Source organism: Streptomyces sp. NPDC056738 (assembly GCF_042790435.1).
GTDB lineage: Bacteria > Actinomycetota > Actinomycetes > Streptomycetales > Streptomycetaceae > Streptomyces.
Genome location: NZ_JBHTZF010000004.1, coordinates 1 through 57671, shown reverse-complemented (window position 1 = coordinate 57671; position 57671 = coordinate 1). Strand labels below are relative to the sequence as shown.

General features: G+C 71.8%; 38 protein-coding genes, 6 tRNA genes and 1 riboswitch (1 of these 45 running past the window's edge). Of the genes, 24 read left to right on the top strand and 20 right to left on the bottom strand.

The window, feature by feature from the left end; genetic code table 11:
• From purL to purM, 5 genes are all read left to right on the top strand, one after another.
• Window positions 1-2233: the 3' portion of a phosphoribosylformylglycinamidine synthase subunit PurL gene (gene purL, locus ACFRIC_RS11295; RefSeq protein WP_382782892.1), read on the top strand. 26 nt of this gene lie to the left of the window's left edge; 2233 of the gene's 2259 nt are visible here — the last part of the coding sequence; the start codon falls outside the window, past its left edge; it ends in the stop codon at window positions 2231-2233.
• Between the two features lie 326 nt (window positions 2234-2559).
• Window positions 2560-3354 carry a sterol carrier family protein gene (locus ACFRIC_RS11290; protein ID WP_382782889.1) on the top strand — a complete coding sequence of 265 codons (795 nt, stop codon included), beginning with the start codon at window positions 2560-2562 and terminating at the stop codon, window positions 3352-3354.
• A 45-nt stretch (window positions 3355-3399) separates the two neighbouring features.
• Window positions 3400-4191 carry an META domain-containing protein gene (locus tag ACFRIC_RS11285; RefSeq protein WP_382782886.1) on the top strand — a complete coding sequence of 264 codons (792 nt, stop codon included), beginning with the start codon at window positions 3400-3402 and terminating at the stop codon, window positions 4189-4191.
• A gap of 61 nt (window positions 4192-4252) precedes the next feature.
• Window positions 4253-5779, top strand: a complete 1527-nt coding sequence (purF, locus tag ACFRIC_RS11280; protein ID WP_382782884.1) for an amidophosphoribosyltransferase — start codon at window positions 4253-4255, stop codon at window positions 5777-5779.
• Window positions 5780-5821: 42 nt separating this feature from the next.
• Window positions 5822-6922: a phosphoribosylformylglycinamidine cyclo-ligase gene (gene purM / locus ACFRIC_RS11275; RefSeq protein WP_382782881.1), complete on the top strand. Its 1101-nt coding sequence runs from the start codon at window positions 5822-5824 to the stop codon at window positions 6920-6922.
• A gap of 200 nt (window positions 6923-7122) precedes the next feature.
• On the opposite strand, the gene ACFRIC_RS11270 is transcribed toward purM, so the two are convergent.
• Both ACFRIC_RS11270 and ACFRIC_RS11265 read right to left on the bottom strand, forming a co-directional pair.
• Entirely contained in the window at window positions 7123-7377 is a 255-nt protein-coding gene (locus ACFRIC_RS11270; protein WP_037615441.1) for a DUF3073 domain-containing protein, read from the bottom strand.
• Window positions 7378-7678: 301 nt separating this feature from the next.
• Window positions 7679-8773, bottom strand: coding sequence for a Leu/Phe/Val dehydrogenase (locus ACFRIC_RS11265; protein WP_382782878.1), 1095 nt, complete (start codon window positions 8771-8773; stop codon window positions 7679-7681).
• A 223-nt stretch (window positions 8774-8996) separates the two neighbouring features.
• Here ACFRIC_RS11265 and ACFRIC_RS11260 point away from each other — a divergent pair, with 223 nt between their 5' ends.
• Entirely contained in the window at window positions 8997-9845 is an 849-nt protein-coding gene (locus ACFRIC_RS11260) for a hypothetical protein (protein WP_382782875.1), read from the top strand.
• Between the two features lie 544 nt (window positions 9846-10389).
• A complete protein-coding gene (bldC, locus tag ACFRIC_RS11255) occupies window positions 10390-10596 on the top strand; it encodes a developmental transcriptional regulator BldC (RefSeq protein ID WP_003949541.1) in 207 nt (68 codons plus the stop codon).
• 479 nt (window positions 10597-11075) lie between these two features.
• Here the strand turns inward: bldC and ACFRIC_RS11250 are convergent, their stop codons facing one another.
• From ACFRIC_RS11250 to ACFRIC_RS11210, 9 genes are all read right to left on the bottom strand, one after another.
• Complete coding sequence (locus ACFRIC_RS11250; protein WP_382782872.1) at window positions 11076-11267, bottom strand: DUF6274 family protein; 192 nt, start codon at window positions 11265-11267, stop codon at window positions 11076-11078.
• Window positions 11268-11538: 271 nt separating this feature from the next.
• Window positions 11539-11613 (bottom strand) — tRNA-Asp (locus ACFRIC_RS11245).
• 95 nt (window positions 11614-11708) lie between these two features.
• Window positions 11709-15713, bottom strand: coding sequence for an ATP-dependent RNA helicase HrpA (hrpA, locus tag ACFRIC_RS11240; protein ID WP_382782870.1), 4005 nt, complete (start codon window positions 15711-15713; stop codon window positions 11709-11711).
• Between the two features lie 68 nt (window positions 15714-15781).
• Entirely contained in the window at window positions 15782-16159 is a 378-nt protein-coding gene (locus tag ACFRIC_RS11235; protein ID WP_382782867.1) for a hypothetical protein, read from the bottom strand.
• Between the two features lie 155 nt (window positions 16160-16314).
• Window positions 16315-16391, bottom strand: a tRNA-Phe gene (locus tag ACFRIC_RS11230).
• A gap of 24 nt (window positions 16392-16415) precedes the next feature.
• Window positions 16416-16490: transfer RNA gene (locus ACFRIC_RS11225), tRNA-Asp, on the bottom strand.
• A 50-nt stretch (window positions 16491-16540) separates the two neighbouring features.
• Window positions 16541-16613: transfer RNA gene (locus ACFRIC_RS11220), tRNA-Glu, on the bottom strand.
• An 80-nt stretch (window positions 16614-16693) separates the two neighbouring features.
• Window positions 16694-18289: a metallophosphoesterase gene (locus ACFRIC_RS11215; protein ID WP_382782864.1), complete on the bottom strand. Its 1596-nt coding sequence runs from the start codon at window positions 18287-18289 to the stop codon at window positions 16694-16696.
• A 78-nt stretch (window positions 18290-18367) separates the two neighbouring features.
• Window positions 18368-18718 carry a metallopeptidase family protein gene (locus tag ACFRIC_RS11210; protein WP_382782861.1) on the bottom strand — a complete coding sequence of 117 codons (351 nt, stop codon included), beginning with the start codon at window positions 18716-18718 and terminating at the stop codon, window positions 18368-18370.
• A 163-nt stretch (window positions 18719-18881) separates the two neighbouring features.
• Between ACFRIC_RS11210 and ACFRIC_RS11205 the strand changes: the two genes are divergently transcribed.
• The 6 genes from ACFRIC_RS11205 (at window position 18882) to ACFRIC_RS11180 (ending at window position 28511) form a co-directional block, all read left to right on the top strand.
• Entirely contained in the window at window positions 18882-20132 is a 1251-nt protein-coding gene (locus ACFRIC_RS11205; protein WP_382782858.1) for a serine hydrolase domain-containing protein, read from the top strand.
• Window positions 20133-20328: 196 nt separating this feature from the next.
• Window positions 20329-20850, top strand: a complete 522-nt coding sequence (locus ACFRIC_RS11200) for a hypothetical protein (RefSeq protein WP_382782856.1) — start codon at window positions 20329-20331, stop codon at window positions 20848-20850.
• Window positions 20851-21274: 424 nt separating this feature from the next.
• Entirely contained in the window at window positions 21275-23383 is a 2109-nt protein-coding gene (locus ACFRIC_RS11195; RefSeq protein ID WP_382782853.1) for a DEAD/DEAH box helicase, read from the top strand.
• A gap of 214 nt (window positions 23384-23597) precedes the next feature.
• Complete coding sequence (locus tag ACFRIC_RS11190) at window positions 23598-26723, top strand: FG-GAP repeat domain-containing protein (protein ID WP_382782850.1); 3126 nt, start codon at window positions 23598-23600, stop codon at window positions 26721-26723.
• Between the two features lie 58 nt (window positions 26724-26781).
• Window positions 26782-28317, top strand: a complete 1536-nt coding sequence (locus ACFRIC_RS11185; RefSeq protein ID WP_382782847.1) for an amino acid permease — start codon at window positions 26782-26784, stop codon at window positions 28315-28317.
• A gap of 121 nt (window positions 28318-28438) precedes the next feature.
• Window positions 28439-28511, top strand: a tRNA-Lys gene (locus ACFRIC_RS11180).
• Window positions 28512-28604: 93 nt separating this feature from the next.
• On the opposite strand, the gene ribA is transcribed toward ACFRIC_RS11180, so the two are convergent.
• Both ribA and ACFRIC_RS11170 read right to left on the bottom strand, forming a co-directional pair.
• Entirely contained in the window at window positions 28605-29249 is a 645-nt protein-coding gene (gene ribA / locus ACFRIC_RS11175; protein WP_382782844.1) for a GTP cyclohydrolase II, read from the bottom strand.
• A gap of 139 nt (window positions 29250-29388) precedes the next feature.
• Window positions 29389-29916 (bottom strand): MarR family winged helix-turn-helix transcriptional regulator, encoded by a 528-nt coding sequence (locus ACFRIC_RS11170; protein ID WP_382782841.1) that lies wholly within the window; start codon window positions 29914-29916, stop codon window positions 29389-29391.
• An 80-nt stretch (window positions 29917-29996) separates the two neighbouring features.
• Between ACFRIC_RS11170 and ACFRIC_RS11165 the strand changes: the two genes are divergently transcribed.
• The 5 genes from ACFRIC_RS11165 to ACFRIC_RS11145 all read left to right on the top strand — a co-directional run bounded on the left by ACFRIC_RS11165 (window position 29997) and on the right by ACFRIC_RS11145 (window position 35175).
• Window positions 29997-31139 carry a dihydrofolate reductase family protein gene (locus tag ACFRIC_RS11165; protein ID WP_382782837.1) on the top strand — a complete coding sequence of 381 codons (1143 nt, stop codon included), beginning with the start codon at window positions 29997-29999 and terminating at the stop codon, window positions 31137-31139.
• A gap of 83 nt (window positions 31140-31222) precedes the next feature.
• Window positions 31223-31296: transfer RNA gene (locus tag ACFRIC_RS11160), tRNA-Met, on the top strand.
• A gap of 183 nt (window positions 31297-31479) precedes the next feature.
• Window positions 31480-32676, top strand: a complete 1197-nt coding sequence (locus ACFRIC_RS11155; protein ID WP_382782835.1) for a PP2C family protein-serine/threonine phosphatase — start codon at window positions 31480-31482, stop codon at window positions 32674-32676.
• Between the two features lie 215 nt (window positions 32677-32891).
• A riboswitch (cyclic di-AMP (ydaO/yuaA leader) is annotated at window positions 32892-33048 on the top strand.
• Window positions 33049-33059: 11 nt separating this feature from the next.
• The gene (locus ACFRIC_RS11150; RefSeq protein ID WP_382782833.1) at window positions 33060-34097 is read left to right on the top strand and encodes a M23 family metallopeptidase; all 1038 of its coding nucleotides are present in this window, start codon (window positions 33060-33062) and stop codon (window positions 34095-34097) included.
• Between the two features lie 133 nt (window positions 34098-34230).
• Window positions 34231-35175, top strand: coding sequence for an aldo/keto reductase (locus tag ACFRIC_RS11145; RefSeq protein WP_382782830.1), 945 nt, complete (start codon window positions 34231-34233; stop codon window positions 35173-35175).
• A 66-nt stretch (window positions 35176-35241) separates the two neighbouring features.
• Here ACFRIC_RS11145 and ACFRIC_RS11140 read toward each other — a convergent pair whose 3' ends face one another.
• From ACFRIC_RS11140 to ACFRIC_RS11125, 4 genes are all read right to left on the bottom strand, one after another.
• Window positions 35242-36588 (bottom strand): PrsW family intramembrane metalloprotease, encoded by a 1347-nt coding sequence (locus ACFRIC_RS11140; protein ID WP_382782827.1) that lies wholly within the window; start codon window positions 36586-36588, stop codon window positions 35242-35244.
• Between the two features lie 88 nt (window positions 36589-36676).
• Window positions 36677-37513, bottom strand: a complete 837-nt coding sequence (gene trmB, locus ACFRIC_RS11135; RefSeq protein ID WP_382782824.1) for a tRNA (guanosine(46)-N7)-methyltransferase TrmB — start codon at window positions 37511-37513, stop codon at window positions 36677-36679.
• 225 nt (window positions 37514-37738) lie between these two features.
• Window positions 37739-38944: an L-2-hydroxyglutarate oxidase gene (lhgO, locus tag ACFRIC_RS11130; RefSeq protein WP_382782821.1), complete on the bottom strand. Its 1206-nt coding sequence runs from the start codon at window positions 38942-38944 to the stop codon at window positions 37739-37741.
• 157 nt (window positions 38945-39101) lie between these two features.
• Window positions 39102-40523: an MFS transporter gene (locus tag ACFRIC_RS11125; RefSeq protein ID WP_382782819.1), complete on the bottom strand. Its 1422-nt coding sequence runs from the start codon at window positions 40521-40523 to the stop codon at window positions 39102-39104.
• Window positions 40524-41410: 887 nt separating this feature from the next.
• On the opposite strand from ACFRIC_RS11125, the gene ACFRIC_RS11120 reads away from it, so the two are divergent.
• Both ACFRIC_RS11120 and ACFRIC_RS11115 read left to right on the top strand, forming a co-directional pair.
• Window positions 41411-43501, top strand: coding sequence for an asparagine synthase-related protein (locus tag ACFRIC_RS11120; protein ID WP_382782816.1), 2091 nt, complete (start codon window positions 41411-41413; stop codon window positions 43499-43501).
• Window positions 43502-43974: 473 nt separating this feature from the next.
• Window positions 43975-47400, top strand: a complete 3426-nt coding sequence (locus tag ACFRIC_RS11115; RefSeq protein ID WP_382782813.1) for a BTAD domain-containing putative transcriptional regulator — start codon at window positions 43975-43977, stop codon at window positions 47398-47400.
• A gap of 36 nt (window positions 47401-47436) precedes the next feature.
• On the opposite strand, the gene ACFRIC_RS11110 is transcribed toward ACFRIC_RS11115, so the two are convergent.
• Together ACFRIC_RS11110 and ACFRIC_RS11105 are read right to left on the bottom strand one after the other, a co-directional pair.
• Window positions 47437-49158, bottom strand: a complete 1722-nt coding sequence (locus ACFRIC_RS11110) for a sigma-70 family RNA polymerase sigma factor (RefSeq protein ID WP_382784213.1) — start codon at window positions 49156-49158, stop codon at window positions 47437-47439.
• A gap of 980 nt (window positions 49159-50138) precedes the next feature.
• Window positions 50139-50918, bottom strand: a complete 780-nt coding sequence (locus tag ACFRIC_RS11105) for a TetR/AcrR family transcriptional regulator (protein WP_382782811.1) — start codon at window positions 50916-50918, stop codon at window positions 50139-50141.
• A gap of 373 nt (window positions 50919-51291) precedes the next feature.
• Here ACFRIC_RS11105 and ACFRIC_RS11100 point away from each other — a divergent pair, with 373 nt between their 5' ends.
• The 3 genes from ACFRIC_RS11100 (at window position 51292) to ACFRIC_RS11090 (ending at window position 55397) form a co-directional block, all read left to right on the top strand.
• Window positions 51292-52656, top strand: coding sequence for an NAD(P)/FAD-dependent oxidoreductase (locus ACFRIC_RS11100; RefSeq protein WP_382782808.1), 1365 nt, complete (start codon window positions 51292-51294; stop codon window positions 52654-52656).
• A gap of 130 nt (window positions 52657-52786) precedes the next feature.
• Window positions 52787-54454 (top strand): SpoIIE family protein phosphatase, encoded by a 1668-nt coding sequence (locus ACFRIC_RS11095; RefSeq protein ID WP_382782806.1) that lies wholly within the window; start codon window positions 52787-52789, stop codon window positions 54452-54454.
• Window positions 54455-54581: 127 nt separating this feature from the next.
• Entirely contained in the window at window positions 54582-55397 is an 816-nt protein-coding gene (locus ACFRIC_RS11090; RefSeq protein ID WP_382782803.1) for a class I SAM-dependent methyltransferase, read from the top strand.
• 89 nt (window positions 55398-55486) lie between these two features.
• Here ACFRIC_RS11090 and ACFRIC_RS11085 read toward each other — a convergent pair whose 3' ends face one another.
• Entirely contained in the window at window positions 55487-56761 is a 1275-nt protein-coding gene (locus ACFRIC_RS11085; protein ID WP_382782801.1) for an MFS transporter, read from the bottom strand.
• A 184-nt stretch (window positions 56762-56945) separates the two neighbouring features.
• Between ACFRIC_RS11085 and ACFRIC_RS11080 the strand changes: the two genes are divergently transcribed.
• Entirely contained in the window at window positions 56946-57494 is a 549-nt protein-coding gene (locus tag ACFRIC_RS11080; protein ID WP_326786919.1) for a MarR family transcriptional regulator, read from the top strand.
• The last annotated feature ends 177 nt before the right edge of the window (window positions 57495-57671 follow it).

Here is a 57671-nt window from a genome sequence, read left to right as displayed (position 1 = left end):
CGAACACGCGGCCGCGACCCCCGACGTCGAGCTGCCCTGGGCCGAACTCGGCCTGAAGAAGGACGAGTACGAGCGGGTCGTCGAGATCCTCGGCCGCCGGCCCACCGGCGCCGAGCTCGCCATGTACTCCGTCATGTGGTCCGAGCACTGCTCGTACAAGTCCTCGAAGGTCCACCTCCGCCAGTTCGGCGAGAAGGCCCCGCAGTCGGACGCCCTACTCGTCGGCATCGGCGAGAACGCCGGTGTCGTCGACGTCGGCCAGGGCTACGCGGTCACCTTCAAGGTCGAGTCGCACAACCACCCGTCGTACGTCGAGCCCTACCAGGGCGCGGCCACCGGCGTCGGCGGCATCGTGCGCGACATCATCGCCATGGGCGCCCGCCCGGTCGCGGTCGTGGACCCGCTGCGCTTCGGCGCGGCCGACCACCCCGACACCAAGCGCGTCCTCCCGGGCGTCGTCGCGGGCATCGGCGGCTACGGCAACTGCCTGGGCCTGCCGAACATCGGCGGCGAGGTCGTCTTCGACGCCTGCTACCAGGGCAACCCGCTGGTCAACGCCGGTGCCATCGGTGTCATGCGGCACGAGGACATCCACCTCGCGAAGGCGTCCGGCACCGGCAACAAGGTCATCCTGTACGGGGCCCGCACGGGCGGCGACGGCATCGGCGGCGCGTCGATCCTCGCCTCGGAGACCTTCGACGACGCCAAGCCGTCGAAGCGTCCGGCCGTCCAGGTCGGCGACCCCTTCCAGGAGAAGCTCCTCATCGAGTGCACCCTGGAGGCCTTCGCCGAGAAGCTGGTCGTCGGCATCCAGGACCTCGGCGCGGCCGGTCTGTCCTGCGCCACCAGCGAGCTCGCGTCCAACGGCTCCGGCGGTATGCGGGTCACCCTGGACGACGTACCGCTGCGCGACTCCACGCTCTCGCCCGAGGAGATCCTCATGAGCGAGTCGCAGGAACGCATGTGCGCGGTCGTGGAGCCGGAGAAGGTCGACCGCTTCCTGGAGATCTGCGACAAGTGGGACGTCATCGCCACCGTCATCGGTGAGGTCACCGACGGCGACCGGCTGGAGATCTTCTGGCACGGCGGCAAGATCGTCGACGTCGACCCGCGCACGGTCGCGCACGACGGCCCGGTCTACGAGCGCCCCTACGCCCGCCCGTCGTGGCAGGACGCGCTCCAGGCGGACGACGCGAACAAGCTGCCCCGCCCGGCGACCGGCGACGAGCTGAAGGACCAGGTCCTCAAGCTGGTCTCCTCGCCGAACCAGGCCTCCAAGTCCTGGATCACCTCCCAGTACGACCACTTCGTGCAGGGCAACACGGTGCTGGCGCAGCCCGAGGACTCGGGCATGATCCGCATCGACGAGGAGTCCGGACTCGGCGTCGCCATCGCCACCGACGGCAACGGCCGCTACGCCAAGCTCGACCCGTACACGGGCGCGCAGCTCGCCCTCGCCGAGGCCTACCGCAACGTCGCGACGACCGGTGCCAAGCCGCTCGCCGTGTCCGACTGCCTGAACTTCGGCTCGCCCGAGGACCCGGCCGTCATGTGGCAGTTCGCCGAGGCGATCCGCGGTCTGGCCGACGCCTGCCAGCAGCTCGGCACCCCGGTGACCGGCGGCAACGTCTCGCTGTACAACCAGACCGGCGACGTCGCCATCCACCCGACCCCGGTCGTGGCCGTGCTGGGCGTCATCGACGACGTCGCCCGCCGCACCCCGGTCGCCTTCCAGGAGGAGGGCCAGCTCCTCTACCTGCTCGGCGACACCCACGAGGAGTTCGGCGGTTCGGCCTGGTCGCAGGTCGTCCACGACCACCTCGGCGGTCTGCCCCCGAAGGTCGACCTGGAGCGCGAGCGGCTGCTGGCCGAGATCCTCATCTCGGCCTCCCGCGACGGCATGATCGACTCCGCGCACGACCTGTCCGACGGCGGTCTGGTCCAGGCGGTCGTCGAGTCGGCGCTGCAGGGCGGCAAGGGCGCGCGGCTGGTCGTGCCCGACGGTCTCGACGCGTTCACCTTCCTGTTCTCGGAGTCGGCGGGCCGCGCGGTCGTCGCCGTCCCGCGTTCGGAGGAGCTCCGCTTCAACGACATGTGCGGTGCCCGGGGTCTGCCCGTCACCCGCATCGGTGTCGTCGACGGTGACGCGGTGGACGTCCAGGGCGAGTTCGCGCTCTCGCTGGACGAGCTGCGCACCGCCCACGAGGGCACCATCCCGGCGCTGCTGGCGTAACCCGCCCGCTCGTGTGAAGGCCCCGCCCGTTCCGACGGGCGGGGCCTTCGTCATGCCGGAACCGGCTCGCTCTCCCGGGGCGGGGCCGGGGAGCCCTTCGCCCCGCCGGCCCCGGACAGCCGCAGCGCGAGCACAGCGGCCACGGCCATCAGCGCCGCTCCCTCCGCGACCCTCGCCCGCCCCGTGCGCGAGCGGCGGCCCGGCGACCTAGTCCGCGCGGTGCGCGAACGGCGGCCCGGCGACTCCGCGGTGGACGCCGTGCGCCGGCAGTTCCTGGAACGGGTGGACAGCCGCGCCCCCTCGGCCGGCGTGAGTAGGCTCCCCGTATGACCTCGTCCCGGAAGCGTGCGCGCACCTATGACCCGGCCAAGATCCGTGCGGCGCTGCTCGCCCAGTTCGGGCACGTGCGCGAGGGTGTACGCGCCCTGGACGAGGAGCGGTTGGCGCGGCCTGCCGGGCTCGGGGACTGGACCGTACGGGAGTTGGCCGCGCACATCACGATGTCTCTCGACGTCGTGAGCCGCCAGCTCGGCCTGCCCGAGCCCCCCGCGAAGGAACTGGCCCTGCTGGACTGGCCGTTCGGGACGGCCGCCCGTGCCGGAGCCATCGCCGACGGCACTCGCGCGCTCGCCGCCGCCCACCCCGACCTCGACGCGCTCTACGCCGCCGTCGAGGCCCGTGCCACCGAGGACCTGGCCACGGCCCCCGGCGACCGGCTGCTCGGCGTGCCCGCCGGGGCGATGACCCTCGCCGACTTCCTCGTCACCCGTACCGTCGAACTCGTCGTCCACACCGACGACCTGAACCGCGCCGCCGGTACGGACGTCCCGTTCGACCGCCAGGCCCTCGCCGCCTGCACCCGGCTGCTCGCCGACGCCCTCGCGGTGAAGGCGCCCGGCGCGTCGACCGAGGTCAGGATCCCGCCGTACGCCGTCGTGCAGTGCGTGGAAGGGCCCCGGCACACCCGCGGCACCCCGCCGAACGTCGTCGAGACCGACCCGCTGACCTGGATCCGGCTCGCCACGGGACGCGCGGAGTGGAAGGCGGCGCTGGACGAGGCGAAGGTCAGCGCGAGCGGCGAGCGCGCCGACCTCGGCGGCCTGCTCCCGCTGATGGGCTAGCCCGCCCGGAGGGAACCGGTCGCGTGACCCTCCCGTCCCATCGGCATGGACAAGCAGCGAATGACCCTCGGTGTCCTGGCCCTGCTGCCCCTCGCCGCCGCGTGCGGCGGCACCCAGGCGGGGAACGGCTCCGCCCGGACGGAGACCGCGCCGCTGACCGGCGTCCACTGGAGCGTCGACAGCCTCACCGCGGACGGGAGGACCACGCGGGCGCCCTCGGGGGCGTACCTGCGGATCGGCGGCGACGGTCGCGCCGGCGGCAACCTCGGCTGCAACGGCTTCGGCTCGAAGGTCACCTTCACCGGAGACCGGGTCGACTTCGGCGAGCTCCGCACGACCGACATGGCCTGCGCGAAGGGCCCGATGGACTTCGAGCGGAGTCTGAGCCGTGCCATCGCGGACCGGGGACCGCTCACGGCGAAGGCCCACGACGGCCGGCTGACGCTCACCGCCGACAACGGCGACCGGATCGGCCTCACCCGGGAGAAGGACGCCCCGCTGCGGGGGACGACGTGGACGATCACGGCACTGGGTGACGGCGACGTCTCCCGGCCGCTCCCGAAGGGGGCGAAGGCGTACTTCGTCCTGCGTGAGGACGGCACCTTCGAAGGCCGTCTCGGCTGCAACCACGCGTCCGGCCGGGCCACCGTCGGCGACGGACATATCACCCTCGGCCGGGCCCGGACGACCCGCATGATGTGCCAAGACTCACTCATGCGGACCGAGAACACGCTCCTGGGGGTGTTCGACGGCACGGTCGCCTACACGTTGGATCATCGAAGCATCGCGCTGACCAGCAAAAACGGCACGGTCGTCAGTGCGGTGGCCGACGAGTGATCCACTCGGGGCCCGTATCCCCAATTCGGACCAGTGGTCGATCTCGCCTACACTCGGTGCCGTGCCACGTGGTGACGGTCGACTCAATCATGATCTGCTCCCCGGTGAGAAAGGCCCCCAGGACGCTTGCGGCGTCTTCGGTGTCTGGGCTCCGGGCGAAGAGGTCGCCAAGCTCACTTACTTCGGGCTCTACGCCCTCCAGCATCGGGGTCAGGAATCCGCGGGAATCGCGGTCAGCAACGGCTCCCAGATCCTCGTCTTCAAGGACATGGGCCTCGTGTCCCAGGTCTTCGACGAGACCTCTCTCGGTTCGCTCCAGGGTCATATCGCGGTCGGTCACGCCCGCTACTCGACCACCGGCGCCTCCGTGTGGGAGAACGCCCAGCCGACGTTCCGTGCCACCGCGCACGGCTCCATCGCGCTCGGCCACAACGGCAACCTCGTCAACACGGCGCAGCTCGCCGAGATGGTCGCCGACCTGCCCAAGCAGGAGGGCCGCACCACTCGCGTGGCGGCCACCAACGACACCGACCTGCTCACCGCGCTCCTCGCGGCCCAGGTCGACGACGACGGCAAGCCGCTGACCATAGAAGAGGCTTCCGCCAAGATCCTCCCGCAGGTCAAGGGCGCCTTCTCGCTCGTCTTCATGAACGAGCACACCCTGTACGCCGCCCGTGACCCGCAGGGCATCCGCCCGCTGGTCCTCGGCCGCCTGGAGCGCGGCTGGGTGGTCGCCTCCGAGTCCGCGGCCCTCGACATCTGCGGCGCCAGCTATGTGCGCGAGATCGAGCCGGGCGAGTTCGTCGCCATCGACGAGAACGGTCTGCGGACCTCGCGATTCGCGGAAGCGAAGCCCAAGGGCTGTGTCTTCGAGTACGTCTACCTGGCCCGTCCCGACACGGACATCGCCGGCCGGAACGTGTACCTCTCGCGTGTCGAGATGGGCCGCAAACTCGCCAAGGAAGCTCCTGTCGAGGCCGACCTGGTGATAGCGACCCCGGAGTCCGGGACGCCCGCCGCGATCGGTTACGCCGAGGCCTCCGGCATCCCCTTCGGAGCCGGCCTGGTCAAGAACGCCTATGTCGGCCGGACCTTCATCCAGCCCTCGCAGACGATCCGCCAGCTCGGAATCCGCCTGAAGCTGAATCCGCTCAAGGAAGTCATCAAGGGCAAGCGCCTGGTCGTCGTCGACGACTCCATCGTGCGCGGCAACACCCAGCGCGCGCTGGTCCGGATGCTCCGCGAGGCGGGTGCGGCCGAGGTCCACATCCGGATCTCCTCCCCGCCCGTGAAGTGGCCCTGCTTCTTCGGCATCGACTTCGCGACCCGCGCCGAGCTGATCGCGAACGGCATGACGATCGAGGAGATCGGCACCTCGCTCGGCGCCGACTCGCTCTCGTACATCTCCCTGGACGGGATGATCGAGGCGACGACGATCGACAAGCCGAACCTGTGCCGCGCCTGCTTCGACGGCGAGTACCCGATGGAGCTTCCGGACCCCGAACTGCTCGGCAAGCAGCTCCTGGAGACCGAGCTGGCCGCGGGTCCCGCAGCCACGGCCGCGGCTGACGCCATCCGTCGCCCGTAGCGCCGCAGAGCCCCGTTTCACCAACCCGAAAGATCCCAGGCAATGTCTGCTGTATCTGATCAGTCGACTTCGTCGACGGGCACCGCTTCCGGCGCGTCCTACGCGGCTGCCGGAGTCGACATCGAGGCGGGCGACCGCGCCGTCGAGCTGATGAAGGAGTGGGTGAAGAAGACGCAGCGCCCCGAGGTCCTCGGCGGCCTCGGCGGCTTCGCCGGTCTCTTCGACGCCTCCGCCCTCAAGCGCTTCGAGCGTCCGCTGCTCGCCTCCGCCACCGACGGCGTGGGCACCAAGGTCGACATCGCCCGGCAGCTCGGCGTGTACGACACCATCGGCCACGACCTCGTGGCGATGGTCATGGACGACATCGTGGTGTGCGGCGCGGAGCCGCTCTTCATGACCGACTACATCTGTGTGGGCAAGGTCCACCCGGAGCGGGTCGCGGCCATCGTGAAGGGCATCGCCGAGGGCTGTGTCCTGGCCGGCTGCGCCCTGGTGGGCGGCGAGACGGCCGAGCACCCCGGTCTGCTCGGTCCGGACGACTTCGACGTCGCGGGCGCCGGCACCGGCGTCGTGGAGGCCGCCGAGCTGCTCGGCCCGGATCGCATCCGTACGGGTGACGCGGTGATCGCCATGGCGGCCTCCGGTCTTCACTCGAACGGGTACTCGCTCGTCCGGCACGTGCTCTTCGACCGGGCGAACCTGCGCCTGGACCAGCACGTCGAGGAGTTCGGCCGCACGCTCGGCGAAGAGCTCCTGGAGCCCACCAAGATCTACTCGCTGGACTGCCTGACGCTGACGAAGAGCACCGAGGTGCACGCGTTCAGCCACATCACCGGCGGCGGTCTCGCGGCCAACCTGGCGCGGGTGATCCCCGACGGCCTGCACGCGGTCGTCGACCGCGGCACGTGGACGCCGGCGCCGGTCTTCGACCTGGTCGGCAGGACCGGCGGGGTCGAGCGCCTGGAGCTGGAGAAGACGCTGAACATGGGCGTCGGCATGATGGCGATCGTGCCCGAGGAGTCCGCAGAGGTCGCCCTCGCCGTCCTCGCGGACCGCGGGGTGGAAGCCTGGGTCGCCGGTGAGATCACCGAGCGCGGGGACCGCACGACGGGCGCGGAGCTCGTCGGCGACTACGCGAGCTGAGACGGGTGACGGGAGCCGAGGCCCGCGGTCACGCGGGCCGAAGCTCCCGGAGCAGCACGAAACCCGGTCCGGCGTTGAAGCCCCGGACCGGGTGAAGTGCAGTCGCTACGAGAAAACCGCCAGGCGGGATCTGCCAGAAACCCACGCCAGGAGATCCGCCACCCGAAGAGATCGCGGAAACTGCGAGGGACGCTGTTGCGTCAAGCGCCGCGACGTTGAGACTGAGGACCGGACTGGTCGTCCTCGTCCTCGTCGTCGTCGTTGTAGAGATCCGCGTACTGTGCGTACGGGTCGTCTTCCTCGTCGTCGTCCTCGAACGGCTCGCCATTCGGCGGCTGGCTCGAAGTCGAAGCGCCCAGCTCATTGGCCAGACGCGAGAGGTCAGTCCCGCCGCTGCTGTACTTCAGCTGGCGGGCGACCTTCGTCTGCTTGGCCTTTGCCCGGCCGCGCCCCATGGCTCGACCCCCTCGGATACGGGGCTCGACGGCCCCAGAGTCTTGACACGCGTTCATGATCTGGAACGGACTCTCCGTGGAGAGACCGGTCCGTAGGGCTTCCACGGTACCTGAGCCCGCGCCCATACGGTACGTCGCCCGCAGCACGCGCCTTCGCCCAGCACCCGCGAGGTGCCCTGTCCTCGCTGGTCAACCGCGATTTTAACCTCTTCTCGGCGCCCGACCCGCCGACAGACGTGAGAGTTCTCTCCCAACCGCCCGTCGGCGGGTCCCTGACAAGCGCCGAAGGCCTCGGCCGGGGTCAGTGCCCCCGGGCCTCCGCCATCCGCTGCTCGGCGATCCGGTCGGCCGCCGCGGCCGGCGGGATCCCGTCCTGCTTCGCACGTGCGAATATGGCCAGCGTGGTGTCGAAGATCTTCGTGGCCTTCGCCTTGCACCGGTCGAAGTCGAAGCCGTGGAGCTCGTCGGCGACCTGGATGACACCGCCCGCGTTCACGACGTAGTCGGGCGCGTACAGGATCCCGCGGTCCGCGAGGTCCTTCTCCACGCCCGGGTGCGCGAGCTGGTTGTTGGCCGCGCCGCACACGATCCGGGCCGTGAGCACCGGCACGGTGTCGTCGTTCAGCGCCCCGCCCAGCGCGCAGGGCGCGTAGATGTCGAGGCCCTCGGTGCGGATGAGCGTCTCGGTGTCCGCGACGGCCGTGACGCCGGAGGGGTGCCGGTCCAGGATCCGCCGCACGGACTCGGCCCGCACGTCCGTGATCACGACCTCGGCGCCGTCCGCGCGCAGGTGGTCGACCAGGTGGTGGCCCACCTTGCCGACGCCCGAGACGCCGACCTTGCGGCCGCGCAGCGTGGGGTCGCCCCACAGGTGCTGAGCGGAGGCCCGCATGCCCTGGAAGACGCCGAAGGCGGTCAGGACCGACGAGTCGCCCGCGCCGCCGTTCTCCGGGGAGCGTCCGGTCGTCCAGCGGCACTCGCGCGCCACGACGTCCATGTCGGCGACGTAGGTGCCGACGTCGCACGCGGTGACGTACCGGCCGCCGAGCGAGGCGACGAACCGGCCGTAGGCGAGGAGCAGCTCCTCGGACTTGATCTGCTCCGGATCGCCGATGATGACGGCCTTGCCGCCGCCGTGGTCGAGCCCGGCCAGGGCGTTCTTGTACGACATCCCGCGCGCGAGGTTGAGGGCGTCGGCGACGGCCTCCTGCTCGCTCGCGTACGGGTAGAAGCGCGTTCCGCCGAGGGCGGGGCCCAGGGCGGTGGAGTGGATGGCGATGACGGCCTTCAGGCCGCTGGCGCGGTCCTGGCAGAGCACGACTTGCTCATGACCCCCCTGATCCGAGTGGAACAGGGTGTGCAGTACATCAGCAGGCGCGCCGGTTACGTCGGTCACTGTGGTGACTCCCAGGTAAAAAGCGGCGGTTGGGTGCGGTGCCCGTGCGGATGGCGGGCTCCGGTGGGAATGAGACTAGAGCCTGTGCCGACCCGCCCTCGGCGCAGTGGTCAGGATCACCTACGGGCGGGGCACGGCCGTGGTTCGATTTGCATAGATTTCTCTTCAGTTTCCGATCGGTTCTCGCTGGTTTTCCCGGTGCTCGACGGGGGAGGGAGCAGGCGTGCCCAAGGTGTCCGCGGTGATCGTCCCGTACACGTCGTACCTGCGGGTGTACGAGCCTCTGGCCGCGTTCCCCGAGTCCGAGCGCGCCCACTGGACGCGCTACGCCGAGCGCACCGAGCGCCCCTCGTACCAGGACGAACTGCGCCGCTCGCTGGCCGATCTGCTGCCCACCCCGCCGGTCCCCGTCCCGGTGCACGAGAGCGGTGACGCGTTCGTCGCCGAGGTCGACGGGGTGGTGTGCGTCTGCCCCTGGCGCACCCGGCTGCGCGGCTGGCAGGCCCTGGACGACCTGGGCGAGGAACTGCCCGCGTCGGTCCTGGACGCGGTGCTGCCGCCGCTGGTGCGCCGTCAGGCCGCCCTCGACTACGAGCGCTGGCTGGCGCGCAACCCCGACGCCCGTCCGTGGATCCGCACCTCGACCTGGCAGGTGCCGCTGAACTGGTTCGTGCTCGTCACGGACGAGGAGCGGGAGTACGAGAAGGGGACGGGCCCGGCCGGAGCCGCGCCGCTGCTGCGCTACCGGACGCCGATGGTCCAGGCGCGGCGCCGAACGGCCCGGGCCCTGCGCACGCTCCGGGACGCGCTGGACGAAGGGCCGCTCATCGAGGGCCTGGTGGACGTCGGTCGCTGGCTGGAGGAGTTCCATCCGCGCTCGCTGGTCGAGCTGGACTACGGCGGGCTCGTGCACACGCTGCCGGCGGGCCAACTGGAGGGCGACCACTCGGCGAAGGACGTGGCCGAGGGCATCGAGGCGCTGCGCACCGGAGACGGGGCGACGGCGGGCGAGGCGTACGGCCGGCTGGTGGAGCGCTGGCGGTCGGTCAGGGACCGGCGTTCGTCCAACTGAAATCATCCCGTCCGGTTGTGATCTGGCTCTCACAGGTTCCGGGTCGAACTCGCGTATGGTCCTCACACGCTGAAGAACCCTCACGTCCAGGACGTAGGCCCCGATCCGGGCGTATACGTCAACGGGTGTCAAGCGTGACGGACGGCACTTACCCGGCTCTTGCATCGCTTCCCCCTCCTCGTGTCAAAATAGGACAAGGAGCCCGGGGGAGGGCTCCCTCCGCCCGCTTTTGGGGGGGAATCTCGGCATTGCACGCTTTTAGGACGTCTGGTGACTCCTGATCGCCCTGTGACTGATCGTCACAGTGGCGTGACTGTCCGCTATGGCATGGTCCATCGGCTTCCGTCGCTGATGAACACCTGGGAGGGCAATTCCATCGGTTTGGCCGACGCGGCTGGACGGATGGTGTAGTTGTAGTGCCGAGGACAAGCCGTTCGTCCTATAACCGACTCGACTCGCGTCCGCCATTTCGGGCAACGCGGGTCAAGGTGCAGAATTTAGAGGAAAGAACCGAGAAGGTTCGGTTCTCCCGAGGAGGCCGCTCATGACCGCTCGCACCCCTGATGCCGAGCCGCTGCTGACCCCCGCTGAGGTCGCCACGATGTTCCGCGTCGACCCCAAGACGGTCACGCGGTGGGCGAAGGCCGGCAAGCTCACGTCCATCCGCACGCTCGGAGGGCACCGCCGTTACCGCGAGGCTGAGGTCCGCGCACTGCTCGCGGGTATCCCGCAGCAGCGCAGCGAAGCCTGAGTCACCGCATAACCGGACAAGTCGACGGATCCCCCAACCCGTCGAGGCGTCCACACCACAGCTCCAAGCGACGCGGGTTCTGCCCCAACAGAGCTCACGCCCAGGCGTTTTTGCCACATGAACAGGGTGCGTCGTAGATCGCGCTGGACTCCGCCGGGTCCAGCGCGATTTTTTTTGTGCGTTCCACCGGCCCCGGCGGGCGGCCTGTGAGCGGCCTTGTCGGAGTCTGGGGGCGGGTGTCGGATCGGCTGCGGAAGCCCTCGATCCACGGTGCAATTGCACATATTAAATTGACTGGTTGTAGGAGGGGGGTAAGTTCCACACTTCTGAAAACATATGCGGTGACTCCCGTCACATGCCACAGTCCTTGTCCCCCGAGAGCCTTCTGCGCTAGGGGAGTTGGGCCGGTGAGGGGTCGCGTCACGCCTGGTCGCGCGGGGGGACGAGGGCCCGGCGAAGGCCGTCGGGGCGGTTCCGGGTCACGCTGTCGAGGGTCTTTCGTCCTCGGGGGTGTTCTCGGGCTCCTGCTCGTCGTTCGGGGCGGCTTCCATGGCCAGCCGGGCGAGCTGATGGCAGATCGGACAGTGCCGCGTCAGATGGCGGTACCCGGACGCGGCCGCCAGGTGGGCTCGGAGCAGAGCCCGGGTCTCGTGCCGGGCGGACACCGCCATACGCACCTCCAGGGGGCCGGCAGGGCGAGTGGCCCTGGATTCCGGGGTACCGGCGGAATGTGACGCCGTCAAGGGACGGGAGCGGGCCACGGAGACGGCTCCGGAGGCCCGAAGGCCCGTACGCGGACAGGCGCGCACACGCGAACGGCCTTGCGTGGCCCCGGGAGCAGGAGCGCGGGGCCCCCGGACCAGGACCGCTTCGTCCCGGACCCGGGTCGGGTGCGGACACGCGAAAAGGCCCGGAGCCGAAGCTCCGGGCCTTTTCCGTGTGCGGTCCTGACGGGATTTGAACCCGCGGCCTCCACCTTGACAGGGTGGCGAGCACTCCAAACTGCTCCACAGGACCTTGATTCGCAGCGACTTGTTCTTGCGCCGTGCTGCGAAACAGACTGTACATGAGGTCAGACCCCGGGGTCGAACTCACCGCCCGTGCGGGCGCCGTCACGGGACGGCGGCGTCGATCGCCTTCACGATCCGCTTGTCGGAGACCGGGTACGCCGTGCCGAGCGCGTGGGCGAAATAGCTGACCCGGAGCTCCTCGATCATCCAGCGGATGTCCAGGACCGACGCGGGCACCGGGCGGCCCTGCGGGAGCTGTTCCAGGAGCCAGGCGTACTCGTCCTGCATCTCGTGGACCTTCTCCATGCGGCTGGTGTCCCGCTGGGCACCGGTCGGCATCTGCTGGAGGCGGCGGTCCGCGGCGACCAGATAGCGCATCAGGTCCGGCAGCCGCCGCAGTCCCGTCGCCGTGACGAAGCCGGGCTTCACGAGGGCGTCGAGCTGCTTGCGCACGTCCGCGAGGTTCGCGAGCAGGGTCGGGCTCCTGACGCCCTTCAGACGGCGCTCACAGGCCTGCCAGGCGGCGAGCACCTGCTGCACCTGTCCGACCGTGCGCACGGTCGTGTCGACGATCTCCGCGCGCACCTTGTCGTACAGCTTGCGGTAGGACTCCTCGTCCCACGCCGGGCCGCCGAAGTCCGCCATCAGCTTGTCCGCCGCCGCCATAGCGCAGTCGTCGAAGAGCGCCTGCACCGAGCCGTGCGGGTTCGCCGACAGCGCGAGCTTCTGGGCGTTGGTGAGCTTGTCCGAGGCGAACTTGCCCGGGTTCACCGGGATGTTGCGCAGGATCAGGCGGCGGGTGCCCTTCCACATGGCCTCGGCCTGCTCGGCCTCCGTGTCGAAGAGCCGCACGGAGACGGTGTTCGCCGCGGGGCCGTCGTCGACCAGCGCCGGGTACGCCTTCACCGGCTGGCCGGCCCGGCGCGTCTCGAAGACCCGCCGGAGCGAGCCGATCGTCCAGTCCGTCAGCCCCGAGCGTTCCAGAGACTCCCCGCCCTCGCGTTCCGCCGTCGCTGCGGCGGCCTGCGAGATCGCCTGGCGCGCCTTCGGCTTCAGCCGGAGCTTGAGGGCCTCCAGGTCCTTGTCCTCGGCCAGCTTGCGGCGCCGCTCGTCGACGATCCGGAAGGTGACCTTCAGATGGTCGGGGAGCCGTGACCAGTCGAAGTCGTCGGCGCTCAGCGGCACACCGACCATGCGCTTGAGCTCGCGCGCCATGGTCAGCGTCAGCGGCTCCTGGAGCGGTACGGCCCGCTCCAGGAACTTCTGGGCGAAGTTCGGGGCGGGGACGTAGTTCCGCCGGATCGGCTTGGGGAGCGAACGGATCAGCTCCGTCACCACTTCCTCGCGCAGCCCCGGGATCTGCCAGTCGAACCCTTCGTCCGTGACCTGGTTCAGCACCTGGAGCGGGATGTGGACGGTCACGCCGTCCGCGTCCGCGCCCGGCTCGAACTGGTAGGTCACCCGGAACTTCAGCCGCCCCTGGAGCCAGGAGTCGGGATAGTCGTCCTTCGAGACCGCGCCGGCCCGGTCGTTGATGAGCATCGAGCGCTCGAAGTCGAGGAGTTCGGGCTCCTCGTTCCGCTTGCGCTTCCACCAGGAGTCGAAGTGCGCCCCGGACACGACGTGTTCGGGCACCCGCTGGTCGTAGAAGTCGTACAGGGTCTCGTCGTCGACCAGGATGTCGCGGCGACGGGCCCGGTGCTCCAGCTCCTCGACCTCGGTGAGCAGCTTGCGGTTGTCGGCGAAGAACTTGTGGTGCGTGCGCCAGTCGCCCTCGACGAGGGCGTTGCGGATGAACAGTTCGCGGCTGACCTCGGGGTCGATCCGGCCGTAGTTCACCTTCCGCTGCGCGACGAGCGGTACGCCGTACAGCGTGACCTTCTCGTACGCCATCACCGCGGCCTGGTCCTTCTCCCAGTGCGGCTCGCTGTACGTCCGCTTGAGGAGATGGCCGGCCAGCGGTTCCACCCACTCCGGCTCGATGCGGGCGTTCACGCGGGCCCAGAGCCGCGAGGTCTCGACGAGTTCGGCGGACATCACGAACCGCGGGGGCTTCTTGAACAGCGCCGAGCCCGGGAAGATCGCGAACTTGGCGTTGCGCGCGCCCAGGTACTCGTTCTTCCCGGTGCTCCGGCCGCTCTCCGGCTTCCCCGTGCTCCGGCCGCTCTCCGCGCCGGCGTCCTTCACGTCCTTCATGCCGATGTGCGAGAGCAGACCGGCGAGCAGGGACACGTGGACGCTCTGCTCGGGCGCGTCCTCCTCGTTCAGATGGATGCCCATCTGCTTGGCGACGGTGCGGAGCTGGCTGTAGATGTCCTGCCATTCGCGGATGCGCAGGAAGTTCAGGTACTCCTGCTTGCACATCCGGCGGAACGCGGACGAGCCCCGCTCCTTCTGCTGCTCACGGATGTAGCGCCACAGGTTGAGGAAGGCCAGGAAGTCGGAGGTCTCGTCCTTGAAGCGGGCGTGCTGCTGGTCGGCCTGCGCCTGCTTCTCGGACGGCCGCTCGCGCGGGTCCTGGATGGAGAGCGCCGCAGCGATCACCATGACCTCGCGCGCGCAGCCGTTCTTGTCGGCCTCCAGGACCATCCGGGCGAGCCGGGGGTCGACGGGGAGCTGGGCGAGCTTGCGGCCGGTCTGGGTGAGCCGCTTGCGTGCGTCCTTCTCCGCCGGGTCCAGCGCGTTCAGCTCCTGGAGGAGCTGGACGCCGTCGCGGATGTTGCGGTGGTCCGGCGGGTCGATGAAGGGGAACTTCTCGATGTCGCCGAGGCCGGCCGCGGTCATCTGGAGGATGACGGAGGCGAGGTTCGTACGGAGAATCTCGGCGTCGGTGAACTCCGGCCGGGCGAGGAAGTCGTCCTCGGAGTACAGCCGGATGCAGATGCCGTCGGACGTACGGCCGCAGCGGCCCTTGCGCTGGTTGGCGCTGGCCTGCGAGACCGGCTCGATGGGCAGCCGCTGCACCTTCGTGCGGTGGCTGTAGCGCGAGATGCGCGCGGTGCCCGGGTCGATCACGTACTTGATGCCGGGGACGGTCAGGGAGGTCTCGGCGACGTTGGTCGCCAGAACGATCCTGCGCCCGGTGTGCGGCTGGAACACGCGGTGCTGCTCGGCGTGCGAGAGCCGGGCGTACAGGGGCAGGACCTCGGTGAAGCGGTAGTTCTTCTTGGTGATGGCGTCGGCCGTGTCGCGGATCTCGCGCTCGCCCGACAGGAAGACGAGGATGTCGCCCTTGCCCTCGGCCTGGAGCTCCTCGACGGCGTCGCAGATCGCGGTGATCTGGTCGCGGTCCGCGTCCTCGGAGTCCTCTTCGAGGAGCGGGCGGTAGCGCACCTCGACGGGGTACGTCCGGCCGCTGACCTCGACGATCGGGGCGTCGCCGAAGTGCCGGGAGAACCGCTCCGGGTCGATGGTCGCGGAGGTGATCACGACCTTGAGGTCGGGCCGCTTGGGCAGGAGCTGGGCGAGATAGCCGAGCAGGAAGTCGATGTTGAGGGACCGCTCGTGCGCCTCGTCGATGATGATCGTGTCGTACGCGCGCAGCTCGCGGTCCGTCTGGATCTCGGCGAGCAGGATGCCGTCCGTCATCAGCTTGACGAAGGTGGCGTCCGGGTTCACCTGGTCGGTGAAGCGGACCTTCCAGCCGACCGCCTCGCCCAGCGGGGTGGCCAGCTCGTCGGCGACGCGCTCGGCCACCGTACGGGCGGCGATACGGCGGGGCTGGGTGTGCCCGATCATGCCGCGCACGCCACGGCCCAGCTCCATGCAGATCTTCGGGATCTGGGTGGTCTTGCCGGAGCCGGTCTCACCGGCGACGATCACGACCTGGTGATCGCGGATGGCCTCCGCGATCACGTCCTTCTTCTGGCTGACCGGAAGCTGCTCGGGATAGGTGATCGCCGGGACACGGGCGCGGCGCTCGGCCATCCGGGCCTCGCCCCCGGCCACCTCCGCCTCGATCTCGGCGAACACGGCGGAGCGGGCCTCGGGCTTGCGGATCTTGCGCGCGCCTTCGAGCCTGCGCCCGAGCCGGTGCGCGTCGCGCAGGGACAGCTCGGCCAGGCGGGCGGCGAGATCGCCGAGGGCGGGGGCAGGGTGCGTAGACATACGCGATCCAGGATCTCATCCCGGGGAAATCCCTGGCGAACCCTTTTGCCGCGCCGCCGCGAGCGGGGTCAGGGGGCGCGCTGCGGGGGCGGCGCGGGGGCCTCGGCGGCGGGGCCGGCGGGCGCGGGGGTCCCGGCGTCGGGAGCGGGGGTTTTCGCGGGGGCGTGCCCGGACTCGCGCCGCGGCGCCGATCCCAGGGCGATGGACCGGGCGGTGTTGGAGATGGCCTTGATGCCCAGGTAGGCGGTGGTCATGCTGCTCACGGCGGTGAAGGCGGCGGTGAGCACGCCGACGATCACGGACTTGTCGCCGTCGAGCCGCCAGACCCCGAGGGCCGCGACGGCGACGATGGCGAGATTGCTCATGACGACCGCGATCAGCCCGTACCGCGCCCGGTCCTTCTCCAGCTCGGTGTCCCGCGCCGCCGCGCCCTCGTCCCGGCTCATGTCCATCCCCCCGAAGGAACCCGATCGATCACCCAGAAGTTAGCGCCGGGCCGGGCGTGGTGCCAGGGGAATCGCGATCCTGGCCGGCCCGGGTCCACCGCGAGGTTCCGCGAACGACGAAACCCCCTCCGGGCGAACCGGAGGGGGTTTCGTTCTGGTGGCTGGGGCCGGGGTCGAACCGGCGACCTATCGCTTTTCAGGCGATCGCTCGTACCAACTGAGCTACCCAGCCACGAGGCTTCCGGAGAAACCTCAGCGGTCCTGACGGGATTTGAACCCGCGGCCTCCACCTTGACAGGGTGGCGAGCACTCCAAACTGCTCCACAGGACCAAGCTGTTGTGTGCGAAACAGGCTAAGCAAGTGTCGCACACGGTGTTGCGTGCCCCCAACGGGATTCGAACCCGTGCTACCGCCTTGAAAGGGCGGCGTCCTAGGCCGCTAGACGATGAGGGCTATCGGCCCGCCTGCGCGCTTCTCAGCGCGTCGGGGACGTGAGAAGCATATGGGATGGCGGGAGGTATCGCCAAAACGGTTTACGGGGAGGTCGTGGAGGGGGTTCCCGAGGGCGTCGGCGAGGGGGTCGCGCCGGGCCGGTTCTCCTGTGCCAGATGGCGGCTGACCTCGGCCGTCGTGAGGCCGAGACCGCCCAGCCTGATCTCGTCCCAGGCCTGGAGCCGGCGGGTGTCCCGGTCCAGGTAGAGGACCGAGGCCTCGATCGGGGCCGGGTACTGGCGCTCGACGGCCCGCAGCCCGCTCCCGCCCGTCGAGCCCTCGACGCGCAGCCGCGTCCCGTACTTCATGACCTCCATCTCCTCGTGGTGCAGATGCCCGGCGAGCACCAGGGGCACCTGCCCGTCCGTCCCGCGGGCCGCCTGCGGTTCGTGGGCGACGGCGATGTCGACCGGGGTGCCCGCGGCGCGCTGGTCGCGCAGGGCGGAGGCCAGCCGGGCCCCCGCGAGGTCCTCGGCCGCGTCGCCGCCCGGAGCGGTGGAGCGGTCGGGGGTGAACTGGGGGTCGCCGATGCCGGCGAAGCGCAGGCCCGCGACCGTGACCGCGCGGCCGTCGTCGAGGACGCGCACGTTCTTCAGGTGTTCGAGGTAGCGCTGGGTCTCGCGCGAGTCGTGGTTGCCGCGGACCCAGACGTACGGGGCGCCGAGGTCGGGTATCGGGTCGAGGAAGCCGTTCTCGGCCGCCGAGCCGTGGTCCATCGTGTCGCCGGAATCGACGATCACGTCGACCGCGTACTGCTTCACGAGCGAGGCGATGATCTTCCAGCTCGCCGGGTTCAGATGGATGTCGGAGACGTGGAGCACCCGGATCGTGGTCGGGTCGGGTTCGTAGACGGGGAGGGTGGACGTGACGTCGTACAGCTTCGTCACGTTCGTCACCAGGCGCGCCAACTCCTTCTGGTAGACGTCGAACTCGCTGACGATGCTGCGGGCGTCGCCGACCAGGGACGGTGCGGAGGCGAGCAGGCCGGAGTACTTCGGCTCCAGGACCGACTCGGGGTTCCAGGTGGCGGCGGCGGTCGCTCCTGAGGCGGCCAGGAGGCCGAGGGCGAGACCGCCGGCGGCCAGGGCGCGGCGCGGGCGGCGGTAGACCGCGAGGCCGAGGGCGGCCGCGCCGGCGCCGACGGCCGTGCAGGAGCGGACGGCCAGGTCGAGGGTGCCGTGCTCGACGTCCCGTACGACCTCGTCCTGGAGTCCGGCGAGGCGTTCGGGGTGTTCGACGAGGGCCTGGGAGCGTTCCGGGTCGAGCCGGTCCACGTCCACGTCCAGGCGCAGCGGGGCCTCGTGGCTGCGCAGCTCCAGCGCGCCGAGCGGAGAGATGTTGATCTTCGTGCCGCCGGTGAGGGACGGGCGCAGGGTCATGGTCGTGTTCATGGGGCCGACCGGGACACGGACGTCGCCCACGACCAGCAGTCCCAGCCAGGCGCCGAGCAGCACCACGCACAGCAGTCCGAGGGCGCGGGTGTACGGGTTCTGCCGGGGGGCGAGTTCGAGCACCGGGCCCCCGCGGTGGCCGGGGCGGCGGCGGACGAGCGCGCGGAGCGCCCGTCCGGCGCGGTCGGCCGTGCGGCGGGCGGTGGCGGTGGCGGTTGCGGCGACGGGGACGGGGGCGCGGGCCATTTGTCCCGTCTGCCCAAAGGGCGGTGCGGGTATGCGGGGTTCCGTCACCCTCGCCGGAGGCGCGTGCGGGCGGCCCGGTCAGCCCCAGCCGAGTTCGTGCAGGCGGTCGTCGTCGATGCCGAAGTGGTGGGCGATCTCGTGGATCACGGTCACGGCGACCTCGTGCACCACCTCGTCCGTGGTCTCGCACCGGCGCAGGGTGGGGCCCATGTAGATCGAGATGCGGTCGGGGAGCACTCCGGCGTACCACTCGCCGCGGTCGGTGAGCGGGGTGCCCTCGTAGAGGCCCAGCAGTTCGGGATCGTCGGCGGGAGGCTCGTCCTCGACGAACACGGCGACGTTGTCCATGACCCGGGTCAGCTCGGGCGGGATCCGGTCCAGCGCCTGGCTCACGAGCTCTTCGAAGGTTTCGCGCGTCATCTCCAGCACCTGGCCATTGTCGGGGATGGCGCCCCGGTGGCGGCGTACGACGGAGACCCGGAGAGGGCCGGATCCGGGGAGGGGGCGCGATACCTGGCCCACATGGGGTGTCTCATACCATTTTCGGAGTGTTCTGACGAATTGGGATGATCCGTCCGGTGATAGTGCGGGCATGACACGCACCCTTTCCCTCGCCCGTCCGGGCGCCCGCGTCCGGGCCCGCGCGGCCCTCCTGTGCGCCGCCCTGCTCGCCGTCACCATCCAGACGACCGCCGCCGCGCCGGCGTTCGTCCGGGCTCCCGCCCGCTACGGCGAGAACGACTGTGTGAGGACCGGGAGACCACTGGGCGGCGAGGCCCGCGAGGTCCTCGCCATCGCCCGGAAGGCCAAGGCCGACCTGCATCTGAAGTCGGTGGAGCTGAAGGTCACCAGCCACGGGCGCGAGGTCCTGACCGACGCGCTCGGCGAGTCCATGACCGGTGTCCCGGCCGAGCCGGACATGCACTTCCGCGCCGGTTCCGTGGCCTTCTCCTACGTCGGCACGGCCCTGCTGCAGCTCGTCCAGGAGGGCAAGGTCGGCCTGGACGACACCGTGGAGCGCTGGCTGCCCGGCTTGCCCAAGGCGAACCAGATCACCCTGCGGATGCTGGCCAGCAACACCACCGGGCTGCACGACTACGTCACCGACCCGGCCTTCCTGGCCGAGCTGGAGGCGCACCCCTTCCGGCACTGGACCCCGCAGCAGTTGCTCGCGTACCCCTACAGCCATTCGTTCTGGTACAAGCCGGGCACCAACTGGAGCTATTCGCACGCCAATTACCTGCTGCTGATCCAGGCGCTGGAGAAGATCACCGGCACGCGCATCGACAAGCTCCTGCGGGAGCGGGTCACCGGTCCGCTGGGTCTCGACAACACCCGGAACAACTTCACCCCCGACATCCCGCGGCCGGTCGTGCACGCCTTCACGTCCGAACGCGGCCTGTACGAGGAGTCCACCTTCTGGAACCCCTCGTGGACCACGGCGCCCGGTGCCGTGATCACCACGCACGTCTGTGACCTGGCCCGTTCGGCGGCCGGCATCGGCAGCGGCGCGCTCATCTCGCGCAGCTCCTACCGCACCCTGCTCGATCCGGGCACGGTCGGTCTCGGCCACCCGACCGCCAAGTGCCCCGCCACCGTCTGCCTGGAGCAGACCGAGGCCAAGCACTTCGGACTCGGCGTCATCGTGATCAACGGATGGATCCTGCAGAACCCGTCGTTCTCGGGATACGCGGCGATCCAGGCGTATCTCCCGTCCGAGCGTCTCGCCATCGCGGTCAACGCGACCAAGACCAAGGACACTCCCGACGGCAACCAGGCCGAGGTGGTCGCCGAGCGCATCGCGGCGGCGCTGGCCCCGCAGGCCCCGCTGGCCATCGGCTGACCCGCCGGGTCCGCCCGCCCGGCCGCGCCCTCCGCGCGGGGCGCGGGCCTCACGGAGGCGCCCTCCGGGCCCGGTTGGGCCCCGGGGGCGCGTGTCCTTGCGTGGGCGGCGGGAGTTGGACGGGGAGAACTCCCGTCTCTCCCCACGCTCCCGGCTCCTTCCGAGCGGGGGACACCCCGTTCGGAGGTGGCCGCCCGTGCGCGCCTTGTACGTACCCGTCCGTCTGGCCGCCGCGGTCCTGGCCGTGGCCGCCACCGCCGGCTGCATGAGCGTCGGCGACGACGCGGGGCGGCCGGGGCCCTCCCACTCGGCGGACAGACGCGCCGACGGGGTGCCCGGCGACGGGTCCGCCGTGGGCGGCGGCGGGGTCGGGTCGTACAGCGGGAAGGGCGGGAAGGGCGGAAAGGGCGGCAGGCACGGAAAGGCCTCCGCGAAGCCGGGGGAGTCCGCGTCCGGCGACGCGTCGGCGTCCCCGGGCGCGAAGCCGTCCGCGAAGGCGACGCAGAAGGACGGGACCCCCTCCAAGGCCTCCGCGCCGCCCGGGGGCGAGCCGACTCCCACCCGTACGTCGGCGGAACCCTCGCCCGAGCCCCCGCCGGCCTCCCCGCCGTCGCCGCCCGACCCCGGGACCCCGGAGCCCTCGTCGTCGGCGCACGAACAGCCGGTGACCCAGTTGATCCAACGGGAACCGGCGCCCGAGGCCGGCTCACCGGTGTAGCCGGCGCGTGCCCGCCGGCGCGGTCGGCGCGGGGAGCGGGGCGGGCGCGGGTCCCGCCCCTCGGGCCCGCACCGGGGCCCGACGCGGGCCCGGTGCGGCGGGGATGTGGCGGGGTTCACGGGTACCGAAGGCGTGGATGTGGCCTGTTCAACAGCGCCGTCGGCGCGGGCGGGGTAGCGTGGAGGACGCGAGCAGGTGGCTTGGAATGCACCCTCACCTGGTCGTATGGGGCTCAGTTTGCCTTCATGGGGGAAGGGTGCGTATGGTAGTAGATCGTTTGATCCCATTTGCCCGGCGCCGCCGCAGAGAGCGCCGCGTGGCGCGTACTCTCCCTTGCCGTGGCCGGACCGCATAGAGGCGGTCGTTTGCGACTTCACGGAGTTTGGGCGCGTGCCGAAGAAACTCCGGAAGGTTCGCATTTCGCATGTCTGTTTCCAGTACTGATCACGTCGTCGTGCCCGAGAACAGCGAGAACAACGACGTGGTCGAGGCCACGATCGAGGCGATCGAGGCCGTCGAGACCACCGAGTCCGCCCCCGAGCTGACCTTCGCCGACCTCGGCCTCCCCGAGGGCGTCGTCCGCAAGCTCGCGCAGAACGGCGTGACCTCCCCCTTCCCGATCCAGGCCGCGACCATCCCGGACGCCCTGGCCGGCAAGGACATCCTCGGCCGCGGCCGCACCGGCTCCGGCAAGACCCTCTCCTTCGGTCTGCCGACCCTGGCGCAGCTCGCCGGCGGCCACACCGAGAAGAAGAAGCCGCGCGCCGTCATCCTGACGCCGACCCGTGAGCTGGCCATGCAGGTCGCCGACGCGCTGCAGCCCTACGGCGACGTCCTCGGCCTGAAGATGAAGGTCGTCTGCGGCGGTACGTCGATGGGCAACCAGATCTACGCCCTGGAGCGCGGCGTCGACGTCCTCGTCGCCACCCCGGGCCGTCTGCGCGACATCATCAACCGCGGCGCCTGCTCGCTGGAGAACACCCAGATCGCCGTCCTCGACGAGGCCGACCAGATGTCGGACCTGGGCTTCCTGCCCGAGGTCACCGAGCTGCTCGACCAGATCCCGGCCGGCGGCCAGCGCATGCTGTTCTCCGCCACGATGGAGAACGAGATCTCCACGCTGGTCAAGCGCTACCTGACCAACCCGGTGACGCACGAGGTCGACAGCGCCCAGGGCAACGTCACGACGATGTCGCACCACATCCTCATCGTGAAGCCCAAGGACAAGGCGCCGGTCACCGCCGCGATCGCCTCCCGCAAGGGCCGCACGATCATCTTCGTCCGCACCCAGCTCGGCGCCGACCGCATCGCGGAGCAGCTCCGCGACGCCGGTGTGAAGGCCGACGCGCTGCACGGCGGCATGACGCAGGGCGCCCGTACGCGGACGCTGGCGGACTTCAAGGACGGTTACGTCAACGCGCTCGTCGCCACCGACGTCGCCGCCCGCGGTATCCACGTCGACGGCATCGACCTGGTCCTGAACGTGGACCCGGCCGGCGACCACAAGGACTACCTGCACCGCTCCGGCCGTACCGCTCGCGCGGGTCGCTCCGGCACCGTCGTGTCGCTGTCGCTCCCGCACCAGCGCCGCCAGATCTTCCGGCTGATGGAGGACGCGGGCGTCGACGCCGCGCGTCACATCATCAACTCCGGTACGGCCTTCGAGCCCGAGGTCGCCGAGATCACCGGCGCCCGGTCGATGACCGAGGTCCAGGCCCAGTCCGCGGGCGACGCCGCCCAGCAGGCCGAGCGTGAGGTCACGCAGCTCACCAAGGAGCTGGAGCGCGCGCAGCGTCGTGCCGCCGAGCTCCGCGGTGAGGCCGACCGTCTGGTCGCCCGTGCCGCCCGTGAGCGTGGCGAGGACCCGGAGGTGGCCGTCGCGGCCGCCGCCGAGGCCGCCGAGCAGGCCGTCGTCGCCGAGGCGCCGGCCGCGGAGGCCCCGGCCGAGCGTCCCGCGTACGAGGAGCCGCGTCAGCGCCGTGACGAGCGGGGCAACTACGAGCGTCGTGACAACGACCGTGGTGGCTTCCGTCGTGACGACAACCGTGGTGGCGGTTTCAACCGCGATGACCGTGGCGGCCGTTCTTTCGAGCGTCGTGACGACAACCGTGGTGGTGGCTTCCGTCGCGATGACAACCGTGGTGGCGGTTTCAACCGCGATGACCGTGGCGGCCGTTCTTTCGAGCGTCGTGACGACAACCGTGGTGGTGGCTTCCGTCGCGATGACAACCGTGGTGGTGGCTTCAACCGCGATGACCGTGGCGGCCGTTCTTTCGAGCGTCGTGACGACAACCGTGGTGGTGGCTTCAACCGTGACGACCGTGGCGGCCGTTCTTTCGAGCGTCGTGACGAGCGGGGCGGCCACCGGGGCAGCGACCGCCCCTTCAACCGTGACCGCCAGGGCGACCGTCCCGCGGGCGGCGGCTTCCGCTCGGGCCACGACCGCCCGACCGGCCGTCGCGACGACCACCGCGCCACGGGTGCCGGTTCGTTCCGCCGCGACGAGAAGCCGCGCTGGAAGCGCAACGGCTGACGCCTGACGACGAAGTGACCTGATGTGGCCCCCACCCGGACCGGGTGGGGGCCACATCGTCGTTTCCGGGGGGGGCGACCCCTACGGAAACGCGGTCCCCCTCCTCGGTGATCGTTCTGTAGGATCAGCCGACTTCTGTGGAGGATGTGCGGCTGGGGGCCAGGCCGACGCCTGGGACGGCAGGCGCTCTTCCACTGTTCCGGGAGGGAACCCTTTGCTTCGTCATGCCTTCGTCCGTCGTCCGCGAGCGAGACGTGCCGCTGTCGCCGCGGCCGCTTCCGCGCTGCTCGCGGGCGCCGCGATCCCCTTGCTGCCGACGTCCGCGTCCGCGGTGGGATCCGCTCAGGAGACGGTGGTTCCGCCCGCGTACCGCTCGTCGTACACGGCGGCGACGCTGGTCAATCCCGACACCGCCGCGGGCGGCGACGCCGCGGGCGTCCTGGGCGTCTTCCACCGACTCGAGGGTCACCCGGGAGTGGTGTGGACGCGTTACGCGGACGGCAGGTCCTTCGACGCCCCGTCGACCGACGGCGCCCTGGTCAGCCTCGGGACGGGCAGCGACGTCCTCGCCTACCGCTACGACGACGGCCACGTGGACCTGTGGAACGCCGTCGACGGCACGACCACCACGCTCCACGTGCCCGCCGGGCAGACGCTGTACAACGTCTTCGGCGCCTTGGCCGTCAGCTATGAGGACGTCACGGCCGAGGACGGCACGACCAGCCGGCTCAAGCACCTGCTCACCGCCGGGCCCGACGGGACCACACGCGATGTGCCCGTCGGTGAAGTGCCCCCGGGCATGGTCCTCGGGGGGCCCGTGCGCGGTGACGCGGCGGGGCTCGTGTTCTTCGCCAGAGTGGACGGCGCCGCCACGCTGGTCGACGTCGACCCGGAGACCGGCCGGATCCGGGCCCGGACGGCGACCCTGCCCACCTCGACCGGGTCCACGTACACCAAGCTCTCCCCTGAACACCTCGTCGTGTTCGGCGGCGTCGAGAGCACGAAGGCGTACGTGTACTCCCGCTCCGACCTGTCGGCGGCACCCGTCGAGGTCACGCTCGACAGCACCGGCTCCCGTGCCGCGGACGACCTCGCGGTGGTCGGCGACTGGCTCGTCCACCGTCCGGGCAGCGGCGCGAAGGTGACGGCCGTTCCGATGGCGGGCGGAGAGCCGGTGACCCTGTTCACCGCCTCCAACTCGGGTGTCTCCGCCGCCCCGGACGGCAGCGCGGTCGTCATCGGCCGCACCGGTGCCGACGACTGGGGGGTCCAGCGGATCAGCGCGGGCGACGACGGCAGGCCCACGGTCCGGATGGCCAAGGCCCTGCCCAGGCCGCCCTACAAGGTCCAGGGGCTGTCCCTGGACCAGGGCCGGCTCCTGGTGGCCGACGAGAGCTCGGGCGGGTACCGGGACGACTACGTGCGCACCGTCGCCGCGACCGGAACGCCCACGTTCGGTGAGCGCAGCTCGTACGACGGGACCGTGCTGAAGCTCTACGGCTGCGCGGCGACGGACGTCGGCTGTTCCCAGCTCCACGCCACGGCGGACAACCGGGCCGTCTGGCTGGCGAAGGACACGGCGACCTCCGACCGCCTGCGGGTCAACGGGCCGACGACGTACGGCCTCTGGGAGCGTGAGGTTCCCGCCGGGGGCCGCATCACCGATGTCTCCGGCCGGTACCTGATCCACACGAGCGCGACCACGCAGACCGTCATGAAAATCGGCGGAGGCGCCCCGGACCTCACCCGTGCCCCCGGTGCCGCCGCTCTCTCCGGTGACGTCCTCTGGACGGCCGGATCGACGCCCGGCACCCTCACCGCGTACGACCTCACCGCGAAGAAGACCGTCGAGACCCTCACCACCGACGCGGGCTGCGCCCCCACCGAACTGCAGGCCCTGGGCCGCTGGATCTACTGGACCTGTGACGGCAGGGCCGGTGTCTTCGACCGCACGGCGAAGAAGTCCGTCGCCGTGCCCGCCGGCGAGGCGAAGCTCGGCGACGGATACGTCGTCACCCACGACAAGGCGGCCGGGAAGCTGACGCTCACGACGGTCGCGGGCGGCAGCGCCGAGAGCCGGGTGATCGGCGACCTGCCCGACACCGGGGTCTCGCAGCGGGACGTGCGCTGGACGGTCGACGAGTCCGGCGCGAACGCCGCCTACGTGGACGACCAGGAGCGCGTGCACCTCGTACCGTCCGGGGTGGCCCAGCAGCCGCTGCGGCTGCTGGCGCCCGCCGAGAACGTGCCGTCCGTCCGCCCGCACACGATCGACACCGTCCCGGACACCCTGACCACCCTGCTGCTGTCGAAGCCGGCCGCGAACTGGACGGTGACCGCGCGCAACCGCGCCACCGGCAAGACCTACCAGGACAACCGCGACGACGGTCCCGCGCGCGGTGAAGTGAACGTCGGCTGGTTCGGCGACGACCCGGCGCTCCCCGGCGACGCCTTCGCTCCGGACGGCTCCTACGACTGGACCGTCACCGTCACCCCCGCGGACGGCGTCGGCGCCCCGCTCCAGGTGCGCGGCACGGTCCGGCTGAAGGGCGGCAGCCCGGTGCGCCACGACCACGTCGGGTCCGAGGGGGACCCGGACGGCACCGGCGACCTGCTCACCCTCAACTCCTCGGGCGGACTGACCTTCCAGCAGGGCGACGGGAAGGGCGCGTTCGCCGGGAAGGTCACCGGAACCGGCTGGTCCACCAAGACGGTCGCGGTGCCGTTCGGCGATCTGAACGGCGACCGCTGCAACGACGTCCTGGTGCGGATGAGCGACGGGTCCCTGCGCGGATACCGGCCCGCGTGCGGCACGGCGCCGACCCCGTCGACCGCGTACAAGGCGCTCGGCACCGGCTGGAACGCGTACGACGTCCTGACCTCGCCCGGCGACCTGACCGGTGACGGGCGTCCGGACCTGCTCGCGCGGAAGGCCTCGACCGCCGACATCCATCTGTTCGCCGCGAAGAGCGACGGAACTCTGGCCGCGGGCAAGAAGATCCGTACGGCGTGGACGGGATACACGAAGATCGTCGGCGCGGGGGACCTGAACGGCGACGGGATCGGCGACGTCCTCGCACGGGACAAGGCGGGCACGCTGTACCGCTACGCCGGCACCGGGACCGGTCTGCTGAAGGACCGGGTGAAGGTCTTCTCCGGCTGGGGCGGCTCCTACAACGCGATCGTGGGGGTCGGCGACATCACCGGAGACGGGAAGAACGACCTGGTCGAGCGCGACAGCTCGGGGAACGTCTACCGCAACGCCGGTACGGGAACCGGCTCGTTCGGCCCGCGCGTGAAGATCGTCGGCGGCTGGCAGGGCTACAAGGGCCTTTTCTAGCCACATTTCCCATCGGCGCAGCGCATGTCGTGCACCCGGCGAGGGAATCGCTGGGTGCATGACAGATGACGCCAGAGCGACTGGGCTGTCGGACGAAGAGCGGCTGGCCCAGCTCGGCTACACGCAGGTTCTCGCTCGCCGCATGTCGGCGTTCTCCAACTACGCGGTCTCCTTCACGATCATCTCGGTCCTGTCGGGCTGCCTGACGCTGTATCAGTTCGGCATGAACACCGGCGGTCCCGCCGTCATCACCTGGGGCTGGGTCGCGGTCGGGCTGATGACCCTGTTCGTCGGGCTCGCCATGGCCGAGATCTGTTCGGCCTATCCGACGTCCGCCGGGCTGTACTTCTGGGCCCACCGGCTCGCCCCGGAACGCAGCAGGGCCGCCTGGGCGTGGTTCACGGGCTGGTTCAACGTCCTCGGCCAGGTCGCGGTGACCGCCGGCATCGACTTCGGAGCGGCGCTGTTCCTCGGCGCCTACCTGAACCTCCAGTTCGACTTCGAGGTGACGCCGGGCCGCACGATCCTGCTGTTCACCGCGATCCTGATCCTGCACGGTCTCCTCAACACCTTCGGCGTGGGGATCGTCGCCCTGCTCAACAGCATCAGCGTGTGGTGGCACGTCGTCGGCGTCGCCGTCATCGTGGGCGCGCTGACCTTCGCGCCGGACCACCACCAGTCGGCGGACTTCGTGTTCACGAAGTTCGTCAACAACACCGGCTGGGGCAGCGGGGTCTACGTCGTCCTGATCGGACTGCTCATGGCCCAGTACACGTTCACCGGGTACGACGCCTCCGCCCATATGACGGAGGAGACCCACGACGCCTCCACGGCCGGGCCGAAGGGCATCGTGCGCTCCATCTGGACCTCGTGGATCGCCGGCTTCGTCCTGCTCCTCGGCTTCACCTTCGCCATCCAGTCCTACGACAAGGAGCTGGGCTCGGCGACCGGCGCGCCGCCGGCGCAGATCCTGCTGGACGCGCTGGGCGCGACGGCCGGCAAGCTCCTGCTGCTCGTCGTGATCGGCGCACAGCTCTTCTGCGGCATGGCGTCCGTGACGGCCAACAGCCGTATGATCTACGCCTTTTCGCGGGACGGCGCGCTGCCGTTCTCCTCGGTGTGGCACACGGTGCACCCGCGCACGCGGACCCCCGTGGCGGCGGTGTGGCTGGCCGCGGGAGGCGCCCTCCTGCTCGGCCTGCCGTACCTGATCAACTACGCGGCCTACGCGGCCGTGACGTCGATCGCGGTGATCGGCCTCTACGTCGCGTACGTCATCCCGACGCTGCTGCGGGTGCGCAAGGGGGACGCCTTCGAGCGCGGGCCCTGGCATCTGGGCCGCTGGTCCCGGCCGGTGGGAGTGGTCGCGGTCGGCTGGGTGGCCGTCATCACGATCCTGTTCATGCTGCCCCAGGTCTCCCCGGTCACCTGGGAGACCTTCAACTACGCCCCGGTCGCCGTGCTCGTCGTCCTGGGCTTCGCCGCGGCCTGGTGGCTGGCCTCGGCCCGTCACTGGTTCCTCAACCCCGAGCACCAGCGCACGATCGCCCGTGAGGCCGCCCGCAAGGGTGCACCCGAACCGGTCGATCCCTGACCTTGCGGGCCTCCGGCGTGGCCGGGTCACCGATACCCGATCGGAGTCCCGGCCACGTCCCGCTATGCTCGGGGATGCATCGGCGCGGGCCGGTGCGTCGTGCCGGTGCTTTCCGGTGCGGGGACCCTTAGCTCAATTGGCAGAGCAGTGGACTTTTAATCCATTGGTTGTGGGTTCGAGTCCCACAGGGTCTACGGAAAGAGCCCCCGGTTCAGAGGTGATCTGAGCCGGGGGCTCGCTTCGTCTCGCGGGGTGCCGGACGGCTCCCGGAGCTGAGTCCCGGGGTGTCAGCCGGCGGAGAGCCCCGCGCGCTCCGTGAGTTCCGGCAGCGGCAGGGTGTGCTGGGTCTGGAGGACCTTGGCGCGCAGGTAGCGGACGTTGTGGGCGGTGGTGAAGACGCCCGTGGGGACGCGGTGGGAGACCGTGATGCCCAGATCGCGGAGCTGTTCGGCCTTGTCCGGGTTGTTGGACAGCAGGTCGAGGGAGCCGATGCCGAGGGCCCGGAGCATCTGGGCGGCCGCCGTGTAGTCGCGGTCGTCCTCGGGCAGGCCGAGGGCCGCGTTGGCGGCGTAGGTGTCGAGGCCCTGGTCCTGGAGGGCGTACGCGTCGAGCTTGTTGTAGAGGCCGATGCCGCGGCCCTCCTGGCGCAGGTACAGCAGGACGCCGCCGCGGTCCGCGATCTGCTCCACCGCCTCGCGCAACTGGGGTCCGCAGTCGCAGCGGGCCGAGCCGAACACGTCGCCGGTCAGGCACTCGGAGTGCAGCCGCACCAGCGGGTTCGCGCCGGGCTCGCCGAGGACGACGGCCAGGTGTTCCTTGCCGTCGTCGAGGCCGTGGAAGGTGACGAGTTCGGCGTCGACGGAGTAGCCGTCGCCGAAGCGCAGGGGTACGCGGACGCGGGTGCGCACGGTGGCGGTGGGGTGGTCGCGCATGGTGTCTCTCCGTCCGGCGGGTCCGTACGGGTTCTGCTTCAGATTTGAAGCACAACCTCGGGACAGACCCTACATCTGCTTAAAACTTCAAGCAACGGGGTTCGTGTCCCCGTCGGGTGTCCCGCGCGTCCTGCGTTTCCTACGCGTCCTGCGTGCCCTGTGAGGAGCAGGAACGCCGCCGCCACGGCAGATCTTCCCCGGGGGCCCCGGGATCCCCGCTCTGGATGGCCCGGGTGATGGTCCCGCAGATCTCCTCCAGTTGACCCACCTGCTCCGGGGTCAGATGGTCGAAGACCGCCGTCCGTACCGTCTCGACGTGCGCGGGCGCCACCCGCTCCAGGAGGGTCATGCCCTCGTCCGTGAGGACGGCCATGTGCCCGCGCTTGTCGGTGGGGCAGCCCTCGCGGCGTACCGTGCCGTCCTTCTCCAGCCGCGCCACCGCGTACGTCAGCCGGCTGCGGGTGATCTTCAGGGCCTCGGCGAGGTCGGTCATCCGCAGCCGCCGGTCCGGAGCCTCGGACAGCCGGGACAGGATGGAGTAGTAAAGGTGGGGCATCCCCGCCTCCGCCTGCAACCGGCGGTCGATGGCGTCCGCCAGGAGGGAGGTCGCGGAGATGTACGAGCGCCAGGCGCGCTGTTCTGCGGCGGAGAGCCAGCGGGTCGTCATGAGACCAGTCTAGGTATTGTTTAAAACTTGAACCACTGCGCCCGGATTCCTGTGCGCGTGCGACCGGAGGAAGCGTCCCGATGCCCCGTCCCTACGTCCTGCTGTCCGCCGCCGTCTCCCTCGACGGCTTCCTGGACGACACCGGCCCCGACCGGCTGCTGCTCTCGGGACCGGCCGACTTCGACCGGGTCGACGAGGTGCGGGCGTCCAGCGACGCGATCCTGGTGGGCGCCGGCACGCTGCGCACGGACAACCCGCGGCTCCTGGTCAACTCCGCCGAACGGCGGGCCGCCCGGGTCGCCGGCGGCCGTCCCGAGTACCCGCTGAAGGTCACCGTCAGCGGTTCCGGAGAGCTCGACCCGCGGGCGCAGTTCTGGCACACGGGCGGCGAGAAGGTCGTCTACACCACGGACGAGGGCGCGACGCGCGCGGCCGCCGCGCTCGACGGGCTCGTCGGCGTCGACGTCGTCCCGACCGGCCCCGCACTGGACTGGCGGGTGCTGCTGGAACACCTTCACGACGTACGGGGGGTGCGCCGCCTCATGATCGAAGGGGGCGGCAAGGTCCACACCCAGCTCGTGGGCGAGCAGCTCGCCGACGAACTGCAGCTCGCCGTCGCCCCCCTCTTCGTCGGGCAGCCGGACGCGCCGCGGCTGTTCGGGACCGGGGCGTACCCGCCGGGCCGGATGCGGCTGGTGGAGACCCGGCCCGTCGGCGACGTCGTCCTCATCCGGTACGTCCCCACCGCGCCCGGCACCGGCTCGCTCGCCTCCGCCGCCGACCGCCGATGGCTGGAGCTCGCCTGCGAGCTGGCGGAACTGTGCCCGCCCTCCAAGACGGCGTTCAGCGTGGGCGCCGTGGTGGTCGCCGCCGACGGCACCGAGCTGGCCCGCGGCCACTCCCGCGAGGGCGGGGACCCCGTCGTGCACGCCGAGGAGGCCGCCCTCGCCAAGATCGACCCGGTCGATCCCCGGCTGGCCGGCGCCACCGTCTACAGCAGCCTGGAACCGTGCGCCCACCGGGCCTCCCGGCCCGCCCCCTGTGCCCGGCTCATCCTCGACGCCGGTGTGCGGCGGGTCGTCACCGCCTGGCGCGAGCCCGACACCTTCGTCACGGACGCCGACGGGAACGGGCTCCTCGCCGCAGCGGGCGCCGAGGTCGTCGTCCTGCCCGAGTACGCGGACCGCGCCGAGGCCCCCAACCGGCATCTGGCGGGGGGGTAGGGAGCACCTCCCGCGCCGCGCGAGGGGCTGGTTTAAACGGGTGTGCTTCGGGTCCCGCGGATGGCGTACACTGGTCTTAACGACGCGGGGTGGAGCAGCTCGGTAGCTCGCTGGGCTCATAACCCAGAGGTCGCAGGTTCAAATCCTGTCCCCGCTACTGAAGGCCAAGGGCCGGAACTCGGATTCACGAGTTCCGGCCCTTGGTGTTTCGTCCTTCTCTCTTTCTCGTTCTTCGTCCCGCCGAATTCCCCGTCCGGTTCCGTTCCGGCCGGCGGAGCCTTGCTCCCCCGGTCGGGCCACAGGGGTCGCCCGCCGCCCCCGCACCGGTTCTTCTGGACGGGTGGGGCAGCCAGGAGGTGAGCGGCGGACCGGACAGTTCCATGACCGGGCCGGCCGGCCCTCCCGCGGCGCCCACGAGCCCGGCGGCGTCCCGTCGCCCGGTCCGGCGGGAGTGGACCCGCGCCGGATCGTGTGGACACGCTCCTTCGTCCGGGCCCTGCCCGTCCTGCTCGTCGCCGCCGGGATCGTCTACGACTACTTCACCCCGTCGGAATTCACCGCGACCCCCCTGTTCGCGGCCGCGCCCCTGGTCGCCGCGCCCCTCTTCTCGCTGCGCGGGACCGTTCTCGCCGGCGTCCTCGCCGTGGGCGCGGTGCTCGTGACGCACTGTGTGCTCGACATCGTCCTCCAGGTCGACGCGGTCACCGAGGTGGTCACCGTCGCGATGGCCGCCGTCCTCGCCGTGCTCATCAACAGCGTCGTCCGGCGCGGCGACGAGCGGCTCGCCTCCGTCCGGGAGATCGCCGAGTTCGCGCAGCGCGCCGTGCTGCCCGAACCCGAGGCGCTGATCGCCGGTCTCGAGGTGGCGGCCCGGTACGAGGCGGCGCAGGAGGACGCGTTCATCGGCGGGGACCTGTACGCCGTACAGGACTCCCCGTACGGCGTGCGGCTGATCGTCGGGGACGTGCGCGGCAAGGGGATGACCGCGGTGGCCACCGTCGCGACGGTGGTCGGTGCGTTCGGTGAGGCGGCCGAGCGGGAGACGGCCCTGGAGGGCGTCGCGGAGCGCCTGGAGCGGGCGCTGACGCGGGCGGGCACCCGGCGCGACAGCGTCGACGCGGTCGAGGGGTTCACGACCGCCGTCCTCGCCGAGATCCCGCCGGGCGAGGACGTCGTACGCGTCGTCAACCGCGGCCATCCGCCGCCCCTGCTGCTGCATGCCGACGGCACGCTCCGCACCCTCTCCGCCGAGTCCTTCGCGCTGCCCCTGGGGATGAGTGAACTGGGGAGCCTGCCCGCCCCGACGCTGCGGGAGGGGTTTCCGCGCGGGGCGACGCTGCTCCTGCACACCGACGGACTGTCCGAGGCCCGCGACGCGCGGGGGAGGTTCTTCGATCCGGCCGCCTGGCTGGCCGGACGGGTCTTTCCCGGTCCCGACGCGCTGCTGACCGCCCTCTTCGACGCGGCCCGCGAGCACACGGGCGGCCCGCTGACGGACGACTTGGCGCTGCTCGCCGTCCGGCGTCACGAAAAGTGACGGGACTGTCTCCCTCCGCATAACGACTGACATACCGTCAGGGAAATCCGTGCAAGCGGCACGCGGTCAACTCGCCCGTTTTTCATCGTTCATGACCCCAAAGTCCTGGCCAAGAGGCGTTAATGATCAGTCGGAACGGCTTGGAATTCGGTGGCCGGGTCTATTAACGTTCGATAACGCAGCGCGGTCGTCACAACCGTCACAAGAGGCGGCTCCGTGCGCACGCGCCGAATCCCGCAAGGGAACCGGGGAACCAACTCGTGGGGTGAATCGAGCGTATTCCGCCGTCGATGCACGGTGGCCGTACGCGCGTAGGAGACCTTCCTGCTCCGAACCCGTCAGCTAACCCGGTAGGCGGCAAGGAAGGAAAGGAGTGCGCCCACGTGGCGTCCAACCGGCCCGCTCAGCCAACCTCGTTCGCGCCGAACGAAGCCCACACCTTCGGCTACGGCAAGGACGACGGTCCCTGGGAGGAGTGGAACCCCACCGAGGATTCCCTCGCTCCCGTCCGCGGCCGGCACCGCACGGGCAAGCAGCGCGGCGGAGGACTCGCCCGCAGCTCCACGGTTCTCGGCGTCGGAGTCATAGCCGCCGTCGGCGGTGGCGGCATCGCCAGCGCCGCTCCGGGCAAGGCGCCCGTCTCGATCTCACTGCCCGACCTGTCGTCGGTCACCGCGTCGGCCAAGGCCCTGATCTCGGACGGCGGATCCAGCGCCACCCCCAAGGGTTCCACGACTCCGCTCACCAGCGCCGGCCTGACCAGCGCCGACACGGCGCAGGGAAGCTCCGACGCCGGTGAGGCGCTGCGCGACCGCATCATGGCGCAGGCCCAGTCGCAGCAGAACCAGGCCGACACCGCCACGCAGAAGGCCGCCCAGACCGCCGCCGCGCAGAAGGCCGTACAGGCCGCCGCCAAGCAGCAGGACGAGGCCGAGGCCAAGGAAGCCGCCGCGAAGAAGAAGGCGGAGGAGGCGGCCAAGCAGAAGGCCGAGGCCGAGCGCCTCGCCGAGCTCGCCAAGAGCTACTCGCTGCCGACCTCCTCGTACACGCTGACCTCGCGCTTCGGTGAGGCCGGCTCCATGTGGTCCTCCGGCTACCACACCGGACTCGACTTCGCGGCGCCCACCGGCACGCTGATCAAGGCGATCCACAGCGGCACCATCACCGAGGCCGGCTGGGCCGGCGCGTACGGCTACCGCACGATCCTCACCCTCGACGACGGCACGGAACTCTGGTTCTGCCACCAGTCGTCGATCAGCGTCACCGTCGGCCAGAAGGTCGCCACCGGTGACGTCATCGGACGCGTGGGCGCGACGGGCAACGTCACCGGGCCGCACCTGCACCTCGAAGTGCACCCCGGCGGCGCCGCCACCGGCATCGACCCGATGGCCTGGCTCCAGAGCAAGGGCCTCAACCCCTGATCCCCGATCTCCGGCAGCCCTGACGTCAACCCCCCCGGCGTCAGGGCTGTCGGCCGTCCGGACGCGGACGGCGGCACGCACCGGAACGGTGAGTGTGGAATACACGCATCCGGTACGGGCGTTGTCGCCTTACATGACTTCCCTTCGCAAGCTCGGTTCGTCCGACCTCGAGGTCTTCCCGCTCTCCCTCGGGGGCAACGTCTTCGGCTGGACGGCCGACGAGACCCGGTCCTTCGCCGTGCTCGACGCCTACGCCGCCGCCGGAGGCAACTTCCTCGACACGGCCGACTCCTACTCCGCCTGGGTCGAGGGCAACGAGGGCGGCGAGTCCGAGACCGTCATCGGCAAGTGGCTGAAGAGCCGCGGCAACCGCGCCGACATCGTGGTCGCCACCAAGGTCAGCCAGCACCCCGCGTACCCGGGACTGTCCGGTGCCAACATCAAGGCCGCGGCCGACGCGTCGCTGCGCCGCCTGGGCACCGACCACATCGACCTCTACTACACGCACTTCGACAAGCCGGAAGTGCCCGTCGAGGAGATCATCGGCGCCCTCGACGAGCTGGTGAAGGCCGGGAAGGTGCGGCACATCGCCGCCTCCAACATCTCCCCGGAGCGGCTTCGGGAGTCCCTGGAGTTCTCCGACCGCGAGGGCCTCGCCCGGTACGTCGCGCTCCAGCCCCACTACAACCTGGTCTCGCGCGACACCTACGAGGGCGCCCTCCAGGAGGTCGCCTCCCAGGCCGGGCTGGCGGCCGTCCCGTACTTCGCGCTCGCGGCCGGCTTCCTCACCGGCAAGTACCGCCCCGGCAACACCGTCGACTCGCCCCGGGCGGCCGGCGCGGCCAAGCATCTCGGCACGGAACGCGGGCCGCGGGTCCTCGCCGCCCTCGACGAGATCGCGGCCGCCCACTACGTCGCCGTCCCGACCGTCGCCCTCGCCTGGCTGGCCGCACAGCCGACGGTCGCCGCGCCGATCGCCTCCGCCCGCACGGTGGAGCAGCTTCCCGCCCTGCTCGGCGTCGCGGACCTGGCGCTCACGGACGACGAACTGACGCGCCTGTCGCAGGCCTCGGCCTGACAGCCGGACCGTCGGCGCGGGGCCCCGGTGACGTCCACCGGGGCCCCGCGCCGTGACCGTCCCGCGCTACGAGCCGTACGGGTTGTACGCCGGGTACGGGGCCGGCGCGGACGCCTGGGCCGGCCACCCGTACGGCCGCGCGGGCTGGGGAACGTACCCGTACCCCTGGGGCGGCCAGGGCGGTGGCACGGGCAGCGGAGCCATGGCGCGGGCCGCGTAGGCGAGAGCCGGACGGGCGATCTCCCGGCGGCGCCACAGCTCCTCCAGCAACTCGCGCTCCCGTACGACGAAGTCGGCGCCCGCACGGCCCCGGCGCCCCCGGTGGCGCAGGAACGCCAGCGAGGTCGCGTACGCCTCGTACTCCGCCACCGAGCGGGCCGCGCCCTTCCCGAAGTGGTGTCCGGCGTACTCGCGCGCGAGCTGCCGCGCCCGCATCGAGCCGAGCGCCCACGGCTCGGCCGCGCCCAGCCAGCCCGCGGCCGTGTACACGGGCAGTTCGGCGCGGACGGTCCGCAGCTCGCGCTGCCGCGTCCAGACGACGAGCCAGGTCAGCAGCCCGAACGCGGGCACCATGAACGCCGCGTACACCCCGAAGAACCCGAAGCGGCCGAAGCCCGATGAGCCGTTCCAGACCGCGTGCATGCCCATCGCGAGCAGCAGACCGGTCAGGGGGAGCAGGATCCGGCGCGCGTGCTGGCGTTCGGCGGACAGGGCCGCGACGCCGAAGCCGATGCCGGTCAGCACGGTGAACAGGGGATGCGCGAAGGGCGACATCACCACCCGGACGAAGAACGTCGCCGCGGTGACGGAGGCGAGCCCGCTCTCCCCGCTGAGCTGGTCGGTGCCGAACGCGGTGCCGAGATAGAGGATGTTCTCGGTGAACGCGAAACCGGTGGCGGTGACCCCGGCGATGACGACACCGTCGACGATCCCGGTGAAGTCCCGTCTGCGGAACAGGAAGACGAGCAGGACGGCCGCCGCCTTCGCCGACTCCTCGACGACGGGCGCTATGACGGTCGCGCCGAGCGTGTCGGCGCCCGAGGGATCCGCGGTCGTCACGGCGATCCAGCGGGTCGCGAAGCTGTTGGCGACGATCGCTATGAGCGCGGCCGCGCAGGCGCCCCAGGCGAAGGAGAAGAACAGGTTGCGCCACGGGCCCGGTTCGACCCGGTCCAGCCACCGGAAGGCGGCTATGAGCAGCGGCACGGGGAACACGGCCAGTCCGAGCCCGACCAGGAAGCCCTCGGTCCCGGTCTGCTCGCGGACGAGGGCGAGGATCACCAGACCCGACATCGCGAGCAGGGTGATCAGTGCTCCGTACCGCACCCAACTGCGCTGCCACCAGTGCGGATGTCTTGGCGCGGGTCCGGTGGGGGCACCGGGCCGGTTCGGGTACGGCGGATGGATGGCCACGGCATTGACCCTAACGAGGGAGGGCGTGGCCCGCGACGGCAACCGGGTCCCCGGGAAGTCCCGGTGGACGCCGGCAGGTGTGTGCGGGTCAGACGCCCGGGGTGTGCTGGTCTCGATGCTGTACGCGCCGGAAGAGGAGGTCGTTCACCACATGACCCTTGTCCAGTCCCTGGCCCTCGAAACGGGTCAGCGGGCGGAACTCCGGACGGGGCGCGAAACCGCCGTCGGGCACGGTGTTCTCGAAGTCCGGGTGCGCGTCGAGCACGTCGAGCATCTGTTCGGCGTACGGTTCCCAGTCCGTCGCGCAGTGCACGAGCGCGCCCGGCGCGAGACGGGTCGCGGCGAGGTCCAGGAACTCCGGCTGGATCAGCCGCCGCTTGTGGTGCCGCTTCTTGGGCCAGGGGTCGGGGAAATAGACGCGCAGGCCGTTCAGCGAGGCGGGCGGCAGCATCTCGCGGAGCAGGATGATCGCGTCGCCGTTGGCCACGCGGACGTTGGTCAGGCTGTTCCGCTCGGCGAGGTTGAGCAGGTTGCCCTGCCCCGGGGTGTGCACGTCCACGGCGAGGATCCCGGTGCCCTGGTCGTCGGCCGCCATCTGCGCGGTGGCCTCGCCCATGCCGAAGCCGATCTCCAGCACGACGGGGATGTCCGCCCCGAACAGCTCCGCCAGGTCGAGCGTGCGCTGTCCGTCGATGTCCAGACCCCACTTCGGCCACAGCCGCTGCAGCGCGTCGGCCTGTCCGGTCGTCACCCGGCTCCGGCGCGGCTGGAAACTCCGGATCCGCCGCTCGAAGTGCGAGCCGGCGGGATCCGCCTGCGGACCGTCGGGGAAGCGGGGCTCGCCCTGGGCACGGTGGTGACGCGGCGAGCCGTCCTCGGCGGAGGCGGGCCGGGTCTCTTCGGTGGAGTCGAGGAATTCAGACACAGTGGGGTCGATTTTACGGGCGCGGCACCGGGGGACCGGCCCGTCCGGCACCCGGGGGCCGGTCGCGGGGGCTGATGCGCCCCGGCGCGGGACGGCCCGTGCCGGGGCGCGGCCGGGGCGGGCGGGGCGCCGGGGCCCGGTGGGCGGGGCGCCGGGGCTCGGTGGGCCGGGCTCGTGGGTCGCCGGGCTCGTGGGCGGGGCGCCCGGGTCGGTGGGGTGGGTCGGTCAGGCCGAGGCCAGTGATGCCAGGGCCCGGCGGGCGACCTCCCGGCCGATCGGGAGCGACGCGGTGGCCGCGGGGGACGGCGCGTTCAGCACGTGCACGGTCCTCGGGCCCTCCTTGATCAGGAAGTCGTCGACCAGGGTGCCGTCCCGCAGGACCGCCTGGGCGCGGACACCGGCCGCGGCCGGAACCAGGTCCTCCGGGTTCACCGCGGGCAGCAGCCGCCGCACGGCCTCCGTGAACGCCGCCTTCGACACCGACCGGCGCAGCTCCCCGGCTCCGTAGCGCCAGTGCCGCCGGGCTATCCGCCAGGAGCCCGGCCAGGCCAGGGTCCCGCCCAGTTCACGGGGCCGGACGACTCCCCAGCCGTACCCCTCACGGGCGAGCGCGGGCACCGCGTTCGGGCCGATGTGGACCCCGCCGTCGATACCCCGGGTGAGATGGACACCGAGGAACGGGAACGCCGGGTCAGGAACCGGATACACCAGGCCGCGCACCAGCTCCGGCCGCGCGAGCGTGTAGTACTCGCCACGGAAGGGGACGATCCGCATCCCGGGGTCGTCGCCCGTGAGCCGGGCCGTCTCGTCGCAGTGCAGCCCCGCGCAGTTGACGAGCACCCGGCCGCGGACGATCGTCCCGTCGGCCGTGCGTACGGCGACACCGAGGTGGGGGCGGCGGTCGGCGCGCACGACCTGCGCCCCGTACCTGATCTCCGCGCCGGAGGCCTCCGCGAGCCGGCGGGCCACCGCCACGTAGTCGCAGATGCCCGTCGTGCCGACGTGGATGGCGGCGAGGCCGCGGACCTCCGGTTCGTAATCGGTGAGCTGGGCCGGGCCCAGCTCCTTGACCGGGATGCCGTTCTCCCGGCCGCGCTGCACCAGGCCGTGCAGGCGGGGGAGCTCCGACTTCTCCGTCGCGACGATCAGCTTGCCGGTGACGGCGTGCGCGATGTCGTACTCCGCGCAGAACTTGACCATCTCGGCGGCACCCTTGACCGCGTACCGCGCCTTCAGGGATCCGGGGCGGTAGTAGATCCCGCTGTGGATCACCCCGCTGTTGCGCCCGGTCTGGTGCCGGGCGGGTCCCGGCTCCTTCTCCAGCACCGTCACCCGCGTGCCCGGTGCCGCCCGTGTGATGGCATACGCCGTCGACAGACCGACGATCCCCCCGCCGATCACCAGCACATCGCAGTCGTACGCGCTCCGCATCCGCACCACCTCCCGGCCTCGATAGTGCACTGCGCCACTGACAATGCCCTCAAACCCCGGGACAGTGCCCCGTGTTTCCTTCGCGCCGCGGGACCGCGGCGCCCTGACCGCGCCCGTGCTGCCGGGCGCTCCCCCCTCGACCCGGGCCGTCGGCGGCCTAGGCCGGTGCCATCAGAAGCGGACGGGCCCGCTCCCGCAGCTCCACCACACGCGGTTCGTCGCCGTAGGGCTCCAGCCGGTGCAGCAGGTCCTTCACGTACTCGGTGGTGCGCGCGGAGGAGATGCGCCCCGCGACCTCCACCGCCCGCACGCCCTGCTCGCACGCCGCGTCCAGATTGCCGGACTCCAGCTCGGCGACCGCCGACACCACCAGGCGCAGCCCGTGCGAGCGCACGAACTCCTCCGTGGGCTTCGACAGCGCCTGCTCGGTGAACCGGCGCACCTGACGCGGGGCCTTCAGATCCCGGTAGCACTCGGCGGCGTCGGCCGCGAAGCGGTCGTATCCGTAGAAGCCGAGCCAGGACGGGTCGTTGTCGCCGTCGCGGGCACGCTCCAGCCAGCCCTCCGCCGCCTTCAGCGCCGCGCCGGCCGCCTGGGCGTCACCCGCGCGCGCGTGGGCCCGTGCCTCCACGAGCCGGAAGAAGCTCATGGTGCGGGCCGTGGCGAGACCGCGGTTGCGCTCCAGCGCGGCCTGGGCGAGGTCGACGCCCTCGTCGCCGAAGCCCCGGTAGGTCGCCTGGAGGGACATGGAGGCCAGGACGTAGCCCCCGAGGGGCACGTCGGCGGCCGCCCGGGCCAGCCGCAGCGCCTGGATGTAGTACCGCTGGGCGGCCTCCTGCTGGCCCGTGTCGAAGGCCATCCAGCCCGCGAGCCGGGTGAGCTCCGCCGACGCGCCGAACAGCGCCCTGCCGACCTCGTCCGAGTAGGAACCGAGCAGCAGGGGTGCCGCCTCGACCCGCAGACACTCGGGCACCATCGACGAACGCCAGTCGCCGCCCCCGTACTTGGAGTCCCAGCGCCTCGCGTCCTCGGCCGCCTCGCGGAGCTTCAGCACATCGCTGTGGCCGACCTTCAGCGGCGCTCCGGAGCCCTCGCCCGGACTCACCTCGCGCGCCACCGAACTGTCGGCCGGGGTTATCAGCCAACGGGACGCGGGAGTCGCGTAGGCGCTCACGGCGAAGGAACCGGCCAGTGACTGCCAGATGCCGCCGCCGGCCCGCCGCCCGGCGAGATCGAGGCGGTACAGCTCCGTCGCCGACCGCACCGCCTGCCCGACGTCACGGGGGAAGGCGAGGCCCACTTCCGGCGCGGGATCCGCGTCCGCCAGGCCGATCTCGTGGAGCGGCACGGGACGGCCCAGCTTCTGGCCGATGGCGGCCGCGATGAGGTGCGGCGCGGCGCCCTGCGGCACCATGCCCTTCGACACCCAGCGCGCCACCGACGTCTTGTCGTAGCGAAGAGTCAACCCGCGTTGAGCGCCAAGATCGTTGACGCGACGCGCGAGTCCTGCGTTGCTGATTCCCGCGAGGGCGAGAACGGCGCCGAGTTTTTCGTTCGGCCCGCGTTGCTCCCTGGACATGCGCCACCCCTCGACACAGACGGCTGCCGCGATGGCATAACCACGCGGCATTCGTAAACCCAGCGTAGTTCGCCCGATCCCCAGCGTTAAGGGGCGTACGTCCGGTTGGCGGGATTGTGGTCCGTACGACTGTACGGACTGTCGCGGCGTGCTCCTGTTGTGTGGCTGTGCGCCCGTCCGTGCGCTCTTCTCCGGCCATGGCCGGGAGCGCTTCCATGGAACATGCGTGGGTCGGCCCGCTGTACTGGATCCAGTGGGCTGGGGGACACCGCCGCCTACATCCCCGCGGGCGGCGGACCGGTCCGGGGGGCGAACTCCGCCTCCCGGACTGTGCGTTGCCGAAGTGGTGCGCAAGGCCTGTACGGAGCGTGTCCGCGCCCGTCGGCCGCTCGCCGATTTGGCCGAAAACCGATGGCCCCTCCTGAGGGCAATCAGGGCTCCCACCATACGAGTTGAGGGCGCGAAGGGCGTCCTGAGGGAGCGTATCGGGGGCGCATTCGCGTCGAACCGCCGGGGGTGGCGGTGGGCGAGGTGTGCCTCGCGGGGGTGTGGGGGTGCGGGGTTCGCCGGGTGGACTCGCGGTCGGGGTGCTGCTGGGGCGGTGCGGGTCGACTGCCGCGCGGGAGGCGGCCCGTGGATCGGGCCCGTTCGGTGTCCGGAGTGGATTTTCCCTCGGTGCCGTGCGGCGCCCGCCGTTTCCCTCAACAGGCCCTGCAGGAAGGGCATTTGCCGGTCACCGCCCCGTGTGCGGTGGCGTGGGTGGTCACGTGGGGGCGCACTCCGGGGAGCGCAAGCCGCCGCAGGGGCCCTCCCGTACGCCTCCTTCGTGGCAGCATGGTGCCGAGTTCGTACGGTGCACTGGTTGTCCACAGCCTGTGGAGGCGGCGATGCGATGGTTGGTGGGGTGGAGCAGCACCGTCGCCAGAGCGTCCGCGATCGGCTCGGCGGGCGCCACCGGAAACGACGGTGAGACCGTTCACCCCGTCGGCTCCCAACTCCTGTGGGGCGACCCTGATCCGCTCTGGGCCGTCGGCGACTGGCGGCCCGACGAGGTGCGCGTGGTCAAGGCCGACGCGGAGAACCGCATCGCCGTCCTCGGCATCTGCGGAGCCTCCGACGACGAACTGCGCGTCGGACTGTTCGCCGCTCGCGGCGGAGCGCTCCGCCACCTCACCAACTGGTCCGGCAGCTACACCGTCGTCGTCCAGGTCGCCCGCCGCGTGACCGTCTGCGGCGACCTCGCCGGCGCCCGGCCCGTCTTCTACACCCCCTGGGCCGGCGGCACGGCCTACGCCACCGCCGCCCTCCCGCTCGCCGACCTCATCGAGGCCAACCTCGACTTCGGGCACCTCGCGGCGATGCTCGCCGCCCCCGACGTACCGGCCGCTGTGCACGACTCCACGCCGTACGAAGGCGTACGCCGCATCCCGCCGGGACACACCCTCATCCTGCGGGCCGGGGCGCGCGAGATCGCCGGGTACGAACCCGTCGCCTCCCTGGCCGTCGCCGCGCCCCCCACCGATCCCGCCGTCGCCGTGGACGCCGTACGGGACGCCCTCGTGGAGGCCGTCCGCGCCCGCCTCTCCGCTCCCCGCCACGTGCCCGGCACCGACGTGGACCCCGGGCCCGTGCCCGGCATGGGACCCGCCGAGCGGCGCGCCGCCCGGGGGACGCCGGTGCCCGGCATCGGGGCCGACCTCTCCGGAGGGCTCGCCTCGGGAACCCTCGCCCTCCTCGCCGCCGGCCTTCCCGGGGCGCCCGGCACGGTCCTCGGACACGGCACCGGCGCCGGGGAACGGCTCCTCGCGGTCACCTTCAACGACCTCGCCGTGCGCGGGCGCGAGGCCGAACTGGAGCGGGCCGGGACGCTGGCCGCGAACCCCCGGCTGCACCACGTGGTCGTCACCGGCGGAGAGGAGACGCTCCCCTACGCCGACCTCGAAGGGCCGCTGACCGACGAGCCGGGGCCCTCCCTGGTGACCGCGGCACGCCACCGCGCGCGACTCGCCTCCGGCAGCGCCGACCACTTCACGGGCTACGGCGCGCGGCAGGTGCTCGACGCCCACCCGGCCCGGCTCGCCGACCTCCTCATGGACCGCAAACGACGCCATCTCGTGCGGCCCGTCGCCGCGTTGACGAAGGCCGACGGCTCCGTGATGGTTCCCGCGCGCGTGTACGGTGCCGCGCGCAAGCTCGCCCGTACGCCGTACCGCACCGGGGTCGACGTCCTCGCCGAGCAGTTGCTGCAGCGGCGGTTCGACGACCTCGAAGGCGCGGTCGGTGCCTCGCTCGCCGCGCTGAGCTGGGCGAGACCCGGGCCGGCGGCGCGCTGGCTGACCGGGGAGGCACTGGCTGAAGTATCGGTTCGCCTTCAAGGGGGCGGCGGGCGGCCGAACGTCTCCCCCGGGCAGCGGCCCGGGGACTTCCGCGCCCGCGCGGCGCTCGCCCGCCACGCCGCCGACGTCCGCGTCCTGGAGCAGGCCGCCGAGATCCGCTTCCAGCGGCTGCACACGCCGTTCCTGGACAACCAGGTCGTCCGGGCCTGTCGTGAACTGCCGGAGGCGCTGCGGGTGCAGCCCGGGGCGCGGGCGGCGATTCTCCGTACGGTGCTGGAGGGGGCCGGGGTGGCCGATCTGCCGCCCGGGTGGGGGACTCCGTCCCAGGCGTCCTCGGACGCGGCGGCCCGGACGGGGGTGCGGGTGGCCGCGGATTCCCTGGTCTCCCTGTTCGACACGCCGTTGCTCGCGCAGGCGGGGCTCGTGGAGGCGCGGGTCGTCCGCAAGGCGCTGCGCTCGGCGGCGGAGGGGGCGCCGCTGCCGCTCGACGGGCTGGCGGACCTGGTGTCGCTCGAACTGTGGCTGCGGCGGCTGCTGGCACGTCGCGGCACCTGCTGGACGGGCACACCGGCCCGTCAACGCGCGGTTCCCGCGGGGATAGTGCCGCAGGGGCGGGCGCTGGGGGCGGCGCGACAGGCCTGAACGGGGGCCGGGACCGGTACCGGTCGCGGTTCCCGCTCGGTGGGTGGGTTCGGCCGGTGGGTGCGGTTCCCGTCCGGTGGGGGGTCGGGGCCGTGCCGGTGCATCAGCCCGTCGCCGTTGGGCGGAGATGTGACCGTCGGTGGCGACGGCCATTGATGTACCGGCACGGCCCCTGCCGTCGTATTCCGGCTGCGGGTGCGTGGTCCAGACGGTTCCAGCAGGATTCAGCCCCGTCCGGTCCAAGCTTCCAACCCCGTCCGCTCCAAGCCTTCAGCCCCGGCCGGCGAGATTTTCAGCCCCTCCGGCGTTTGAGGAGCGGGGTCTGGGGCGGAGCCCCAGGGGTGGGACGGGTAGGGGCGGAGGGGGCGAGAGAAGGTTTGGGGGGTGCCCAAGGGCGCCGGGAGGGGGCGCCGCGACAGGCCCCGGCGGGGTAACCCTGTGACCCCGGGGCGGGGGGCGGTGAGAATGGGGGCGTGCGGTACAGGATTCTGGGGGTTGCCCAGGCGGAGGACGACCGGGGAACCCTCGTCGCGGTGGGCGGCCCCCGGGTCCGCACGCTGCTCACAGCCCTGGCCCAGCACCCCACCAGAACCCTCTCCCCGGACACCCTCATCGACGAGGTGTGGGCGGACACCCCACCCCAGGACGCCCCAGCGGCACTACAGGCACTCATCGGCCGCCTCCGCCGAGCCATCGGCAAGGACACGGTCACCTCAGAACCCGGCGGCTACCGCCTCCACGCCACCCGCGACGACGTGGACCTGTTCGTGTTCGAGCGACTCGTCACGGAGGGCAGGACCGCACTCGAGGAGGGCGACCCCCACACGGCCGCCACCCGCCTGCGCGAAGCCCTCGCCCTGTGGCGCGGCCCCGCCCTCGCGGACCTCCCCGACCGCACCGCCGCCACCCGCCCGGAGGCCCTGCGTCTGGAGGCGACCCGCAGCCGCGTCGAGGCGGACCTGCTGCTCGGCCGTGCCGCCGACGTCGTACCGGAGTTGAAGGAGCTGACGACGGCTCACCCGTACGACGAGGCGCTGCACGCCCTGCTCATCCGCGCCCTGCGCGAGGCCGGCCGGAGCGCCGACGCGCTGGCCGCCTACGAGGACGTACGCCGTGCCCTCCTGGACGGTCTGGGCGCGGACCCCGGGCCCGAGCTCCAGGATCTGCACGCCGCGTTGCTCGACCCACGGGACACGCGCGGCGGACCGCGGGAGCCGGTACCCGGCACCGAAGCCGCCGGCCCCCGCCCCGGGGACCCCTCCCGTGCCCAGCGGACCGGGAACATCCGTCCCCGGCTGAACTCGTTCGTGGGACGGGAACGCGAGGTCGGGGCCATCCGTTCGGATGTGCGCGGGGCCCGGCTGGTCACGCTGACCGGACCCGGCGGTTCGGGCAAGACCCGCCTCGCCGAGGAAGCCGCCGCCGGCCTCGACCAGGCATGGCTCGTCGAGCTGGCCCCGCTCGACCGGCCCGAGGCCGTCCCGGGCGCGGTGGTCAGCGCCCTCGGTCTGCGCGAGACCGCTCTGATCACGAACGAGATGGCGGTCGCCCAGGACGACCCGGTCGCCCTGCTCGTCGCGTACTGCGCCCCGCGCAGCCAGCTCCTCGTCCTCGACAACTGCGAGCACGTGATCGACGCGGCGGCCGAACTCGCCGAGACCCTGCTGACCCGCTGCCCGGGACTCACGATCCTCGCCACCAGCCGCGAACCCCTCGGCATCCCCGGCGAGTTGGTGCGCCCCGTCGAGCCGCTCCCGCCCGACCCCGCGCGCCGCCTCTTCATGGAGCGCGCCTCCGTGGTGCGCCCGGACGCCGCCGGCGCGCTCCACGACTCCGCCGCCATGGACGAGATCTGCCGACGCCTGGACGGCCTGCCCCTGGCCATCGAACTGGCCGCGGCCCGGCTGCGGCTGCTCACCCCCCGGCAGATCGCCGACCGCCTCGACGACCGCTTCCGGCTGCTCACCTCCGGCAGCCGCACGGTGCTCCCCCGCCAGCAGACCCTGCGTGCCGTCGTCGACTGGTCCTGGGATCTGCTCGACGAACGGGAGCGGACCGTGCTGCGCGAGGCCTCCGTGTTCGCGGGCGGCTGGGACCTGGCCGCCGCGGAGGCCGTGTGCACCGGACCCGCCGCGGACCTCATCGGCGCCCTCGTCGACAAGTCCCTCCTCGTCGCCACCCCCGCCGGCACGGGCGACGCCAGTCCTCCGTACGGAACCGACGACGGTCCTCGTGACGCCTGGAGCCACGGCGACGACACGGGCGGCGGCATGCGTTATCGCATGCTGGAGACCATCCACGAATACGCCAGCGAACGCGCCGCCGAGGCCCCCGAACTGCGCGCCGCAGCCGAGCGGCGCCACCGTGCGTGGGTGCGCGCCCTGACCGAGGAGGCCGAACCCCGGTTGCGTTCGGCCGGACAACTCCCGTGGATCCGGCGCCTGGAGAACGAGCACGACAACATCCGGGCGGCCCTCCAGCGCGCGCTCGCCGCCCACGACGAGGAAGAGGCCGCTGCTCTCGTCCTCGACATGGGCTGGTTCTGGTGGCTGCGCAACTTCCGGTACGAAGCCATCGCCTGGACCGAACTCGTCCTGAGACTGGGCACATGGCTCGACCTGCCGTCAGGCAGCCGTCCGGCGGGGACCGCCGGTTCCGTGTCCGCCTGCGGCGACGCCCTCTCCGCCGAGCTCGAAGGCGTCGACCCGGTGGCCGCCTTCCTCGACCATCCCGAGCGGAAGGAGAACCACCCGCTGCGCGCCACGCGGATGCGGGTGCGCATGCTCCATCTGTTCATGAAGGTGGACGTCGTTCCCCTGGACGAGTGGGGGGAGAAGCGGCTGCGGGAGTACGTGGAGCGGGTACGGGGCGCCTTCGAGCGGGGCGGCCCGGACGCCGCGCGCATGCCGGGGATCATCTGGCCCATGGCCTCGCACTTCCTGGGCGAGCCGGACGACGTGGGCCCCGCGATGGACGCGGCGGTCGCCAACTGCCGTGAGTTCGGCGGCGAATGGGAGATCGGCGTCGCCCTGATGTTCCGTACGCACATGGTCGTCGACGCCCCCGGCGGAATGCCGGGAGTGGACGAGGACCTGGCGGAACTGCGCGTGCTCAGCCGACGGGTCGGAGACCGCTGGATGCGCGCCCAGGTGTGCAGCGCGGCCGGCGAGGCCGCCATGGCGCGCGGCCTGTACGACGACGCGAAGGCCGAGTACGAGGAGGGGCTGCGGCTCGCCTACGAGGTGGGGGCCTACGCGGAGGTGCCGTTCCTCATGGCCCGGCTGGCCGAGATCGCCTACCGCGCGGGCGAGCGCTCCGTGGCCCTGGCCAAGCTGGACGAGGCGAGCGCCGCCGCCGATCTGTACGGGGTGACGGATTCCCGGGCGTTCGTCCATCTGCTGCGCGCCCAGGTGGTCCTGGACGACGGGGAGGTCGCCCTCGCGCGCGAACTGTGCGAGAGATCCCGCGAGGAGAGTCTCCGCGGCACCCCGCCACCGCAGTTCACGGTCGGTCTGAACGGCATCGACGCCATGGTCACGGCCGCCGAGTCCGGGCCCGTCGCGGGTCTGCGGAAGCTGAGTGCCACGCTGCGGCACGCGATCGACACCCGGTGCGCGGACGTCGTGGCGTCCGCCGTCGTCGAGGGCGCCGCGCGTCTCTTCGGCGAACTGGGCGCCCACGAGGTGGCCGTGCGGCTGCTGGCCGCGGGCACCCGCTGGCGCGGCGGCGATCTGCGGCCCGTCCGGGAGAGCGCCGACGTGCGGCGCACCGAGGCCGCGGCCCTCGCGGCCCTCGGCCCGGAGCGCTACGAGTCCGAGCGCGCCCGCGGCTCCGGCCGCACCCAGGAAGAGGCGCTCGTCGAACTGGCCCGCGCGCTGGAGGAGTTCCCCGCGGAGTAGGCGCTCACCGGCACGCGCCCCCTGCGGAGCACGGGCTCACCGGCAGACGAACTTCGACTCCGCCCAGTCGCCCAGTGTCGTCGAGTCGAACGCGCTGTGGGGTTCGACGACGAAGCGGACCGTCCGGTGGCCGGTGAGGTTCACATGGACCGGGACCGCCGGGTCGCCGCCCTCGATCAGTGGTGAGCGCCACAGCCGCGACCCGTCCGCGTAGACGGAGAAGCGCACCTTGCCCAGACCCAGCATCAGATCGTCGACACCGGCCAGGGCGTCGTACGAGCTGCAGTCGCGGTTGAGGTCGACGGTGACCGAGGACCGGCCGTGGACGGTCACCCCGTACGCGTACCGGGTGTCGCCGATGCTCATCCTGGCGCGCTGCCAGACCCAGCTGCTCTCCCCGATCCGCATCTCCGGCTCGGTGTGGTCACCGACGACGTCGTAGTCCAGGTCGCTCCACCGGTAGACGACGGGGGCCGGCGGGGGAGGCGTCGGCGTGGGCTCCGGGTCCGGCTCCGGCGGGGGTGGCGTCGGCAGCGGCGTCGGGGTGGGGGCCGGGGGCGGCGTGGGGCGCGGACTCGGGCTCGGGGCCGCTTCCGGTGTCGGCTTCGGGGCCGGCTCCGGTTTGGTCGAGGGAGGCTGGGCGGGCGCCGGGCCGTGCGCCGCCGGCGGAGGCTTCGGCGCGGGGGGCTTCTCGGACGGCGTCGGCGGGGCCACCGGCGCTTCGACCGCGGGCGAGGCGGCCGGTCCCGCCTCGGGCCGCCGGGCGGCGGGGCCGCCGTTGCCGACCAGGGACAGTGCCACCGCCGCCGCGGCCACCGCGACGACACCCGCCGCGATACCGGCCTTGACCGGAGCGCCGAGTCCCTCGGAGACCGCGGCGCCACCTCCGGCGCCCGCGCCTCCCGACCCGCCGCCCGCCACGGCCGCCGCGCCCGCGGCCCCGGCCGCCCCCGCCCCGGCGCCCCCGGCGACGAGCGCGACCGCCTTCGCGTACCCGGCGGCACCGAACCAGCCGATGACCGCGACCGGCACGACCGCGGGGATGCCGCCCGCCACCTCCTTGATCTGGCCGGCGGCCAGGCGGCATCTCGCGCACTCCTCCAGATGCTTGCGCAGACCCCGTTCGGCACGGGTGCGCAGGCCGCCGCGCGCGTAGGCGCCGAGCCGGTCCGCGTAGCGCGCGCACTCCTCGTCCCGGGTGAGCGTGGTGCTCACATGCGCCTGGAGGTAGGCCTGCCTGAGTCCCTCGCGGGCGCGACTGGCGAGCACGCGGGTGCCGTTCGCGTCGAGACCGAAGAGCGTGGCGACCTCGCTCGGGGACTCGTCCTCGACCTCGGTGTGCCACAGCACGGCCTGCCAGCGTTCCGGCAGCGAGCGGAAGGCCCGCATGGCCATGGACTGTTCCGCCTCGTGCATCGCGCGCACGTCCGCGCCGAGGTCGAGGGTGTCGTCGTCCGAGACTTCGGACCCGCGGGCGGCCTGTGCCGCGAACACCGCGAAGTCGTCGACGAGTTGCTCCCGCCTGGCCGTCTTCGTCCAGTGCGCGGCGACCCGGCGGACGGTGGTGAGGAGATACGCGCGCACGGCGTGCTCGGGGCCGCTGCCGCCGCGTACGGCCTGGAGCATGCGGGCGAACACCTCGGCCGTGAGGTCGTCGGCGGTGTGCGCGTCGCGGCAGCAGGTGCGGGCGTAACGGCGGACGGCCTCGGCATGGCGGCGGTACAGCTCCTCGTACGCCGTGTCGTCGCCCGCGCGCATCCGCTCGATCAGACCGGCGTCGGGGGGCGGGGCCACCGGGGACACCGGCTCCCGCGGGGGCGGCAGGATCCCGCTCTCGCGCACGTCCCACCGGTCACGCTGCGAGGGCACACCGACCTCGGGCGCTCCGGGGTGGGCGTCGGGGTCGGGGGAAGGGCCGGGGCCGAGGGTGTCGTGGGGCGGCGCGTCGTCCTCGAGGTCCAGAGGATCGGCGTCCAGAGGATCGGCGTCCAGGGGATCGGCGTCCAGGGGATCAGCGTCTAAAAGGTCGCGGTTCGGGGTGTCGGGGTCCCGTTCGTCGCGGTCCTGTGCGGCGCGGTCCCGCTCGTCGCGGTCCCGCGCGTCGGGGGCCGGCTCCTCGGGGGCCCGTGCGTCGCGGTCCGGGGCCTCGCGGTCCCGTGCGTCGCCGTGGGGTGCCCTGCCGGCAGGGTGCCGGTCTTCGCCGTACGGGCTTCCGGCACGCGGGCGTTCGCCGTGCGGGCCGCCCTGGCTCGGCACCTGCCGTGACGGTGAACCGCCCGTTTCCGTGCCGCCGTCGGCGCCACCGTCGCCGGGCGACTCGTCTCGCCCGTCCACACTCATCGCGGAAAGCCCCCGCCTGCACACTCGGACCCGAATACCGGGCCAGAGTGCCACAGGCTCCGTGGCCGGAACGTGCTCGTACGGACCAACCACTCGTCCGAGGGGACTTGTCGCTCTGGAGTACTAACCATCACCCGATCGGGGAATGGTCAACAGTCGTCGTACGCGCGGAAGTGGGCGTTCCGTACAGGCGCGGTGCAGGAAGCACGGTGCAGGAAGCACGATGCAGGAAGCACGATGCTCCCGGGGCGAGTGAACTCACTCGCCCCGGGAGCATTCACGTGCTCACGAACACCGGCCCCGCGCACGCGGACTTCCTCGTGCCCCGCGGTGCCTTCGTGCTCCCGTACGCCCGCGCGGGTCGTAATCCGCCCGCGCCGCGGTCCCTTCGGTCCGGCTCACGCGGGGCGCGAGCGCAGACCCTCCAGCAGGATGTCGAGCAGCCGGGCCGAGGCCGCCGCCTGCTGCGCCGCGTCCGGCAGCGAAGGAGCCGCCGTCGCGATGACCAGCAGGACGTCCGCCACGGTCACGTCGGCGCGCAACTCGCCCGCCGCGCGCGCCCGGTCGACGAGCCGCCCGACCACCTCCAGCAGCGCCGCCGCACCGGCGTCGTCCACCTCGGCGACGACCTGCTCGTCATCGGGAGCCGTCCGCGGCTCGACGAGCCGCAACTCCGGCGCGGGCTGGGACCGCTGCTGCGGCACCCGCGCCTCGTCCTGCTCGGGACCGTCCTCGGCCACGCCGACCCGCAGCACCTGCGGCGGCAGCAGCCGCCCGGCACCCGAGGCCACCGACGTCCGCAGGAAGCGCGAGAGCGCCGACCACGGCTCGTCCTCCTGACCGAGCGCGGCACGGGCCTGGTCGGTCAGCCGGGAGGTCTCCTCCTCGGCTATCCGGCGCACCAGGACGTCCTTGCTCGGGAAGCGGCGGTACACCGTGCCGACACCGACCCGGGCCCGCCGGGCGACGTCCTCCATCGGCGCGCCGTACCCCAGCTCGCCGAAGACCTCGCGCGCCGCCCGCAGTACATGTTCAAGATTGCGCTGTGCGTCCACACGCAGCGGCGTCGTACGCGGTCCGTCACTCGGACCGCGGCCGTTGCCGCCCGTCGCCGCGCCGATCGCACCACTCGGTGCGATGGCTGACGCGGAAGACCAATGAGAGTCCTGAATGTGCATAAGCGTTCCCCCGGTAATGACGTCTCCCCCCGGAGACTCTCCCCGCCATCGACAGACCGGAGCGCGTGGAACAAGCTGGAACGCGAGCCGTCGTACGAACTCGCCGAGCGCATCCCCCTACACCCCGTCGACACACGAACATAGTTGAGCGGGGGTCAATTCAGAAGGGGCAGGTTCCGCACGGAGCGCCCCCCGATCGGAGTACGGCCCCTTTACGTCCCGGTTGCGCCCTGTCCGAGTACCCCCCTCACCCACCATGACCTGCGGGTTTTCCCTAGACTCCGGCAAATCGGCCAACTCTGCACGTTGTCGGCGACCGGTCACACAAATTGCCGGGGCTGTGGACAAACTCCGAAGAGGGGTGCGTCATGGGATGGTGAAGGAACGTGCGCGCATTCTCATCGTCGGCGGCGGCTACGTCGGGATGTACACCGCCCTGCGCCTCCAGCGGCAGCTCAAGCCCGAACTGAAGCGGGGCGAGGTCGAGATCACGGTCGTGTCGCCCGACCCGTACATGACCTATCAGCCGTTCCTTCCCGAAGCCGCCGCGGGCTCCATCTCGCCGCGTCACGTGGTCGTTCCGCTGCGCCGGGTCCTCGACCGCTGCCGGATCGTCATCGGCGAGGTCCGCTCGATCGACCACGCCAAACGCACCGCGACGCTCAGCACCCTCGCCACCGAGGAGGAGGGAGCGGGCGCCGAGCAGATCACGTACGACGAACTCGTGCTCGCCCCCGGCTCCGTCTCCCGCACCCTGCCGATCCCCGGACTCGCCGACTTCGCCATCGGTTTCAAGACGGTCGAAGAGGCCATCGGCCTGCGCAACCACGTCATCGAGCAGATGGACATCGCCTCCTCCACCCGCGACCCCGGGATCCGCGACGCGGCCCTGACCTTCGTCTTCGTGGGAGGCGGATACGCCGGCGTCGAGGCGCTCGGCGAGCTGGAGGACATGGCCCGCTACACCGCGCGGTACTACCCCAACATCAAGCCCGAGGACATGAAGTGGATCCTCGTCGAGGCCTCGGACCGCATCCTGCCCGAGGTCGGCGAGGAGATGGGCCGGTACACCGTCAGCCAGTTGCGCAGGCGCAACATCGAGGTACGCCTGGAGACCCGCCTCAACAGCTGCGCTGACCGGATCGCCGTCCTCAGCGACGGCGCGCGCTTCCCGACCCGCACCGTCGTGTGGACCGCGGGCGTCAAACCGCACCCCGTCCTCGCCGCGACCGACCTCCCCCTGAACGAGCGGGGCCGGCTCAAGTGCACCCCCCAGCTCGCCGTCGACGGCGTCACGCACGCGTGGGCCGCGGGAGACGCGGCGGCGGTGCCCGACGTGACCGCGGAACCCGGCAAGGAGACCGCGCCCAACGCCCAGCACGCCGTACGGCAGGCGAAGGTCCTCGGCGACAACCTCGCGCACACCCTGCGGGGCGAGCCCCTGGAGACGTATGCGCACAAATACGTCGGTTCGGTCGCATCTCTGGGACTGCACAAGGGAGTCGCGTACGTCTACGGGCGCAAGCTGAGGGGCTATCCTGCCTGGTTCATGCACCGCGTCTACCACCTCAGCAGGGTGCCGACCTTCAACCGCAAGGCCCGTGTGCTCGCCGAATGGACCCTGGCGGGTCTCTTCAAACGGGAGATCGTGTCCCTCGGTTCGCTCGAACACCCCCGTGCGGAGTTCGAACTGGCGGCCGGGGGAAAGCCTCCGACCGACCCGAAGGGGTCGTCCTGACCGGACCGAGGAACTCCACCGGCAGGGACGGCGTCTGACGGATGCAGACCAGGTCGGTCAGACTGCCAGACAGGTCCACGACTCTGGGCGGGTGAACCGCTCGCCCTTCTAACACGAGGCTTTCCCCACTGTGAACTTCACGCGCTGGAGCGCCCGGCTCCCCGGAACGCAGCGCCGCGCCGCAGCGCGGACCGAGCCCACGGCCCCGCACACGGCCGCACCGGACCGGCGCGGGGAAGGCTCCGTGCCGGCGGCCCGCGCCGAGCAGCTCACCGACGACACCCCTCCCGGGCTCGCCGTCGACGAACTCCCGGCGCGCGCCGTCCTCGACCGCGTCCCCGCCCTCGTCGCCCTCGTCCACGGACCCGAGCACCGCGTCTCGTACGTCAACGACGCCTACGCCGCGGCCTTCGGCGCGCGTCCCGCCGGCGCACCCGCGCGCGAGGCCCTGCCCGAACTGGACGAACTCGGCCTGCTGCCCCTCCTCGACCAGGTCCTGCGCAGCGCCAAGCCCCGCACGGTCAAGTCCCGCAAGGTCTCGACCGGCCGCTCCTACACGTTCACCTGCACCCCCGTCGACACCTCCGCCGAGAGCGACGGCCGCGGCGTCCTCGTCTTCGCCACCGACGTCACCGACCACGCCGAGGCGGCCGAACGGCTGCGCGCCAGCGAACGCCGTCAGCGCGAGACCGCCGTCACCCTCCAGCGCTCCCTGCTCCCGCAGGAACTGGAGGAGCCCGACGACCTGCGCATCGCCGCCACCTACCTGCCCGGCGGCACGGAAGCGGCGGTCGGCGGCGACTGGTACGACGTCATCACCCTCGGCGGCGGCCGCACCGCGCTCGTCATCGGCGACGTCATGGGCCGCGGGGTCCGCGCCGCCGCCGTCATGGGCCAGCTCCGCACCGCCGTGCGCGCGTACGCCCGCCTCGACCTGCCGCCGCACGAGGTCCTGCAACTCCTCGACGGCCTCGCCACCGAGATCGACGCCAACCAGATCGCCACCTGCGTGTACGCGATCCACGACCCGAACGAGGGCCGGCTGGTGTACGCCTCAGCCGGCCACCTGCCCATCCTCGTCCGCGACGAGAACGGCGTCATCCACCGCGCCGACGAACCCACCGGACCTCCGCTCGGCACCGGCGGCTGGCTGCACGCCTCCGGCTCGGTGCCGCTCGGCCCCGGCTCCACCGCCGTCCTGTACACGGACGGCCTGGTGGAACGCCGCGACGAGGACCTCGACGAGGGCATCGCCTCCCTGGAGCGCGCCCTCGCCGGCGCCACCGGCAGCCCCCAGGTGATCTGCGACCGCCTGGTCCGCGCGGCCGGCGTCACCGCCGACCACGACGACGACGTCGCCGTCCTGGTCCTCCAGCACCCGTCCCGCACGGGCTCCGACGGCGAGCTCTTCCGCAACGCCGCCCTGGAACTGCTCGGCGGCATGGAAGCGGCCCCCCGCGCGCGTGCCTTCGCCTCCGGCGTGCTGGCGAGCTGGCGCTTCCCCAACGAACTGCACGACCTCGGCGTCCTGGCTGCCAGCGAACTCGTCGCCAACTCGCTCCAGCACGGCACCCCGCCCATGCGTCTGCGCCTGCGCCGCACCGACCGCCGCCTGATCATCGAGGTCACCGACGGAGACGACCACCTGCCGCGCCGCCGCCGCGCGGAGCCCGGCGACGAAGCCGGCCGCGGCATCGCCATCGTGGCCACGATCGCCTCCGGCTGGGGCTCGCGCCGCACACCGGGCGGCGGCAAGGCGGTGTGGTGCGAGTTCGCACTCCCGCGCGCGGCGAACTGAACCCGCGCGCCGGGTAGCGCGTCCCCGCCCCGGGAGGCCGGTCCCGTACGCCTGGCACCGGACCGCGGACCGGACACGTGCCGCGCGTCCCCTGGCCGAGAGGCCCGGCCGGTGCTAAGAGCTCCCCATGGCAGACGAATCGGGCTTTCAGCTCAAAGGAAGTGGCCCCGAGCGCTACGAGCGGTACGCGGCACCGTTCATGGCGCCCTTCGTGGAAGCGGTCCTGGACGCGGTCGACCTGTACCCCGGCGCCAAGGTGCTCGACCTGGCCTGCGGCACCGGCTTCGCGGCCCGCGCGGCGGCGGCCCGGGTCGGTCCCGCCGGCCGGGTCTCAGGGGCGGACGTCAACGCGGGCATGATCGGCGTCGCCGTGGAACGCGCGCCCCGTATGTACCCGGACATCGGTTTCACCGTCGCCCCCGCCGAAAGACTCCCCTACGAGGACGCGGCCTTCGACGCGGTCGTGTGCCAGCAGGGCGTCCAGTTCTTCCCCGACCTCGACGCGGCCTTCGCCGAGGCGGCCCGCGTGACCCGCCCCGACGGCCGCTTCGCCGCCACCGCGTGGGCCGCCAGAGACCTCATCCCGTACTTCGTCGCCCAGTACGAGGCGGTGGAGGAGTACGGCGGCAAGGAACTCGCGACGGACTACGAGGGCGCGTTCTCCGGCACCCCCGACCGGCTCTCCACCGCCCTGCGAGGCGCCGGGTTCCACGACGTCGCCGTCCGCCAGGTCACCTTCGGCATCCCCTTCCCACCCCTCGACACGTACGCCCCCGGCCAGCTCTCCTCCACATCCTGGGGACAGGCGATCGTCGACACCGCGGGCGAGGACGCACTCCTGCGCGCCGGGCGGACCGTTTGCGACCGGCTCGCCAACCACACCGCCCCCGACGGCACCGCCACCCTCCCCTTCACCGCCAACCTGCTGACCGGCATCCGCTGAGATTCGCGCCGCGCACACGAAACGGCCGCCACCACGTCACTGCGTGATGGCGGCCGTCATGATCCGCGCCCGTCCCGAGGCCTCCGTGGTCAGGCGCCGGCGGGCACCGGCTCGACCGGAGCCCCGCCCTGCGCGACCACCCGGCTCCGCGCGAGCCACGGCTGATTCTGTACGGGGGTGAGCTGCCGTCCGAGCCGCACGGCCAGGACGGTGATACCGAGCGAGAACAGCAGGAACGTCACGACGTACGGGCCGTGCAGCGAGGCCCCCATCGGGCCGCCCACCGCCGGGCCGATCGCCAGCGCGAGCTGCTTCACCAGGGCGAAGGCGGAGTTGTACTGACCCGCCATCCCGGACGGCGCCAGATCGGCGACCAGCGGAGCGACGGTCGGCGACAGCATCGCCTCACCGAGCCCGAAGAGCGCGTACGTCGACACGAAGGCCGCCGTGGCCATGGTCTGGCTGCCGTGCCCGAGACCCGCGTACCCGGCCGCCAGCCAGGCGACGGCCCAGATCAGCCCGACCGCGGCGATCACCCGGGACCGCTTGCGGCGCTCGACGAACTTCAGCACCGCGAACTGCGCGACCACGATCATCGCCGTGTTCGCCGCCATCGCCGTACCGAGCGCGGACGTGGAGATCCCGGCCGCCTCGACGCCGTACGCGGAGAGCCCCGACTCGAACTGCCCGTAACAGGCGAAGAACAGCACGAAGCCCAGCACCGAGAGCTGCACCATGGCCCGGTTGCCCAGGAGCTGCTTCCAGCTTCCGCCCCTGGACCGGGGCGCGTCGTCGTCGATGCGCGGCGCGCGCGGCATCCGCACCGTCGCCATGATCACGACCAGCACCAGGAACATCGTCGCCTCGATCGCGAACAGCAGCGTGAACGAGCTCGCCCGGTCCGGGTCGACGATGTGACCCCCGATGAGACCACCGACACCGAGGCCCAGGTTCTGCAGGAAGAACTGCGTCGCGAAGGCGCGCGACCGGGTGTCCGCCGAGGAGCAGTCCACGATCATCGTCGCGAGCGACGGCTGCATCACGGCCTGCCCGGCACCGAGCGCCGCCGCCGACAGCACCACGGCCGTCGCGCCGCTCGCCAGCCCGAGGCTCAGCGCACCGAGCGCGGCGGTGACCAGGGCGGCGAGCAGGACCGGCAGAGGACCGCGCCGGACGATCGCCCTTCCGGCGAACGGCAGCACGACGAGAGCGGCCACGGCGAAGACGGCGAGCACGACGCCCGCCGTCATGGAGCCGAGTCCCCGCACCTGCGCCACATAGACGTAGAGGAAGGGGACGGTAAAGCCGAGCCCGAACGCGCTGAGCGCGTTGCCCACGTGGATCCGGCGCATCGCTGCGCCCATCGCCCTGGTCACTTTCACCTGCCTTGGTCGTGAAGCCGTACTGGGCCCGCCCGCCGGGCACCGTCTCCGTGAACGGTTCCCTACGCATGGATGCAAGCCTGAAGACTTCAAAGCTAAAGTTCGAGGTTGAACTCTACACCTTGAAGGACTTCGACACCAAGCGACCTCATGCGATACTCGGGCCATGGGCGACACCCCCGGCGTCAGCGAGCCGACACTCGAAGAACAGATCGCCGCCTACCAGCGCGAGTTCCAGGACCTCGACCCCCAGGTCGAGAAGATCGTGTCGGCGCTGTCCCGCCTCAACCGGCGGATGAACGTCGCCTACGGCCGCCAGACCGCCGCCCTCGGCATCAGCAACGCCGAGTGGGAGGTCCTGAAGGCGCTCGTCCTCGCCGGCGCCCCGTACCGCCTCGGCCCGAGCGAGCTCGCCAAGCGCCTCGGCCTCACCCCGGCCGCCATGACCCACCGCATCGACCGCATGGTCGCGGAGGGGCTGGTCACCCGGGAGCGCGACGAGTCGAACCGTGTGCGCGTCATCGTCGAGCTGACCGACGAGGGCCGGGAGAAGTGGCTGGAGGCCATGCGCCTCGCCACGGTCTTCGAGGAGGACCTGCTCCAGGACCTCTCCACCGAGGACCGAGGCGTCCTGGGCGAGGTCCTGACCCGCCTGCTCCGGCGGGTGGAGGACGCCCAGCCGGACGCGGGCGGCCGGCTCAGCGACCTGGATTAAAGATCTTGACAGGTGGGTGTTGACACTGCCCTGCCGGATGCGTAAAGTTCTTCGAGTTGTCACGGAGCCGGTCTGGTTCCGCGACGGCACCTCCGCCGCTGATGCGGCACTCAAATCTTCAGCTCGATCCCAGCCGGGGTGAATTCGGTGTGCCCGAATTCAATTCGATTGGGGCCC

Bases quoted from the DNA above. Each gene is read 5' to 3' on its own strand.
- ACFRIC_RS11290 (WP_382782889.1), top strand. From the start codon at position 2,560: ATGACCTCGTCCCGGAAGCGTGCGCGCACCTATGACCCGGCCAAGATC.
- ACFRIC_RS11285 (WP_382782886.1), top strand. From the start codon at position 3,400: ATGGACAAGCAGCGAATGACCCTCGGTGTCCTGGCCCTGCTGCCCCTC.
- purM (WP_382782881.1), top strand. From the start codon at position 5,822: ATGTCTGCTGTATCTGATCAGTCGACTTCGTCGACGGGCACCGCTTCC.
- ACFRIC_RS11270 (WP_037615441.1), bottom strand. From the start codon at position 7,377: ATGGGGCGCGGCCGGGCAAAGGCCAAGCAGACGAAGGTCGCCCGCCAG.
- bldC (WP_003949541.1), top strand. From the start codon at position 10,390: ATGACCGCTCGCACCCCTGATGCCGAGCCGCTGCTGACCCCCGCTGAG.
- ACFRIC_RS11250 (WP_382782872.1), bottom strand. From the start codon at position 11,267: ATGGCGGTGTCCGCCCGGCACGAGACCCGGGCTCTGCTCCGAGCCCAC.
- hrpA (WP_382782870.1), bottom strand. From the start codon at position 15,713: ATGTCTACGCACCCTGCCCCCGCCCTCGGCGATCTCGCCGCCCGCCTG.
- ACFRIC_RS11235 (WP_382782867.1), bottom strand. From the start codon at position 16,159: ATGAGCCGGGACGAGGGCGCGGCGGCGCGGGACACCGAGCTGGAGAAG.
- ACFRIC_RS11215 (WP_382782864.1), bottom strand. From the start codon at position 18,289: ATGGCCCGCGCCCCCGTCCCCGTCGCCGCAACCGCCACCGCCACCGCC.
- ACFRIC_RS11205 (WP_382782858.1), top strand. From the start codon at position 18,882: ATGACACGCACCCTTTCCCTCGCCCGTCCGGGCGCCCGCGTCCGGGCC.
- ACFRIC_RS11195 (WP_382782853.1), top strand. From the start codon at position 21,275: ATGTCTGTTTCCAGTACTGATCACGTCGTCGTGCCCGAGAACAGCGAG.
- ACFRIC_RS11185 (WP_382782847.1), top strand. From the start codon at position 26,782: ATGACAGATGACGCCAGAGCGACTGGGCTGTCGGACGAAGAGCGGCTG.
- ribA (WP_382782844.1), bottom strand. From the start codon at position 29,249: ATGCGCGACCACCCCACCGCCACCGTGCGCACCCGCGTCCGCGTACCC.
- ACFRIC_RS11170 (WP_382782841.1), bottom strand. From the start codon at position 29,916: ATGACGACCCGCTGGCTCTCCGCCGCAGAACAGCGCGCCTGGCGCTCG.
- ACFRIC_RS11165 (WP_382782837.1), top strand. From the start codon at position 29,997: ATGCCCCGTCCCTACGTCCTGCTGTCCGCCGCCGTCTCCCTCGACGGC.
- ACFRIC_RS11145 (WP_382782830.1), top strand. From the start codon at position 34,231: ATGACTTCCCTTCGCAAGCTCGGTTCGTCCGACCTCGAGGTCTTCCCG.
- lhgO (WP_382782821.1), bottom strand. From the start codon at position 38,944: ATGCGGAGCGCGTACGACTGCGATGTGCTGGTGATCGGCGGGGGGATC.
- ACFRIC_RS11125 (WP_382782819.1), bottom strand. From the start codon at position 40,523: ATGTCCAGGGAGCAACGCGGGCCGAACGAAAAACTCGGCGCCGTTCTC.
- ACFRIC_RS11120 (WP_382782816.1), top strand. From the start codon at position 41,411: ATGCGATGGTTGGTGGGGTGGAGCAGCACCGTCGCCAGAGCGTCCGCG.
- ACFRIC_RS11110 (WP_382784213.1), bottom strand. From the start codon at position 49,158: ATGCGCGCGGGCGACGACACGGCGTACGAGGAGCTGTACCGCCGCCAT.
- ACFRIC_RS11105 (WP_382782811.1), bottom strand. From the start codon at position 50,918: ATGCACATTCAGGACTCTCATTGGTCTTCCGCGTCAGCCATCGCACCG.
- ACFRIC_RS11100 (WP_382782808.1), top strand. From the start codon at position 51,292: ATGGTGAAGGAACGTGCGCGCATTCTCATCGTCGGCGGCGGCTACGTC.
- ACFRIC_RS11090 (WP_382782803.1), top strand. From the start codon at position 54,582: ATGGCAGACGAATCGGGCTTTCAGCTCAAAGGAAGTGGCCCCGAGCGC.
- ACFRIC_RS11085 (WP_382782801.1), bottom strand. From the start codon at position 56,761: ATGGGCGCAGCGATGCGCCGGATCCACGTGGGCAACGCGCTCAGCGCG.
- ACFRIC_RS11080 (WP_326786919.1), top strand. From the start codon at position 56,946: ATGGGCGACACCCCCGGCGTCAGCGAGCCGACACTCGAAGAACAGATC.